Source organism: Streptomyces lavendofoliae, assembly GCF_014649735.1.
Lineage (GTDB): Bacteria > Actinomycetota > Actinomycetes > Streptomycetales > Streptomycetaceae > Streptomyces > Streptomyces lavendofoliae.
In genome coordinates, this window is sequence record NZ_BMTP01000025.1 from 1 (window position 1) to 55,288 (window position 55,288).

The window sequence follows — 55,288 nt, forward strand, 5'->3', positions numbered from 1 at the left end:
AGTCATGCCGGGCCCGGAGGCCAGCGGCCCTCTTGCAGGACCGCGAAGAAGATAACGGGGGGGTACGGGGCGCGGGGGAGTCGACCGCCCGTCAGAGGCCGGGCGGGGGCGGCGCGGCGGTCCATGATCAATGTGCCATGCTTGGGACAGAACCCTTGCCGTACGGCAATACTTGTCGTTTGACAACGGCGGCACCCAGGCAAGAACCTGACCCCAGCGCCGTGGCAGGTCGAGTCGGGTGCGATCCGGTGGTGGCACTGACAGAAGGAATGGTGAACGTTGCACAGGCAGTCCCCCCGCGGCCGACGCCGGTCAAGCGGTCTCCGTCACACCGCCGGAACCCTCGGTCCGGGAAGGGAAACCGTTCGCGGCGCGCCGGAAGCCGATCAGGCCCTGGACGAGAGCCGCTCTGGCCGTTGGCGTCATGGATGCCATGACCTCCGCCAACATGGTCTCGCGCCGGGCCCGCAGGTCGGAAAGGTAGCTCGCTCCCTGGGCGGTCAGCCGCAACTGCAACTCGCGGCGACTGGCCGAACTGAGTGAGCGCTCGATGAAGCCCAGCGCCTGAAGCCGGTCGCACATACGGCTGATGGATGAAGGGGCCGATCCGAGTACCTCGCCCAGCGTTCTGAGATTGATGCCCTCGTGCTGATCCAATACGTACAGAACCTTCAGCTGCGACGATGAAACCGGCGCTGTCGCCACTTCGTCCCGGCTGCGACTGCACAGCAGTTCAAACAGATCAGCCACTTCCCGGGCTTCCCGTGCGGCAATCTCCCGGTCGGCGCCGGCGGACCCCTGAGAACGTGTGCCCTGCGATACGGCACTCGACAGTCCGGTCAGATGCTGCGGCATCAGAGTCCGTCCCCCTCCTTTGCTTCTCTCTCCCCGAACAGGCGGTAACCGACGGTGGGCAGATCCAGGGTCGAACGCGCATTGCGCCGAGCAGAGCCCCACGCTCTTCTCGAAGTGGTGCGAAAGGCGATCACCGAAGACTTCGCGGCGATCTCCGTCGACCTCCTCATGGCGGACTACGCGATGACCATACTGCAACCGCTCCAGGCGCTCTCTTACACCACCGGGCCGATTCCGGTGAACGGCAGCCCGTCCGGCCGTGCGTTCAGTTCCCAGCAGCCGTACGTCGAAACCGACGCGCACGCCGGCCACGTGACGGTGCACCTGCCCGTCAGTGTGCGCGGAGACCGCCTGGGAGTCCTTGCCGTACGCCTGCGGCTCGAACACTTCTCCTCGGAATCACCCCAAGAACTACAGGACATCGCCGAAATCCTCGGGCACGCCATCGTCGTCGCCGAACGGGACACCGACCTGTACCTCCAGGCCCGCCGCGCCAGCCGGCTCACGCTCGCCGCCGAGATGCAGTGGCAACTGCTGCCCGGCCGGTCCTGCGCCCGGCCCGAGTACGAGATCGGCGCGCAGCTCGAACCCGCCTACGGGATCTTCGGGGACAACTTCGACTGGTCCAGCACCGCCGATCACCTCACCCTGACCGTGACCAACGGCATGGGAGCGGGCATCGAGGCCGCCCTGCTCACCAACCTCGCCGTCAACGCCCTGCGCAATGCCCGCCGCGGCGGCCTGTCCCTAGCGGACCAGGCATATCTGGCCGACCAGGCCATTTACGGTCATTACCGGGGACGGGCCCATCTCTCCACCTTGCTGCTGCGTTTCGACCTCGCCACCGGCGAGACACAGATCATCGACGCGGGGTCCCCGAAAATGTGGCTCCTGCGGCAGGGAAAACCCGAAGAGATCGAATGCGAAGCGCAATTGCCGCTCGGAATGTTCGAAGACACCCACTACACCACACAGCATTTCCGGACCCAGCCCGGCGACCGGCTCCTCTTCATCAGCGACGGGGTCTACGACGTCGCCTCCGCGGCCGGGGAACGTTACAGCGAGAAGGCCCTGGCCCGTGCCATCCTTGGCACCCGGCTGCTCCCCCCTTCCCAGGTCCCCCGCGCCATCCTCCAGGAACTGGTCGGCCATCGCGCCCCTGCCGACGCCTCCGACGACGCCATGGTCGTGTGCCTCGACTGGCACGGCCGGCCGTGACGGACCGACGCCCCGCCGGGCCGGCGCCGGCCACGGGCTGTTGCCAGTCGGGGCAGGTACTCGGCGCGGAGCGAGGGGAAGCGTAGCCGTAGCCACTGGCGCCCGACGAGTCCGACGGCGGGCCGGAAGGAGCAGGGATGGACGATTTCGAGGTGGACCAGGTGGTCCAGCGGGCGCTGGACCGGCTGACCCTCCTGGCGGAGACCACCACCGCCATGACGAGCACGCTCGACCCCTATGCCGCGGTACGGCGGGTGTGCCGCATCCTCGTCCCCCAGTTGGCCGACTGGTGTGCGGTCGACCTGATCGAGGACGACGGCCGTCCGCGCCGGGTCAGCGTCGTCCACCGCGATCCCGGAACTCTGCCGGTCGGCGGACTGACCGGCCTGCTGCCGGACATCCCCGAGAAGCCCGTCGGCCCACTGTCACGCGTGCTCGGCGGGGCCGGCCCCCTGCTCCTGACCGCCGCCGACATCCCCGGACCCCACGAGGCCGCCGACCCGTTGCACGCGCGTCAGCTCGAACTGTTCGAGCAGCTCGGCACCCATACCGCCGTCGTGGCCCCGGTACGCGCACGCCGGCAGGTCCTCGGGGCCCTGACCATCGGCCGCTCCGCCGACCGCGCCCCGCTCACCCCCGACGACCTCGCCATGGTCGAGGACCTGACACACCGCGTCGCCCTCGGCGTGGACAACGCCCGGTTGCACCGCGAGACCCAGCACATCGCCGAGCGCCTCCAGCGCTCCCTGCTGCCCACCCTGCCCCAGACCGGCCCGCTGCGGCTGGCCGCCCGCTACGCACCCGCCGCCACCACCGCCGAAGTGGGCGGCGACTGGTACGACAGCTTCCGCCTGCCCAACGGCAGCACGACCATGATCATGGGTGACGTCACCGGACACGACCTGCGCGCCGCGATCACCATGAGCCAGCTGCGCAACATGCTGCGCGGCATCGGGTGCGACCGCCAGGAGCCACCGGGCCACATCCTGCGCCGCCTCGACCTCGCTCACCAGTCGCTCTACCCCCATGCCACCGCCACCTGCCTGTACGCCCTCCTCGACCAGGACGACGGCGGAGCCTGGGCGGTCACCTACTCCAGCGCGGGCCACCCGCCGGCGCTGCTCATCACCCACGAGGGCGACACCCGCTACCTCGAAGGCGGCCGTGGCCTGCTCCTCGGGGTCGACCCCCACAGCCCGCGCGGCCACGCCACCGAGACCCTGCCCGCCCGTTCCACCCTGCTGATGTACACCGACGGGCTGATCGAGCGCCGGGGCGAGGACCTCACCCATGGCATGACCCGGCTGCGACAGCACGCGGCGGCACTCGCGCGCGAACAACTCGACACCTTCTGCGACGAGTTGCTCACCGGCATGACCACCGACCACGCCGACGACATCGCCCTCCTCGCCGCGCGCGTCCCCGCCTCGTAGCGGGCGCGCCGCCAGGGGGCGGGCGCCGGCCACCCACGCGCGGCCGGGAACGGGGCGACCGACGTACCGTCACCCGGTCGGGTGCTACTCCTCGGCGCGCTGTCCCGCCCTCACCGGGACGACGGCGATGCCTGAGTCGCCGGTGAAGCACAGACCGATCGCCCCACCCCCGGCCCTCCGCACGCGGCGTGGGCCCGGCGCACCAGGCCACGCAGCCAGAGCGTCACCGGACTGGTGCCGCCCCCGGCGAAGGCGCGGAACTCCGCGCTGACGCGGGCGCGGCGGACGACCTCCCGCCCGCCCTCCACCGTGGGGAAGGCCCCGTCCGTCCCTTCCCGCCGGCGGCCGGGTCCCACCCCGCGTCAGGCGTGGGGAGGCGAGCCGGCCGCCGGGCGAGCCGGCCGCTGGCGCGCGGCCGGCGGCCGGTCGCCCGGTCAGGCGGTGTGGAGCCGGAGGCCGTAGCGCCCGAGGATCTCGTTGACGGGCTGGAACCACGTCTCACCGCCGGAGGAGCAGTTGCCCCACCCGCCGGAGGTGACGCCCTGGGCCTGGTCACCGCTGATGAAGGACCCACCCGAGTCGCCGCCCTCGGCGCACACACTGGTCTTGGTCATCTGGTGCACCGCGCCCTGGCTGTAGTTGACGGTCTCGTTCTTCGCCAGCACGGTGCCGCAGTGCCACCGCGTCGTCGAGCCCGACCGGCAGACGGAGGCGCCGACGGGCGCCTCGGCCGAACCGCGCACCAGGCGGTCCGGCACCGTGCCCCAGCCGAGCACCACCGGGACCGTCCACCAACCGCTGTGGATGCTCACGTACGCGTAGTCGTCACCGGGGAAGGAGGAACCCTGGAACGTCCCCATCGCGGACCCGTCCCAGCCGCGCACGGCGGCCCCGGCGCGACCGCAGTGGCCGGCGGTGACGAAGCCCCCGTGCACGGAGAAGCCGATGGAACAGCGGACGTTGCCGGTGTAGTACGGGTCGCCGCCGACGGTGCCCGCCGCGTACGTGACCGGGGCGCGTTCCGTCTCGGTGACCGTGACCGGCCCGGTCAGGCGGGCCCGTTCGAGGAAGGCCCGAACGGCGGGGCCGTCCCGGTCGGCGCGCACCACGGTGACGACGACGCGGTCGGCCCGGGGGTCGACGTGCCAGCCGGCCACCCCGGCGGGCGCGCGCAGGGCGTCGAGCCGGCTCTTGACGCGGTCGAGGAGGGCCGCGCCGTACCGCACGAGCCGGGTCTCCGCGCCGAGCGCCTTCACCTCCGCGGCCTTCGCGCGGTCGGTGAGGGCGACGACGAGGCGCCCCTTCGCCGGGTCGAACCAGGAGCCGCCGTACGCCGGTCCGGCGGCGCTCCGCGCCCGCTCGTCGACCGCCATCGCGGTGCGCTCGGCCAGCAGCCGCCGCTCGGCCTGTTGCCGGGTCAGCCCCAGGTCGAGGCGCATGCCGTCGATGAGGCCGGCCGCGGCCGGCCGGATGGTGTCCGGGGTCCCGGCGGCGGCCTGGGGACCGGTGCCGCTCAGGGCGGCGGTGAGGAGTAACGCCGCGGCGGCGGCACGCAGGACGGTCAGGCGTCTCATGATTCCTCCGATGGACGACGGGGGGGCCGGCGGTCGTCGGCCCAACAGTCGTGAGAGCGCTCTCAACGCCGCCAGGCTAGTCGGGTCGACTTGTCAGGTCCATACCATCGCGGGGGTGCGACCGCGCCAGTCGCCCTCCCGCGCACGCGTACGGTCCCGCCTCCGCCCCCGCTTCTGCGGTGCCCGTCGCCAGGGGCGTGTCCGAAAGTGTGCGTGGCGTGTCGTTTCCGCCGCTCGTCCGAGGGGCTGATCGCGACCAGGATGGTCAGGACGGATACCAGCTCACGACGGAGCAACTCGGGGGAGCACCCATGGAATCGAACAAGACGGTGGCGGTGTACGGCGCTTACGGACACACGGGACGCTTCGTGGTGGCGGAGCTGACGAGACGTGGATTCGTGCCGGTCCTGGTCGGCCGCGATGCGGGCAGGCTTAAGGACCTGGCGTACGAGACGGGGCTGAACGCCCGTCCGGCGCCGGTCGACGACCCACTGGCGCTCGACCGCGCGCTGGCCGGCGCGGCCGCCGTGATCAACTGCGCCGGTCCCTTCGCCACGACGGCCGCCCCGGTGATCGAGGCGGCCCTGCGGGCCGGGGTGCCGTACCTGGACGTGGCGGCCGAGATCGAGGCCAACGCCGACACCTTCGCGCGCTTCGCGGAGCGTGCGGCGGACGCGCGTGCGGTGATCGTCCCGGCGATGGCCTTCTTCGGCGGGTTCGGCGACCTGCTCGTCACGGCGGCCATGGGCGACTGGACCGGCGCCGACGAGGCGCACGTCGCGTACGGGTTGAGCCACTGGCACCCCACCGCCGGTACGCGCTCGGCGGGCGCGGTGTCCCGGCGGCGGCGGGGCGGCCGGCGCGTCCGCTACGCCAACGGGCGGCTGGAGCACCGCGACGACGCCGCGCCGACCCAGGACTGGGACTTCCCCGCGCCCATGGGCCCGCGCCCCGTGATCGCGGAGTTCACCATGGCCGACGTCGTGACCGTACCCAGCCACCTGCCGATCCCCGAAGTGCGCACCTACATGACCGTCGAGGCGGCCCGCGACGTCGTGGCCGAGGACGCGCCGGCGCCGGCCGCGGTCGACGAGCAGGGGCGATCGGCCCAGACCTTCCTGGTCGACGTCGTCGTGCGCTCCGGCGACGAGGAACGGCGTGCCGTGGCGCGGGGTCAGGACATCTACGCGGTCACCGCGCCTTTGGTGGTCGAAGCGGTCGACCGCGTCCTGTCGGGGCGGACCCGCGCGGTGGGGGTCGCCTCGGCGGGCAAGATCTTCGACGCGCCCGACTTCCTGCGCGCGCTGTCCCCGCACATCGCCCTGGAGCTGCGCTCGTAGCCGAGAGCCGGTGCCTCGGGGCCGGCCCGCCGGCGCGCCGGGCGGGTACCCGGCCCGGAGCGAAAGCCGCGACCGGCCCGGCGGCCCCGCCCGCCGGCACGCCCCCGCGGACCGGTCATCGCCCGGTCGAGGGCCCTGCGTGTCACAAGGGCACGGACTCGGCCAGCGGTGAGCCGATCGCTATGTGCCAGGAGGGCGAAGGGTCGAGGCGTGGCCCCTCGGCGGACGCGTCCGCGGCCGGGGCCGTGACCGCGGCCGGGGCCGGCGCGAGGACGGCGAAGGAGTCGTCGGTCGGTCGCGCGGGGTCCGTCATGCCGTCGGTGTCGCTCCACCGCTGGAGCACGGTGTGGAAGGCGGTCAGCGTCATCCGGCGGCCAGGTTCGGGTACAGGTGCGTCTCGCGGTCGAGGGCGATCGGCCACCTCCGCGGCCGGCTCCTCCCGCCACTGCGCCTGACGCTCCAGGAAGCGGGCGAGCAGGGCGGGGGTCCGCAGGACCGACTGCGCCACGCGCGAAGCCCGGTCGGCGTGGCCGGCGCAGGCGCCGATCCGTGCGGGCCCCCGGCCGGACATGCGCCGCCCGGTCGCCTCGGCCCGACCGTGAATTGGTATGGACATGTCCAATCAGCGGGTCTAGCCTCACACTTGGTCTAGACCGCAGCGGCCGTCGTCCACCGGATCATCCCTGCCCTGCCGCCCCCACCCCCTGTCGCTCCACCGGCAGCGCGTCGCGGGACCACGTCCGCTCCTCACCGGAACACCAGGACCTCGGGAGCGCACCATGCAGCGGAAGCTCACCTCGTTACTCGTCGGCCTCGGGCTGCTCGGCGGCACCTTCCTCGCCACCGCCGGCACCGCCCAGGGCCACGGCTACACCGACTCGCCCGTCAGCCGGCAGCAGTTGTGCGGCAACGGCACCGTCCGTGGCTGCGGCCAGATCCAGTGGGAGCCGCCCAGCGTGGAGGGGCCCAAGGGCTTCCCCACCCGCGGCCCGGCGGACGGACGCATCTGCGCGGGCGGCAACGGCCGCTTCTCCGAACTGGACGACCCGCGCGGCGGCGCATGGCCCGCCACCGCCCTGGCGGCGGGCTAGAACCACACCTTCGTCTGGCGGATCAGCGCACGCCACGCCACCACCGACTTCCGTTACTACGTCACCAAGGACGGCTGGGACCCCACCAAGCCGCTGACAAGGGCCGACCTCGATCCGCAGCCCTTCCTGACGGTGCCCTTCGGCGGCCGGCTCCCCGGATCCACGGTCAGCCACACCGGGGTGCTGCCGCACAAGACCGGTCGTCACCTCATCCTCGGCGTCTGGAACATCGCCGACACCGGCAACGCCTTCTACGCCTGCTCCGACGTGCGGTTCTGAGCCGGACCCCGCAGCGAACCGCAGACCGGACCCTGGAAGGGAGACACCCATGTTCGGATTCGGGCGCATCAGGCGGACACCGTCACCGAGGGCACCTCGGGCCGGCGGCGGCACACGCACCCTGCGGCCGGCGGCGGCCGGCCTCGCGGTCACCGCCCTCGCCCTCGGGCTGCTCGGCGCCGCCCCGGAGGCCCGGGCGACCGCCGAGGCTCCGCCCACCCGCTCCTCCGCCTCCGCCGCCACATGCGCGACCAAGCCGCGCCCCCAGGGCAAGGTGCTCCAGGGCTACTGGGAGAACTGGGACGGCGCCGCCAACGGCGTCCATCCGCCGTTCGGATGGACGCCGCTCACCGACACCCGCATCCGTGCCCACGGCTACAACGTGGTCACCGCGGCCTTCCCGGTCATCCGGTCCGACGGCACCGTGCTGTGGGAGGACGGCATGGACGCCACCGTGCGCGTGCCCACCCCGGCCGAGGTGTGCCAGGCCAAGGAGGCCGGACTGACCGTGCTGCTCTCCATCGGCGGAGCCACCGCCGGCATCGACCTCGGCTCGGCCGCCGTCGCCGACCGGTTCGTGCAGACCGTCGTCCCCATCCTCAAGGCGAACAACTTCGACGGCATCGACATCGACATCGAGACCGGCCTGGTCGGCAGCGGCGACATCAAGAGGCTCTCGCCGTCCCAGAGCAACCTGATCCGGATCATCGACGGCGTACTCGCCGCCATGCCGCCCGGCTTCGGTCTCACCATGGCTCCGGAGACGGCGTACGTGACCGGCGGCAGCGTGGTCTACGGCTCGATCTGGGGCGCCTACCTGCCGGTCGTCAAGAAGTACGCCGACAACGGCCGGCTGTGGTGGCTCAACATGCAGTACTACAACGGCAGCATGTACGGATGTTCCGGCGACTCCTACGAGGCGGGCACCGTGCGCGGCTTCACCTCCCAGACCGACTGCCTGGACCGGGGCCTCACCGTGCAGGGCACCACGATCAGGGTCCCCCTCGACAAGCAGGTCCCCGGACTGCCCGCCCAACCGGGCGCCGGGGGCGGCCACATGGCGCCCTCCCAGGTCGCGCAGGCATGGAACGCCTATGGCGGCAGGCTGAAGGGCCTGATGACCTGGTCGATCAACTGGGACGGCTCACGCGGCTGGACCTTCGGCGACAACGTCAGGGCACTCCAACAGCGCTGAACCCCCGCCGCCCGCCCGTGCTGAGGAGGACGGATGAACGGGACGCGGGACAGCGTGCGGCGGGGGAGGGGGCGTGGGTGCGTTCCCGGCCGCGCAACGGTGCACACGGTGCAGCGCGTACGTGTCACCGGGTCGGGGCGACCGCCACGTCGTCGCCGCTCGGCCAGCCGGACGTCAGGTGTAGACGACGCGTACCGTCCGGAAGCCCAGCGAGCGCAGCAGGCCCTCCAGCATGGTCGTCGTGTTCTTCTCCGCCCTCGCGATCAGCCCGCTCGCCCCGGCCGCCTCCTTGATGCGCTGGGCGGCAAGACGGTGCACGGCGCGCTCGTCGGCGGGGTTGTCGGAGAACAGGTCGCCGAGGCGATCCAGAAGGCCCCGCTGCTTGGACACGGCGTACGACCGCTCCGGGTCCAGCGCCGACGGGCCGAGCCGGGCGTGGGGGAGACGCAGCGTGGCGGAGGTGCGGTCCTCGTCCACGACCACGCTCTGCGGTCCGGCCCTTCCCAGGTCGACGTACGCCCCGACCGTGCCGGCAGCCACGTACAGCGTGCGGGTGCCGCGCAGGGCGTCCGGGAGGTACTTCGCGTCCTTCTCCAGGTCGACGACGATCTGGAAGGTGCCCACCGCACCCTCGTACCGGCTCATGTCCTGGATGGACTTCAGCAGCGCGGGCCCCGAATGGTCCTTCGTCTCCTCGCCGAGCAGGCCGCCGAGGCCGCGCGTCAAGCCGAGGCTCCCCGCCAGCACGAACAGGAGCACGAGCGAGACCAGTAGGGCCAGAACCGTGACCGGGCGGCTCCAGCGCGTGCGGCGGGGCGCCGGCGAGCGCCGGGGAGTTTCGTCGAGAGTCTCCACAAGCCGCTGGTGCCCGGACCGTGCATGAACACTCCCGGGAAACCTCCCGCGAACCGGCAGGTGTGCCGGCGGCGATGCGGGGCATATGGACGCGACCAGCCGTTCGGGAAGGACGTCACCGTGCTCGTACCCGCTGCGCGTGAGCTGAGAGAGGCCCTCGCGCGATTCGCCGATGTGCGCATCGCGCTGTCGTACCGCGAGGTCCCGGCCATGCGCCGAGAACTCGACCGGATCAGTCGCGAGCTGTGCGCCATGACCGGCGCCCGGACGATCGACGACGCTCTCGCGATCGCCGACACGATGCTCACCCGCCCACCGCGGCGGCGACCGGCGGAGGCGTCCGGGGCTACGGTGGACGTGGCGACCGCCGCTTGACCCGTGCCGTACCGCGTGCCGCGCTGGTTCCGGCCGACACGAAATGAGGAGGAGCGCAGGGTGAGTGGCGAACAGGACGCCTCGACGGGCGTCCACAGGGGCGCCGGCCCGACCGTGACCGAGCAGGTCGCCGACGTCCAGCTCCAGATGCTGTGCACCTTGGTGACCCGGAATCCCCGTACGAGCGTGCCGGTCACGCTCCACCTGCCCAGCGGCATCATCCACGGCGACCTGATCGCCCACGAGGCGTGGAAGGCCGAGTGGTCGCAGAGCCTGCGCCACATCGAGGGGCAAGGCGCGCACCTGCTCGCGCAGATGCCGGAGCTGGTCGACCAGACGATGGACGAGCTCTCGGGCGACCACGCGGCGCCCCTGCCCCGGTGGATCCATCTGCGAGAGGTCACGAGTGTCGCCGGCGGAACACCGGTGAGCGCGCCGCTGTGGCGGGGACGACTGGCGGACGTCCTGGGCTGGTCGCTCGGCAAACCGCCGTCGTAGGGGTACCTGGCCGGGAACCCCCAAGGTGACTGGGAGCCACTGATGAGCTCGGAACTGACCATTGTCCTCGTCGTCGCGGGCGTCGCGGTCGCGGCGACTCTCGTGACGGTCGTCCTCCTCCTGGTCAAGTTGGCAAGGGCCCGTCGCAGCCTGCGCTCGGCGGGCATCCCGCTGAAGAACAAGACGCTCATCTGGGGCGCCGTCATCTACGCGCTCTGCCCGGTGGACCTGCTGCCCGATCCCGTCCTCCTCGACGACATCGGCATGCTGCTGATCGCCCTCCGGTCGGTCAGGTCGGAACTCGCGCAACACGAGAAGGCACCGGCCCCTTCGCCCTCGCCCCACAGCACGGTGTGAACCACCCGGCGCGATGCCCGGGACGGGATGCCTGCCGGACACCGGGAGCGACCACCCGGCGGTCAGCGACGCGGCACCCCGCGCTGGAGCGGTACGCGATATGTACGGCTCATCAACGCCCTTCGTACGCTTCGCGGGGTAGAGTGCGGGCGCGGAGGTGATCCATGTCCGAGTTGTTCGAGGCGGTCGACGCGCTGGTCGCGTCCCGTTCCCCGCTGCCGCCGGCGGAGGAGCGAAGGCGTCTGCGCAAGGCACACGGTCTGACGATCGACGAGGTGGCCGGCGCGCTGAAGGTGCGACGGGCCACGGTCAGCGGCTGGGAGTCCGGGAAGACGGAGCCGCGACCGCCCGAGCGCGACGCGTACGCGCGTCTCCTCGAAGGGCTCGCCAAGCTCTACCCCGCCCCCGCCCCCGCCCCCACCCCTGCCCCTTCCGGCGCCGCCGTCCAGGACGAGGGCGTGTCGGAGCCCGAGGCGCTCACCGGTCCGGTCGTCCCGGTGCCGGAGGCGCGGCCTGCGACCCCGGAGCGGGTCCCCGAGGCCCCCGCCGTGGTTGCCGTAGGGAAGGCGCAGCCCGGTTCCGCCGCTGCTCCCGCCCCGGCCGCCGCGCCGCGCCCGGCGAACACGACCGGGCCGGCCACGACCAGGCCGGCCGCGACCCGGCAGGTCTCGCCAAGGCCGGCCTCGACCCCGCGCCGCCCGGGCGGCGCGAAGAAGGCCGCAGCCTCCGCCCCCGTCGCCGCGGCCCCCGCCGCCGCTCCGGCGCGCGGCGCCGACCCGCGGTTCGCCAACGGGCCACTGGCGGTCGTCGACGTCGGCCCCGACGGCCGGGTGCTGGCGTACTGCACCGGCGGCCTGGTCCTGGACGTGCCCGCCGGATCGCTCCCCGCCCTGGTGGACTGGACGCTCAGGGAGGCCGGGCTCGGGCAGCCCAGGCTCTCCGGGCCGGGCAAGGACGCCGACCCGCTGCTCGTGCTCACCGAGGCCGCGCTGGAGCGCTACGGACTGCCGGTCACCCTGACGGACGAGGAACGGCTCGCCGGGCGGCTGCCGGAGGGGCACAAGGTCGTCAAGCAACTCGCGCGCGCGGAATGGCAGCTCACCAAGCGGGGGTTCGGGCCGTGGGCGCGGATCTACCGCCCCGCGACCGGCTCGGAGCGGGCCTGCGTACAACTGTGCATCCCGTCCTGGAACGCGCTGGACTCCCGCCACTGGGGCCACGCCGCGCAGCTTCCGCCCGCCGAACTCGCCCGCGTCCTGGGCGTGTACGCGTCCCGGGTGATGACCCCGCGCGGCTCCACGGCCGTCACCGGCCTGGAGCTGATGACCGCGCTGCACCCGCCGACCCGCGCCTCCGAGCCCGACCGGACCGGGAAGCGGCACTCCGAGCACAACCCCGGCTCCCTGGGCAAGGAACCGGTGGACTGCGCGCCGTGCGAGGCGCCCGACGGGCACCCGCTCCTCAAGGCGCTGCCGCGCTTCCATGTCCGGGGCCCGGCGGAGAAGGTGTTCGAAGAGGCATACGACTGGGCTCGGCCGATGACGGACGCCGAGTGCACCCTGCGGCACCTGGTCGGCATCGACGTCAACATGGCCTTCGCCGCCGGCGCCAACGGCCTTGTCGTCGGCCTCGGCGCGCCCACCCACGTCAGCAACCCGGCGTTCGACCCCAAGCTGCCCGGCTCCTGGCTGGTGGACCTGTCCCATGTCGACCTGTCCCGCGTGAAGGTCGGCAAGGAGTGGGCGGAGCTGGACGCCAGCCTGCTGCCCAGCCCGTTCACGCCGAAGGGGGAGCGCCCCGAGGGTCCGGCCTGGTACGCCACTCCGACCGTCGCGTACGCGGTGGAACTGGGCTACGACGTCGCGCCGGTCGAGGCGTACGTCCGCTACGACAACGGCCGCTACCTGGACGCCTGGTACAACCGGCTGCGCGACGCCTACCTCGCCACGATGGCGGACCTCGGTGTTCACGCGGACATGGCGCCGGCGGACTTCCTGGCGGCGATGGACGGGTGCAAGGAGCGTGACCCGGACCTGGCGATCGTCGTCGCGGCGATCAAGGCGACGGTCAAGGGCGGCCTGGGCAAGCTGCGCGAGCGGCCCCGGGGCGAGGGCTGGCGGCCGGGTGAGGCGTGGCGGGCGCTGTCCCGCCCCACGTGGCGGCCGGACATCCGGGCGGCGGTCATCTCCCGTACCCGGGTGAACCTGCACCGTAAGATCGTCAAGCACGCGGCGTTCACCGGGCAGTACCCGGTCGCGGTCCTCTCCGACTGCGTCGTCTACGCGGCCGGCGGGCCCTCCCCGCTGGACTTCCTGCCGTACCGGGAGGGCAAGCCGCTGCCCGGCGGCTTCAGGCTCGGCGTCAACCCTGGCCTGGTCAAGCACGAAGGGACCCAGAGCGTCCTGTGGGGCGAGGAGGTCCGTGAGCGGTTCGACGCCCCCGAGCTCAACCTCGCCCGGTACATCAAGGACGGCACCGTCACCGACGCCGACAACGGCGAGTAGGAGCAGGCGACGATGAGCATGTTCGCCGACGGCCTGGAGGCCGCCGTGGAGAAGGCGTTCACCCGCCCGACGCCGAAGTCGGCGGGCGCGCAGATGCGGTACCTGGTCAAGCAGCTCAAGAGCACCAGGGCCGTCGCCCAGATGCTGCGCATCTCCCAGCGGACCGTCGAGCGGTACGTGAGGAACCAGATCAAAAAGCCGCGCCCGGACCTCGCCGAGCGGCTGGAGCGCGAGGTGAGGAAGCGGTGGCAGCCGCAGATCCGGGCGAGGGCCAAGGAGAGGGCGGCGACCACCGGCGGCATCATCATCGACACCCGTGCCCGCCTCGGCTACAGCGCCCCGATCGGCTCGACGGACGAGTCCCGCATCCGGCACCTGACCGTCGCCCTCCCCCCGCAGTACGCCGCCCGCCTCTTCGACGCCCAGGACGCCGGCGCGGGCGAGCAGCAGCTGCGGCGGATCGCCGCCGACGCGCTCCACGACGTGTACTTCCAGGACAGCGGCCGCCGTGCCGGCTCCCTGGAAGAAGTCCGCTTCACGGACGTCGAACACCTGGAGTTCGACCTCTAGAGTCCGGAGCCCCCGGGGAGGGTGTCCGGCGGATCACCGCCCGCGGCACGTGAGGCCGGGCAGTGATCCACCGGGTGCGACTGGGAACGGGGTGTCGGACCATGGAGAACTTGGCGACGTACTCGTCGAAGGGCTCGATGCCGGCTTCCGCACGGAGTTCGTCCATGTGCTCGGGCTCTTCACAGGGCCACGGAACCGGCGCCCCGTCCTTCACCCCGGCGTGCTGGCCGGACTTGGGTGGATGCGGTGCAGCCCCGGGTCCACTCCTCGTTCGTGAGACCTTCCCGCCCCATGAACACGCCGACGCACCAGAACGCAAGACGTCACATGATCCGCCGGCAGGCTCTGAGCGGGTACTGCTCGCTTCGTGCCCCCGGACGATCGGATCCCCGCATACTGACGACCATGACGTCAACGAACCCGCCCGAGCCGAAGCGCGCGTCCTTGACGGTGGCCGGGCGTCGCCTGTCCTTCCTCGACTTCGGCGGTCCAGGCCGTCCTCTTCTCGCCCTGCACGGGCACTTCGGAGAAGGCCGTACCTTCGCGCGCCTGGCCCGGGAGCTGGGTGACTCCTGGCGGATCGTCGCGCTCGACCAGCGTGGACACGGCCTCTCCGACAGGTCCTCCGATGTCTCCCGCACCGGCTACGTCGAGGACGCCGCGGCAGTGCTGGACCATCTGGGGATCCACAGAGCAGCCGTACTCGGCCACTCCCTGGGCGGCGTCAACGCCTACCAGCTCGCCGCCTGGTTTCCCGGACTTGTGGACGCACTCGTCATCGAGGACATCGGCGCCGAGGTCGATGACGACCTGTCCTTCAGCCTGTCCTGGCCGCACCGGGCACCGACCCGGGCCGAGCTGTTGGAAGGACTCGGCGCCTCGGCGAGCTACCTCACGGACGCCGTTCGTGAGTACCCCGATGGATGGGGGCTCTCCTTCGACCCGAAGGATATGAACGCCTCGCAGCAGCAGCTCAACGGGAACCACTGGAACGACTGGCTCGCCGGCGACTGCCCGGCACTGCTTGTGCGCGGCAGCCGGAGCACGGTGCTCAGCGCGGAGCATGCGAGGGATATGGCCGCGCGGCGCCCCCGTACCCGGCTCATTGAACTCCGCGCCGGACATACCGTCCATGAAACCGTCCCGGGGGAGTTCGCCGAAGCTGTCAGCGGGTTCCTCGATTCGCTGTGAACTTACCCTGATGCGAACGCAGCCGCGGGTTCGCTGCCCGGGCGGACCGCCGAGGTCCACCCGCCGGCGGGTCGCTCCAGCGGCTTGCCATGGCAGGAGGCTGCCGGGTGAGCCGTTCGCTCAGTCGGTGCCGGTCCCGGGCCTGGTGCCGGGCCTGGTCAGGTCCGTGCGACTCGGCTGTTGCGGGGCGTCGATCTCCGGCCCGTCCCGGACGTCGAACAGCTGGTCGAGGCCGACGGTCCGGAGGACGCGGGTGACGTTGTGGGTCACGCTGCGGAGGATCATGCGGGCTTGGGCGATCTCGGCCTGCCTGTGCGCTGCGATGAGGACGGAGATGCCGCTGGAGTCGCAGAACGTCAGCCCGCGCAGGTCGAGTACAAGGGTTTCCCCCGGTCGGAGGTCGATGGCGCGGATGGCCTCGCGAAGCCGTACGGCGCTGTGGTAGTCGAGGTCTCCGGCGATTTCGGTGATGGGGCCGGTCGGGGTGGTCCGGGTGGTGGTGCTCAGATCTGTCACGTCAGTTCTTCAGGGGGATCCGGCGGGGGCAATGCCGAGGGCGAGGATGGCTGTGTCGTCGTCGAGGCCGTCGCCGAAGCTCTGGAGGAGGGTGGTCAGCGCCCCCACGGTCTTGTCGGCGGTCGCGGGGGCGAGATCGGTGGCGTAGTCCAGCAGTGCTTCGTCACCGTAGCGGGTGCCGTCGGGGCCGATGCGGGCTTCGGTCAGGCCGTCGGTGTACAGGACCACGGTGTCGCCCGGCGCGAGTTCACAAGTGGCGGCCGAGAAGCGGGCGTTGGGCAGGATGCCCACGAGTAGGCCCCCTGGTGTCGGCAGGTACTCGGCTGTGCCGTCGGCGTGCATCAGCACGGCCGGCGGGTGGCCGCCGCTGGCCAGGCGGACGGTGAAGCCCGCATCGCTCGGGGTCAGCGTGCCGAAGATGGCGGTGCAGTAGCGGGGGTCGCCCCCGATGTAGTGCTGGTGCAGCACGGTGTTCAGCGTGCTGAGGACGGTGACCGGGTCGGGGTCGTGGATGGCGGCGGCGCGCAGGGTGTAGCGCGTCAGGGAGGTCACCGCCGCCGCTTCGGGGCCCTTGCCGCAGACATCGCCGAGGAAGAAGCACCAGCGCCCGCCGCCGATGGGGAACAGGTCGTAGAAGTCGCCGCCCACCTGGTCCACGGAGGCGGTGTGGTAGTAGGCGGCTGCCTCCAGCCCTTCGGGCTGCGGCAGGGTGGGGGGCACCAGGCTGCGCTGCAGCACGGCGAGCACGCCCTGAAGGCGATTCCTGTCACGTTCGGCCTGCTGCCGTGCCTCTACCTCGGCCTTACGGGACAGCTCCGCCTCTCGGCGCGCCTCTTCGGCTTCCCGCCGGCGGCGCAGCAGTTCCGCCTCATAGGCCCTGCGGTCGCGGGCGTCGGTGACGGTCGTGCGGATGAGCTGGGGTGTTCCGTCGCTGCCGACCTTCACCTTGGACGAGATGAGCACCGGCAGACGGGTCCCGTCGGCGGCCTTGAGCTCGAGGGCGATGCCGTTGACTTCGCCCTGCATGCGCAGCAGGGGGGCGAAGTGCGTCTCGTGGTAGAGCTTGCCACCGATGGTGAGCAGGTCGGAGAAGCTCATCTTGCCGATGACGTGTTCGCGTGTGTACCCGAGCCATCCGAGCAGGGTGGCGTTCACCTTGGCGATCTTCCCGTCCAGCAAGGTCGACAGGTAGCCGCAAGGTGCCTCTTCGTACAGCTCTTCCACGTCGTCCTCCAGCAGCGCGCTGAACACTGCGTCGGACGCCGTGTCGCCCGGTGATCGGTCCCCGCGCCGCGGTGGGGGGCCCTGGTGGGCGTGGGGCGGCGGGTCCTGGCCCGTGCGGCACATCACCGCTGGGCCAGGAAGCCGATGACGGCTTCTGTGGTGGCCTCGGGTGCGCTCAGCTGCGGGCAGTGGCCCGTGGCGTCGAGGGTCACCAGTCGGCTCCCCGGGATGGCGGCGTGCACGTACGCCCCCACCTCGCGCGGTGCGATGACGTCCTCGGTGCAGTCCAGGACGAGCGTGGGGACGGTGACCGAGGCCAGGTCGCGCCGGCTGTCGGACAGGAACGTGGCGCGGGCGAAGACCTGGGCGATGTCCGGGTCCGTACGGCAGAAGCTGTTGGTCAGTTCCTCGCCCAGCTCCGGCCTGTCGGCATTACCCATGATCACCGGCGCCATCTGCGCCGACCAGCCCAGATAGTTGGAGTCGAGCGACTCCAGGAGTTCCTCGATGTCCGCTGCGCTGAAGCCGCCCCGGTAGTCGCCGTCGTCGATGTAGCGGGGTGAGGGCACCAGCAGGACCAGCTTGGCGAAACGCTCGGGCTCCTGGGCTGCCGCGAGGACGCCCGTCATGGCACTCACCGAGTGACCGACGAACGCGACATCCCGCAGATCCAGCTCCCGGCAGATGTCCAGGACGTCCTGGGCGTAGCCGTCCAGGGAGCCGTAGCGCTCGGGGCTCCACGCGGACACATCGGATGCACCGGATCCCACGTAGTCGAACAGGACGACGCGGAAGCGCGAGGCCAGAGCCGGTACCATCAGCCGCCACATGTTCTGATCGCATCCGAACCCATGCGCCAGCATCACCACGGGACCATCAGCCTTGCCGGTGATCGTCACATTGTTCCTACTCGCTACATCCATGCCGTTCATCGTGTCACCCGTTCGGCTCCATGAACGAACCCGCGCGAGTGGATGAGCGGAACTTCACAGGTCATTCACCGTGAACCGCTCGGCTTGCAGGGAGCCGCCCCGACGGCGCCAGGGCCGCAGGAACTGCACCGGATCGGCGAGCGAGTGCCGGCCCCAGAGGTGGCTGCCCAACGGCTACAAGTGCGTTCCGCGCCGGCGACCCGTACCGCCCCACCGCACGATCCGGGGATGGTGCGGTAGTCGCGCATGCTGTCTCTCTCCCCGCATACGGGGCGACCGCCGCCGTTGCGGTCGCCGAACTCGCTCTTCACGGCCTGATCGGCTTCGACCGGCCGACTCACGCGAACCTGGACGACACGTTTCGTCTCGTCAGTGTGCTGGTTGCCGTTGTCCTGCCGTCGGCCAGGACGGCTGCCAGTCCGCTGAGGCTCCGCGTGCAGAGATCCGCCCTGCGCTACCCACCGCCGACCCCGAGGCGATGTGCTCGGGCCGGGGGTCGCCCCCGCGCACGCGGGGATAGACCGATGGAGCGCGACCCGGAGCAGGACAACGACGCGAAAGCAGCGCACGGCGCTGGCAGCGGCGGGGCGCCCATCTGCCGTCGTGACCGACCGGCCCGGCGACGGAGCCGGGACACAGCAGGCGCACGACGACAGCGCGGAGGCCGGACGCCGGCGCGCCGGCTGATCTGCGGCGGCTCTGAAAGGGTCGTGGTGTCAGTCCTCGAATTCGAATTCCGGGACAAGGGTGACATCACTGCCCGTCCGCACCCGGTAGAGGATCCGGAGGCCTTCCGGCCCGAGTGCGCGAATCGTGCCCCAGGGAATGGTCTGGGCGGTCTTGAGGCCGGTGAAGTTGGGGTTGTCCTCGATGAGGTCGAGATTGACACCGTTCTTCCGGCGGCTGAGCGTCAGGGTGTCGCGAGGTTCACGGATCTCGACGCTGCACTGCTTTGCCACGGACAGGTGCAGTTGCACGATTCCGCTCCTGTCGATGGTGGCGCTCTTGTCCCGGACAGCCATGTTGGCACCTCACCTCGTGTATGGCTCGTCACCTGAAGGCGTGACAAGGTTCCCGCAGTACCGTAGAGGGCGCGTCGCGCAAGCCGATCATGGATCGCCGATGAAGGACCAAGGTCCCCCGTCCGCCCATGTTTCTGCCTGGCAGCACGGTCATGGGCCGGGAACCGGGAACGATACGGACCGTGGGGGGACGCCTGTCCCTCGTCGGCCCCCTTCTCAGGACTCGGGAAGGCCGCTGGCCGGCTGATGGCCGGCCCGGCCCGGCCATCCGGGGGCGGCCACCTCACCGGCGCCGCCGGGACGCCGAGCGCGACACCGCTCGCGATTCGCGGACCGGGGCGGGAACCGTTCCGCCCCGTCCTGCGTGCCCTCTTGATGGGTGGTCGGCCGGGTGGACGGTCTGCCGGCGGCTGGGCGAAAGGGACCGGATGAGGACACGGACGATGGCGAGCCTGGCGGTATCGGCCTGCGTGGCATTGGTGGCGTGCGCGTGCGGTCCGGAGAGGACGACGGACGACGCCGCTGCGAAGCCTTCGCCGCCGACCGCGTCCCCACCGGCTGAAGAGCCGTCGGCCACGCCGTCCGCGAGCGCTCCGACCGGGCGGCCGTCGGCCGGCCCGACCGGTGACCGGCCCGCGCCCAGGACGAAGGAGCGCGCGATCCAGCGGTACGAGCAGTACCTCCACGCCCTCGGCCGCGAGGACATCGACACGGTCTGCGAAGTGGCCGGCCCCGGTGCGAAGGAGGCGGAGGAGAAGGGATTCGGTCCCTGCACCTCGACCTACGTCATCGTGTTCCAGATGATCTCGCCCGAGCAGAAGAAGGCCCTGCGCACCGCGACGGTCGACCCGCAGCAGGTCACCGTTCGCACCCTCGACAGGATCGAGATGCCGCTCGAAGCCGTCAGGACCTCCGCCACCTTCTCCGAGGACGACCTCGGCAGCTACACGTTGGAGTACCTCGAAGACGACTACTTCATCACCGACGGAACGTGACGCCTCGCACCCGGAGCCCCGGGTGCGGCAGGCGTAGCTCCCTCATCCGCCCGTACGCCCACGCCTGAGGGCTCAGGCCGCCCGCCGGCCCCCCTCGTGCGGGGCTCAGGCGCGCGGCGGACCTGTTCGTCAGGCGCCGGCCGGCCGATGCCGCCGAGCAGCCGCTCCGGCGGACCGGCCCGGCGCCGAGGTGCCCCCGTGCGGACGCGACCGGGGCGTGCTCGGCTGCCCCCGGCCCAGCGGTCGTGACGCAGCCCCGCTGACGTCCCTGCCCCTCCCCGCCGTCCGGCGCCGGCCCGTCAGCGGCACCGGCCGGCGTTGAGCCGGGCCGTCCCAGAAGGCGCGGGCAACCTCCGGGCTGTCGAACCCGCGAATGAGGAGGGTGGCCGGCCGCCGGTCGCCCTCCAGCACCGGGCAGTCGTCGTCTCGACGACAAGGCTGCGGGAGCCGACCTCGTTGATCGCCGGAGGTAATGCGGCGAGGCGGGGGCGGTCGGCAGGGTGTCGGGCTGAGAAGTGGCCGGTCAGCCCTGCTGTGTCTCCGTCCGGTGGATCGTGCCGTGCTCGTGGGCGTTCTCGTGGGCATCGGTCGGCGACACGGTTCCCCGCGCGGCTGCCTGCGCCGTGGGGAACAGGCTGAACACCTTGTCGATGCCCAGGACTTCGAAGACCGACCGGTAGTAGGTGCCGAGTCCGGCGATCCGCAGACAACCCCGGTACTCACCGGTGATCCGCAGGAGCCGCACCAGCATGCCGATGGCTGACGAGTCCAGGAGCCTCGCGCGAGAGGCGTCCAGGATCAGGGTGCGGCAGCCGTGCCGCACCAGATACTCGCACTGGGCGCCGATGAGACGGGCATTGGCGTAGTCGATCTCCTCCGGTAACACGGCCACCGATAGATCGCCGTGCCGGAGCGTCACCGTCACCACCGATAACCTCCGATCGCCGCGCCGTAGGGCATGCTCGAGCGAGCCGTACGCAAGTACCTTCCGGACGTGGCTCCGGGTGATGGGGGCGGCCCGTCGGGCGTCAGGACGTCGCCCCTGCGGGTACGGGGCCCGCGGCGTCGAGAACCGTGACCAGAGGCAGCGCGAGGGCGAGGGCCAGCTCGTGCAGTTCCTGCTCGGTGGGGCGGATCGGCCCAGTGGCGCCGTCCTGGGCGAAGACCCGGATACGAGGAGTGCGGATACCGGTCTTGTCGGCCAGGGCCTGGGCCGTCAGGCGCCGTCGGCGCATGGTGTCGTGCAGCAGCTGGGCGAGGTCAGCCATGTTCCTGCCTCCAGGGCGCGCGTCCTTCACGGGGCTATGGACTCCGTCTGCCCCCGAAAAGCGGCCTCATCCGCCGCCATTCGAGCGAGGGACGACGCCAATACCCCGGCTTTTCCTCAAGGCGCCAAAGCGTTCCTTCGCGTCCGATCGCCCACCTGTGGGCCGCCGCGGTCCGCCTGGGTGCTGCCTGGCTCCGCCGCCCGGTGCCGATGACCGGATGTCCCAGCTGCGCCTTTCACGGCCGGCTTAATGCCCTGGCCCGAGTCCCGCCAGGGTTCCATTCTTGATTTGTCGGCGCGAAGTCGACACAAAAGGAAAGGGACCTCGGATGAACCGACTCGCTCTGTCCGGGTTGGCGCTGGTTGTCGCGGCGACCGCCGTGATGGCTGTGCCTGAAGGGAATGCGGTGGCCGCCGGCGGTGGTGCCCCGGACGCGCCGGCCGAACAGTATTGCGTGATCGTCGTCGGTAAGGCCGTCAAGGGAGAATTGTCGCCGGTCAGGTCGAAGACATGCGGCAGCAGTCCTGTGTCGAAGTCGCTGGTGAAGGCATCGGCCAACACCGTGCTTCTCATGGAATGGTTCGAGCACGCGAACAACAGCCCGAGTTCGCTGACGCGCGTGCACGGTGAGGCGGGGGACTGCGACGCGGACGGCTACCGCCTCAGGGCGACCGGATTCTGGGCCAACCGGATTTCCGGGTTCAACGCCTACAGCAAGTGCAACGTCGCCACCGGCTACGACCTGGTCAACCTGTCGGGCGACCGGCAGACCTGGCGGATGGACAAGCCGTGCAAGTGTCTGCTCCAGGGATGGGTGGGAGCGTACATGAACGACCGCATCGAGTCGTTCTGGATTCGCCAGGGCTGACCCGTCCGCCCGCAGGGTCGTTCGGCGGCGCTGTGCGGGCTCGGTTGTCCGGTCGACCGGTGGGTCGCCGGGCCGTCCGGGTCGCTCCGGCCGGAGGCCGAGGTGCCGGCACGTGCCGGTGCACGGAGGTGCCATCGCGGCCGGACGCCGCTCGCCGGCCCCCTCCCGAGCCTGCGGCACCTGTCCGGGGATAACCCCGCACCAGCCGGGCGCCGGCCGAGCGGCGTGCGTGGTGTCAGCGGCTAGCGGTTGAAGGCGGGGAGGGCGAAGCGCGCGACCAGGGGGAAGCCGTCTTCGCGGGCGCTCTTGGCGTTCACCGAGTACACGACGGTTCGCGACAGGTCGCGCGTGGCGGCCAGCACGGTGTGGTAGCCGGGGCGCGAGCCGGTCTTGCCCCAGATCTCCGTGTTGTTGTACCGGAACCGCTGCAGCCCCATGCCGTACTGGGCGCCGTCGAGGTCCGGGACCGTCAGCATCTGGTCGAGCAAATACTCGGGGACGACCCGGCCCTGGAAGAGACCTACGAGAAGGCGTTCGAGATCGGCGGTGGTGGACACCATGTCTCCCGCCGCCCAGCGGTCGGACATGTTCCATTCGGTGACGTCGCGCGTGCGGCCGCCGATGTCGGCGTAGGCGCGGTTGTGCGGGCCGTGGATCCGGGGATCGCCCCCGACGGGGAAACCGGTGTGGCGCATGCCCAGCGGGCGCAGGACGCGCTGCTGTGCCTGGTGTGCGTACCGGTCGCCGGTGACTCCCTCGATGAGCAGGCCGAGGACCGTGTAGTCGATGTTCTGGTATTTCTGCCGGGTGCCGGGCGCGGCAGCCGGCCCCTTGGCCACGGCGCCGGCCACCACCTCCTGGGGCGTGAGCGTCCGGAACCGGTTGGCGTACATCTCCTCAGTGGTCGAGCCAAGGCCGGGACCGGCCTGCAGGCCGCTGGTGAAGGTCAGCAGGTGCCGCACGGTGGGAAGTTCGGTGAACGACGCGGGGAGCAGTCCGGGCAGGTAGTGGCTGACCGGAGTGTCCAGGTCGACTTTGCCCTCGGCGACGAGTTGCAGCACGAGCGAGGCGGTGACGACCTTGGTGGTCGAGCCGGCGCGGAAGCGCGCGTTCTCCAGAGCCGGGGCATGGGTCCGGCGATCACGTACTCCGGCCGTGCCCTTCCAGGTGCCCACTCCGCCCACCCGGACCAGGGCGGCGGAGACGTCCCCGTCGGGGATGCCGACGAGGGCTGCTTCGAGTGCCGCGACATCCGGCCCGGGGGAAGGGGTCCGGGGGGCGCCGGCCGACACGGAGGCGGACGGCCCCACGGAAGCCGCAGCGGGGGACGCCGACGTGGCGTACGCCGCCTGGGCCGTCGGCCCCAGCATGAGGGCGGTCAGGACCGCGGTGGTCAGGGCGGTGTGCGTACGGGCGTTCGTCACCGTTCGTGCTCCTGCTCGTCGAGTAGGGCTCGGCTCCCGCTCGGACGGCGGGGCGTTGCCCGGGGCGGACACCATCCTGCTGATCAACGGGCGGGCGGCTCATCGTCTCGGACGACGAGCCGGCCCCCGAGAGTCGGTGGCTCTTTCCTCCGGGGCACCCCTAGGGTGGCGGCCCGCGTCGGGATGTGGGCGGGCCTGGTGACACCGGCTCAATCGATGCCGCCCGCCGTACCCGCGGTCCCGGCCAGGGCCTGCGCCCCTTCCGCGACCCGGACGCGCCCGAGGACGGTGACGAGGACGGGTGGCCCCGGAATGTGCGGCCGCGTCCTGTGCGCCTGCGGGGCGGTGCGGTACGGGGAGCCGGCCGTCACGCTCTTCCCGCCGGCTACGGGTCAGTCGGGTCAGCCGGTCGTGATGGCGAAGGGCCCGTTGTTCGCGAAGACGAGCTCGGCGAAGTTCTCGCCGATGCGGCGGTGTCCTTCGGGGCTGGGGTGGATCGCGTCCGGCAGGGGGAACTCGTCGTGGTCGCTCTCGCCGTAGAGGTCGCGTCCGTCGAGGTAGTGGAGGTTGGGGTCCTCGACGGACCGCTGCCTGACGATGTCGGCCAGGACGTCGCGGACGATCGTGAGCGTCAGCCGTCCGGCGGCGGTCTCGGCCGGATCACCGGTGGCCTTGAACCTCAGGGTTCCACTCGAGAGGTCCGGCGCGAGAGGTCCGGGGGTGTTCTCGTGGGTCGGACACAGGATGGGGGAGGCCAGGAGCAGGGGGGTTGTGGGGTGGCCCTCGCGGATGGTGTCGAGGAAGCCGTGGACGGCGGGGGCGAAGGCGCGCAGGCGCATGGCGTCGCTGTTGACGACGTTGATGCCGAGCTTGAGGCTGATCAGGTCTGCGGGGGTGTCACGCATCGCGCGGGCGGTGAACGGGTCGACCAGTGCGCTGCCGCCGAAGCCGAGGTTGATCAGCTCCACATCGCCTGCGGAGGCTGCCAGGGCGGGCCAGATGGTGCTGGGGAAGACGGCGTTGGATCCATGGCTGATGGAGCTGCCGTGGTGCAGCCACACCCGGCGCCCCCTGTCCGGCGCCGGTTCGACGGGGGCGTCGGTGCGCAGGGCGATGAGCTCGGTGATCTCCGCGTGCGGGAGCCAGATCTCCATGTCCTTCTCGCCGGTGGGGAGGTCGGTGAAGTGGGCGGTGCCGACGGGACCCGGGGTGAATTCCGAGGTCTGGGTCCGCATGTCGGTGATGGTGCGCAGGTTCCCGCCGTCCACGGTGGCCTGGGCGGTGAGGCGGCCGTCGACCAGGAGGTCGTAGATGCCGTCCGGCGGGGGCGGGAAGCCCCGGTAGACGCGTTTGGTGGGCAGGGTGTCCAGGCGGATGGTGGTGGCGCTGGTACGGAAGGCCAGCCGGACACCGGAGGGCTGGGCCTCGGCGACGGCCAGCAGGTCGTCGGGGATCCGGCGGCGCGCCCAGGCGGGCAGCCGGTGCGGCAGCAGACCGTGGGCGGTCTCTTCCACGTCGAGGTGCCCGCGCAGGAAGTCGGCGGTGATGGGCGTGGTGATCAGGTGCTGTTCGGTGTTCAGTGCCTCAAGCCTTTCGATTCCGGGGTGGGCGGCCGCTCAGGGGGCGGACCGGCTCCGCAACGCGGTGTCGAGGCAGTCCAGGGTCCAGGCCCAGGACTGCTGAGCGGCGACGTCCGTGTGGTCGAAGGCGCCGGCCGCCTCCAGGGAGGCATAGCCGTGGAAGACGCTGCCCAGCATGCGGACCGCGTGCGTCTGGTCCGGCTCGGCCAGGTCGTAGCCGCGCAGGATCGCCCGTGTCATCTGCGCATGCCGGACGCCGGCACTGGCCGCGGCGGTCTGCGGGTCGAGGCGGTACCGCGCGGCTTCGTACCGGCCGGGGTGCGCCCGGGCGTAGTCCCGGTAGGCGTTCGCGAAGGCGGTCAAGGCGTCCTTGCCCGCGCGCCCGGCCACGGCGTCGGCGACCCGGTCGGCGAGTTCCTCCAGTGCGAACAGCGCGAGCCGGGTCTTGAGTTCGTGGGAGCTCTTCACATGCGCGTACAGGCTCGCCGGCTTCACGTCGAAACGCCGGGCGAGCGCGGACAGGGTCACCTGGTCGAAACCGGCCTCATCGGCGAGGTCCGCACCGGCGAGCGTCAGCCGCTCCGGGCTCAGTCCTGCCCGAACCACAACCATCACCTACTCTCAGTATGCCTATGGCTAGTACGCATTTACCTACACCCTATAGGCAAACGCCGCGCTGGTTGAGGATGGCGCCGTCGGCAGGCGCAGCGGTGTGTAGCAAACCGTTGACAGCGAGCGGTCGCCGATGATCTTCTGGCGCAGGTCGCACGAGCGGGAAGCAGCCGGAGGGACCGGATCATGTCCGGACCGGTGGCTTCTTCCTGGTCGTGGGCGTGCGCGCCTATCGGCCCAGGGGAGGGCGGAACGGGATGTCTGCGGGGGACGCAGTTGTGACTCTGGTGATCATCGGGGCGAACCCGACCGTCGCGCGTGCGGCCGAGACGCTGCCGGGCGAGCTGGTGCATGTCCAGCTTCCCGGCGCCCCGGCCCTCGATCCGGGCATCGTCGAGGCCCGCATGGTCTTCACGACGGACTTCCGGAAGGGCGACGCCTTCCTGACCTTCGTCGACGAGGTGCTCGCCCCGCTGCGGCCCGCGGCCGTCGTGTCGCTCACCGAGCCGGGCCTGGAACCGGCGGCCGCCGCGGCGCGGCGCCTCGGCGTCAGGGGGGTCACTCCCGGTGTGGTCGGGGCGACCCGCGACAAGCTGACGATGCGCCGGGTACTGGAGCGGGAGGCTCCCCACCTGAACCCCGATTTCGCGCCGGGGGACGACCCGGACGCCGTGGCGCGGCTGTTCGCCCGCCACGAGCGGGTGGTGGCCAAGCCGGTGGACGGCTTCGGCAGCACCGCGGTGCGGCTCCTGGACACCGTCCACGGGTTCCCGGAGGAGCTCGCCACCGCCGCCACGCTCGTCGAACAGTACGCCGAGGGGCTGGAGTTCAGCGTCGAGACGCTGTCCTCGGGCGGCCGGCACTCCTTCGTGGGCATCGCCGAGAAGGGGACGGCGGGCGGCTTCGTCGAGGTCAGCCATGTGATGCCGCCTCCGTCCCTGGACGACCGCCGGCAGCGGCTGGTGGAAGGCGCGGTCGGGGAACTGCTCGACGCGCTCGGTCTCACGGACGGCCCCAGCCACACCGAGGTCAAGGTGGACGGCGACAAGGTCACCGTCATCGAGACGCACAATCGACTCGGAGGCGACGGCATCGCCGACCTCGTCCGCCTCACCACGGGGATCGACTGGCGCCGTGCCGCGCTCGGCTGGCCCGTGGGCGCCGGGTTGCGCCGGGAGCCGGCCGCCGCGGCAGCCGCCGCGACCGTCTTCTTCGTCGCCGAGCCCGGTACGGTCACGCACATCGCGCCGCGGCCCCGCCTGACACACGGCGTCATCGCGGAGTGGGACGTGTCGGCGCGGGTCGGCGACGAGGTCCGGCCGCTGCGCTCCTCGGAGGACCGGCTGGGCATGGCGGTCCTCACCGCGGCCGGCCCGGCCGAGTGCGTCGCCGCGGTGGCCGAACTCACCGCCCGGCGCGTCATCACCACCTCACCCACCACCTGAGGTCCGGAGCCGGCGCGCTCCACCCGGACCCACCCACCTACCCACCACACCTCCCGTGTGCGCGAGCCGAGCGCGAGCCCGTTACGGCGCACACGCCGAGTGGTGGTGTCCAGCAAGCCGTTCGAGCCCATTCATTCACACAGCGGGGGACCCATGTCTGTCGAAAACGCACCGATTTCGTATGACTTCCACGGAGATGAGCCCTTCAGTACGCCGTTCAGGGACATCAAGCCGGAGGACATCCACCTCTACCTCGACCTGGACACCAAGGTCGGGAAGAACACCTGTGGGCAAAAATGCACCCACTGTTGGTTCGTCAACTACGAGAAGGTGTACGACAAGTCGTTCGCGATGGAGGAGGGGCCACTGATCCTGGCGGGCCTCCAGTCGCACGGCTACCACGTGTACCCGCGCTACGTCGACAGCTTCGCCTACGAGGGTGCGTTCATGCGCATCTACGGCCCGGCCAACAACCGCGAGTTCCGCCAGGAGTCCGACCACAAGCCCACGGAGACGATGGAGAAGGGCGACGCCTGGACCAGTGGCCGCCCCCTGCTCGCGGACAATTACGAGGAGCTCCTCGACCTCGCCGTCCTCAACGGCTATGGCACCATCTCCATCACGTATCACGGCGTCATCGGTGAGGACCTCGCCGTCACGGACCACCGCGATTACCCGATCAAGGGTGTGTTCAGCGGTGCGGAGACGGAGGAGGTGGTCCGCCGGATCGCCGCCTACAACGAGAAGCACCGGGACGGCCGGGGTGCCGGCGAGGAGGTCGCGTTCCGGGTCAACATCGGAGTGACCATCGGCCGCCACAACAACGGCCGCGAAGCCCTGGAGCGCTACGCCCACTACTTCAACAAGCTCGGCGTCGACACCGTACGGTTCAACAACTTCACCGACCACGGCGGCCGCCACCCCGAACTCCGGCTCAGCCGCGAGGAGGTGGAACAGGCGTACCGCGACTTCAAGTGGCTGCACGAGAACGTCGCGCTCGACTTCCAGCTCGGCGTCAGCGAGGACTTCGGAACCTTCGGCATCAAGGCCATGGGCTTCCCGGGCCACGTCGGCTGGTGCCGGGCCGGCCGCCAGCTTTTCGCCGCCATCCCCGCGGAGGAGTCGGTCCTCTCGGAGACCGAGGACGGCCGGCGCGAGAAGATCGGCGACATCGTCGGCTGCGTCAACACCTTCGAGCCCCACCTGGGCATACTCGTGCGCACCGTCGCTGGCGACGGTGCGAAGACCACCTACGACGTGGAGTTCGACCACGACGCGATCGAGGCGTTCACCGCGAAGCGCCTCGCGGGCGTCTACAAGGACGGGTGTTTCGCCACCGAGCTCTCCGAGGAGATGGGGCTGGTCTCGCGAGTGCCCCAGCGCCGCCGACTGCCCCTGCTCGTCACCTCGGAAGCCTGAGAGAACCCCCACCATGCGCCACGTCCTCGTCTTCGCCAAGACCCCGTACTCCAAGACTCCGTACGACCAGTGGCTGGCCGGAACCGGCATCGAGCCGGTCATCCTGACGACCACCGAGTTCGCGCCCGGTTACGCGCACCTGCCGCTGGTCCACGCGTTCGACGACTACGACACCAACCAGCTCGTCGAGAAGACGGCACTGCGACTGGCTCGTGAACACGTCGTCGAAGCGGTCTTCGCGAGAGCCGAAGCCGACGTGGTCCGGGCGGCCCAGCTGCGCCAACTGCTGGGCCTGCCCGGTCAGCACACCGCGAGCGCCCTGGCGTTCCGCGACAAGGTGGTCATGAAGGACCACCTCGCCGGCGGCGCCGTGGAGGTTCCCGAGTACCGGCTCCTCGACTCGGCGTACACGGCGGTGGAGTTCGTCGCCGAACACGGCTACCCGGTCGTCATCAAGCCCGTCTCCGAGTCGGGCTCCCTCGGCGCGCGCGTCATCCGCGACGAGGGCGACCTGGACGCCTACCTCGCCCGGCCCTGGCGGGGGACCAGCCAGATCGAAACGTTCGTCGAAGGCCGGATGTACCACGTCGACGGGCTGGTGGTGGACGGTGAAGTGGTGTTCGTCCACCCCTTCCAGTACGTGAACGACTGCCTGTCGTTCCGGGACGACGACTGGGTCGGCTGCCTCCCCCTGTCGCCGCGGGACGCCTCCTACGACCGGCTGGTCAAAGCCGTGGGATCGGTACTTGACGAGCTGCCGACGCCCCCGCACACCGCCTTCCACGCCGAACTCTGGATCACCCCCGACGACCGGATCGTGTTCTGCGAGATCGCCAGCCGCACCGGGGGCGGCATGATCAGCGCCATGGTCAGGCACGCCTTCGGCATCGACCTGGACAAGGAGTGGCTGTACGCCGAGTGCGGACTGCCCTCCACCCTCGGCGAGCCCGGCTACCGCCCCGCCGGGTGCCTGAACATCCCCCCTTCGACCGGCGTACTGGAGCACCTGCCGACCGGCGGGGAACCGGACTGCGTCCGCGAGGTGTCGTACACCGGGCGGATCGGACAGGAGTTCCACGGCGGCGTGAAGTCCGGGCTCTACCTCGCCGGTTACGTCGTCGACGGCGACACGGAGGACGAGGTGGCCGCCAACATGCAGGCGGTGGCCGCCTGGTATGCCGCAGAGGTCCGGTGGCGTCCTGCCGATCGTGAGGAGAACGCACGGTGAACACCCCGTACCAGGGCCGTCCGGCCCTGCCCGCCGACCATGAGCTCCCCGGCCCCCTGGTGCGGGCCGACTGGCTCGCCCAGCGGCTCGGCAGCCCCGGCCTCGTCGTCCTCGACGCCTCCGTGGGCGCACACCGGGGTTCCCCGCGGAGCATCGCCGGAGCGCGGCCCTTCGACATCGACGGGGCGCTGTCCGACCACACCGGCCCCCTGCCGCACACCATGCCGGACGCGGACGCGTTCACCGAGGAGGTACGAGCCCTCGGCATCGACGACAGCAGCACGGTCGTCGTCTACGACGGCGCGGGCATCTACTCCAGCGCACGCGCCTGGTGGATGCTGCGCGCCATGGGCTTCGACCGGTCCGCGGTCCTCGACGGCGGGCTCCCGGCCTGGACGGCCGCCGGATACGAGGTACGACCGGAGGCGCCCGCCTACTCCGGACCCCGCGGTGACTTCACGGCCCGGCCCCGCCCGGGGCTGCTGGTCGACAGCACCCGCGTGTCGGCCGCCCTGTCCGAACCCGGTACGGCCGTCCTCGACGCCCGTACCCGGGAGCGGTTCACGGGCGAGGCCCCGGAGCCCAGGCCCGGCCTGCGCGGCGGCCACATGCCCGGCGCGCTGAACCTGCCGTTCGGCGACCTCCAGACGGACGGCTCCATGCGCCCGGTCGACGAACTGCGCGTGGTCTTCTCCGATGTCGCCGGTGACCGGCGCGCGCTGGTCTTCAGCTGCGGATCGGGCGTCACCGCCTGCGTCCTGGCCCTCGGGGCCGAACTGGCCGGGTACGACGAGATCGCCGTGTACGACGGGTCCTGGAGCGAGTGGGGCCTGCCGTCCCCGCTCCCCGTGGTCACCGGGCCGGCCGGCGGGGCCGCCGGACCGGCCGCCGGGAGCACCGGGGGCCGGACCACCGGGGACGGGACCACCGGGGACGGCACGAGCCGCGACGGCACCAGCCAGGACGGGAACACCCGCCCGTGAAGGCGTCGCTCCTCGCGAAGTGGCAGACCTTCCGCTCCCTGACGCCGAGCCTGAAGGCCCTGATCGTCCTGTCCTTCATCGTCGCCCTCGGCAGCTACATGGTCACCCCCTTCATCGGGGTGCTCATGGTCGAGGGCGTCGGCCTGGACATCCGTGTCGCCGGCGTGCTGGTCGCCGTCGCGACGTTCATCCAGTTCGGCGGCAGCATCCTCGGCGGCGTCGTGGTGGACCGGCTGGGGCTCAAGGAGACGATGGTCGCCTCCCTGGCCCTGCGTACCGCTGGCCTCGTACTCCTCGGCATCGCGCTCCGCGTGCCCTGGGTCGCCTACCCGGCAGTGGTCCTCGTCGCCGCCGGGCCCGCGCTGTACCTCCCGGCGAACAAGGCGTACATCATCACCAGCGTCTCCGACGAGCTGCGGCCCCTGTTCCTCGCGGTGAGCAGCGCCGCCCTCAACGCGGGGATGGGCCTCGGACCGTTGCTCGCCGCCCTGCTGATGGACGCCGATCCGGCCGTTCTGCTCGTCAGCGCCGCCGTGCTGTTCGCGTTGATCACCGCGGCCCACCAGTTCACCATGAAGCCCGTGCCCGGGCGGCCGGTGGTTCCCGCGAGTGCCGGCGCCGGAGCCGCCACGGGGCGGGCCGGCCGCGGCGGACGCCACGCACTGCGCAGCGCGCTGCGTCCGATGCTGTTCACCGCACTCGCCTTCTACCTCTACTTCTTCTTCCAGAGCTTCATCGGCCTGTACGCGGCGTCCACGTCGGGCATCCACGCGCTGGGGTGGATCATGCTCACCAACTGCGCCATGGTGGTGCTGCTCCAGCCCCCACTGGCGGACCGGATCGCACGGGCCCCGTTCCGTCCCCTGCTCGTCGTCTCCTTCGCGCTGATGGCCGCAGGCATGGGCGTGATGTATCTGCGGGGAACGCCCTCGCTGCTGCTGGGCACGGCCCTGTTCACGCTGGGCGAGGTGTTCCTCTTCCTGCGCTGCGACCTGGAGCTCGTCGACCGGGTGCCGGGCAACCCGGCCTTCGCCTTCGGGGTCCAGAGGCTGACCGCCGGCATCGGCGGACTCCTCGCCGGCGTCGTGGGCGGCTTCCTGTTCGCGCACTTCCAGGACGCGGGCGAGCCGGAGTCGTTCTGGCTCGCCGTGGCCGCCCAGTGCCTGCTGGCCGCGCTCATGGCCGCGGCGCTCGGCGGCGGTCGTCATGCCCGAACGCACCGGGAACGCGGTGCGGACCCAGAGTTGGAGGCGGTCCGGTGACCCGGCGGCAACGTACGACGGCGACCGGATTCGTCCACGCCGGTTCCGACCCGACGCGCCGGCACGGGTACGTCAACCCACCCGTCCACCGGGCGTCGACGGTGCTGTACGAGGACGTCGCCGAGATGGACGTCTCACAGGCCGACCCCCTCAAGCGGGCGATGCCCGTGTACGGCCGCTTCGGGACCCCGACCACCCGCGCCTTCGAGGACGCACTGGCGGAACTGGAAGGCGGGTACGCGTCCGTCACCACCTGTTCCGGTCTCGCCGCCGTCACAACGGCCGTCCTGGCCTACGCGCGGGCCGGCGACCACATCCTCGTCAGCGACTCCGTCTACGTGCCCACCCGCAAGTTCTGCGACTCCCTCGCCGGACTGGGCGTGGAGACCGAGTACTACGACCCCGGGGCCGGCGAGGCGATCGGCGACCTGATCCGTCCCCGTACCCGGCTGGTGTACCTGGAATCCCCGGGTTCCACCACCTTCGACGTGCAGGACGTCCCCGCCATCACCGCGGTGTGCCGGCCCCGGGGCATCGTCACCCTCATCGACAACACCTGGGCCACACCCGCCTTCTGCCGTCCGCTCGACCTGGGCGCCGACGTCGTCGTGCACTCGGCGACCAAGTACCTGACCGGCCATGCCGACAGCATCCTCGGTGCCGTCGTGTGCACCGAGGACAGCTTCACCCCGGTGCGGCAGGCCGCGATCCGCCTGGGGCAGTGCGCCGGCGCGGACGACGTCTACCTGGGGCTGCGCGGGCTGCGCACGCTGGGTGTCCGCATGCGTGAGCATCAGCGGCAAGCGACGGAGCTCGCCCGCTGGGCCGCCAAGCAGCCCGGCGTGGCCCGTGTCCTCCACCCCGCCCTCCCCGAGCACCCCGGCCACGACCTCTGGCTCCGCGACTTCTCCGGCGCCGCCGGGCCGTTCGGACTGGAGCTGGAACCCCGCTTCGGTCCGGAGGCCGTGGACGCCGTCCTGGGACGTCTCCGGCTGTTCGGCCTCGGCCACAGCTACGGCGGTTACGAGAGCCTCGTCGTCCCCACCGATCCGGTGGCGCACCGCCTGCCGGGAACGTGGGCCGGCCGTGGGCCCTTGCTCAGGGTCCACGCGGGCTTCGAGGACCTCGACGACCTCAAGGAGGATCTCGCCGCCGGACTCGCGGCGCTGTCACCGCACGCCGGCCCCAGCCGCTGAGTCCGGCGCCCTCCGCGTGTCCGGCCTCTTCCGGGCGGCGCGCCCGGGCGGTCCGGCCGCGCGGGGGCCCGTCCCGTATCGCCGCGGCCGACTCCGCGAGGAGCCCGGCACCAGGGCGCCGGGCTCACCGCCTCCACGTGCCGGCGCGGTACCCCGCCTCCTTCCCGACGCGCGACTCCCGGTCCCGCTCGCCGGACTCGCCTTCGGCCTGCTCGCGGGCGCCCGTCGATGCCTTCGGACCGCTCGACCGCGAGCCTGACCAGTTTCCGGTGCGCGGTGGACGCCGCGCCCGACGACGTGACCTGACCTGACCTGACCTGACCTGACCGGACCTGACCTGACCTGACCGGACCCGGTCCGCCCCGACCCGACCCGCCGGGGGAGGGCCGGGCGGGAGGGCCGGGCGGGAGGGCCGGGCGGGAGGGCCGCGCGACGGGACGGAGACGCGTGCCGAGGAGCGCTCCCCTCGTCTCCTCGCGCCCTCCCCGTCGGTCGGCCGTGCTCCGAGCCCGCCCGTCCGACCTGCACTGTCGCATTCCTTTCGACGGATCGCCGTTCACAGGGTTGTCAGACGTGTCGCCGTGCTCCTACAGTCGCGACGAAGCCGTGATGGGAGCGCTCCCAACTTGAGGGAAGGGGGCGCCCCCGACCCGCACATCACCTCGCCTGATCCGGTTCTCTCGGAGAGAGGCCCCGCATGCGATCGTCACCACGTCAGCTTCCGCACCGCCCACGAGCCGCCCGCGACCTGTCCGGCGCGCCGGTCGCCCCCGTGGCGCAGGCGCGGGCGTCCCCAGCACGGCCGCCCCCTGTGCCCACACCCCGCGGCTCCCCGCCTCCATGGGCGGTGAGCCGGCGTGGGGCGCCATGCCCGGCCGGCCCGGCGACCGCCGAGGAGAACGACGCACCCATCCACCTCAGGAGACACCATGGCTCGAAGCAAGAGACGAACACTGTCGTTACTGGCGGTCCTGGCCACCCTGCTCAGTGGGCTCGGTCTTGCCCTGATCGGCCAGAACACCGCGCAGGCGCACGGTGTGACGATGACGCCGGGATCGCGGACCTACCTCTGCTACCTGGACGCCAGGACCAGCACGGGCGGGCTCGACCCGACGAACCCGGCGTGCAGGGCGGCGCTCGCGGAGAGCGGCTCCACCGCGCTGTACAACTGGTTCGCCGTACTGGACTCCAACGCGGGCGGGCGCGGCCCGGGTTACGTCCCGGACGGGAAACTGTGCAGCGCCGGTGACCGCTCCCCGTACAACTTCACCGGCTACAACGCCGCTCGCGCGGACTGGCCCCGGACGCACCTGACATCCGGGGCGACGATCAGGATCAAGCACAGCAACTGGGCGGCGCACCCGGGTGACTTCCGGGTCTACGTCTCCAAGCCCGGCTACTCGCCCGCCAAGCCGCTGGGCTGGGGCGACCTGGAGCTGATCCAGACGGTGACCAACCCCCCGCAGTCGGGTTCGGTGGGATCCGAAGGCGGCCACTACTACTGGGACCTGAAGCTGCCCTCGGGCCGTTCGGGTGACGCGATGATGTACATCCAGTGGGTGCGGTCGGACAGTCAGGAGAACTTCTTCTCCTGCTCCGACATCGTCTTCGACGGCGGCAACGGCGAGGTGACCGGCATCCGTGGCTCGGGGAACACCCCGACCCCCACGCCGACCCCGACCCCGACCCCCACGCCGACCGACCCGCACTCCGGATGCATGGCCCTGTACAAGGTGACGAACTACTGGAACGGCGGATTCCAGGGGTCCGTCGAGGTGATGAACCACAACACCACGGCTCGTGACGGATGGGCCGTACGCTGGCAGCCGGGCGCCGGCACCAAGATCAACCAGGTCTGGAACGGCACCCTCGCCACCGGCTCCGACGGGGCGGTCACGGTCAGGAACGTCGACCACAACCGCACCATCCCGCCGGACGGCACCGTGACGTTCGGCTTCACCGCCACCTCGACCGGCAACAACCTGCCGGTCGGTTCCCTCACCTGCGTCAACCCGTAACACCGGCGACGACGCGCCGGCTCCGCCTTCGCGCGGGGCCGGCGCTGCCGCCCGGTCGTCCTGCGGCCCCGATACCCGCACCGCCACCGCAACCGCACGGCCCGTCGCCCGGTTCGTCCTCGCCGGCCGCGCCGACGTCGGCGTCGGGCGCCATCCACGGGAAGCCGGATCGATCAGGAATCGAGAAGCGCCGCTCACCGAGCACACCTAGTCTGCCGGTCATGGACATCACCATTCACATGACTTCCCTCCCGCACGACGATCCGGACGCGTCGCTCGCCTTCTACCGCGACGTCCTCGGTTTCGAGGTCCGCAGTGACGTCGGACAGGGCAGGATGCGCTGGATCACCGTCGGCCCGGTCGGCCGGCCCGACACGTCGATCCTTCTGGCGCCCCCGGCCGCCGACCCGGGAGTAACCGAGGAGGAGCGCCGCACCATCACCGAGATGATGGCCAAGGGCACCTACGGCTGGATCCTGCTGGCCACCCCGGACCTCGACGCCACGTTCGAGAAGGTGCAGGCCGGTGACACCGAGGTCGTACAGGAGCCGACCGAGCAGCCGTACGGCATCCGCGACTGCGCCTTCCGTGACCCCGCGGGCAACCTGGTCCGCATCCAGGAGCTGCGCTGAGCCGTACGGGCGGCGATGCCGGCCGCGGCGCGGGCCGGCATCGCGACCACCTGCGAGGAACGCGGCGGCGTACCGGCGCGGCGGCACCGCCGTACCGGCCGCTCACGAGGGCCGCGCCCAACGCTGTGTACGACAGGCGCTCGTGGACGTCGACGGTGAACGGAAACAGGGGAGTGGTGCTCATGTGCCAGGCCGAGTGGCGGCGTGCCCGCGTCCAGGCGCAGCGCCTGGCTGATCTGGCGCGGCTGCGCCGCGTGCGCGACCGGATCGACCGGGAGTACGCGCAGCCGCTGAACGTGGAGGCCCTCGCCCGCGACGTGAACATGTCGGCGGGGCACCTGAGCCGGCAGTTCCGGGCCGCATACGGCGAGTCGCCGTACGCGTACCTGATGACGCGACGCATCGAGCGCGCGGCGGCGCTGTTGCGGCGGGGCGATCTCAGTGTCACGGAGGTCTGCTTCATGGTCGGCTGCGCGTCGCTGGGCACCTTCACCACCCGCTTCACCGAGCTGGTCGGCATGTCGCCCGGAGCCTTCCGGCGCCGGGCGGCGGCCATGGCGGCCGACCCCGCCGATGGCGCGCACGCGGCCCACGACGCGGCATCCGCGCCCCTGACCGTGGAGGGGATGCCGGCTTGTGTGGCGAAGCAGGTGACAAGACCGGTCAGGAATCGAGAAGCCACCACCGGTGAGCGGCCCCTAGCGTGATGGTCATGGCACACACCACGTCCACCGCGTCCATCGCGTCAGTCACCCTCGAGGTGGCCGACGTGGAGGCCGCCCACCGCTTCTCCACCGCCTTCGGGGTGGACACGCGCATACGCCTGCGGGCGTCCGAGGCGCAGTCCACCGGCTTCCGTGGCTTCACCCTGGCTCTCACCGTGTCCGGGCCGGCTACCGTCGACAGCTTCGTCGAGGCCGCCATGGACGTCGGCGCCACGGTCCTGAAGCCCGCCGCGAAGTCGCTGTGGGGATACGGCGGCGTCGTCCAGGCCCCGGACGGGACGATCTGGAAGGTCGCGACCTCGGAGAAGAAGGACGTGGGCCCGGCCACCCGCGAGATCGACGAGCTCGTCCTCCTGCTCGGCGTCGAGGACGTCAAGGTCAGCAAGCGGTTCTACGCCGGCCGGGGCCTGACCGTCGCCAGGAGCTTCGGCGGGAGGTACGCCGAGTTCACCTCCGGCGGGTCCAGCCCCGTCAAGCTGGCGCTGTACAAGCGGCGCGGCCTGGCCAAGGACCTCGGCGTCCCCGCCGACGGAACCGGATCCCACCGCATCGTCCTCGGCAGCGCCGCCGAACCCTTCACCGACCCGGACGGCTTCGCCTGGGAGACCACCGCGTCGCCCACCCCCGCACCGTCCATGTCGCCCGCACCGTCCATGTCGCCCGCACCGTCCTGACGCGCTGCCCCGCGCTCCCGTCCCGCCACACGCCCGACCCCCTGTACGAGAGGAAACCCGCCATGCCGTCCGCGAAGCCGTCCGCCGAGAGCACCGGCACGTCCACCGAGCAGTACAACGGATTCACCGCCGAGGAGCGGGCCGCGATGAAGGAACACGCGCGGGAGCGGAAGAGGGCGGCGGCCCGGCGCGGTTCGTCCCGGGCGGAGAAGGAAGCCGCGGCCGAGCGGGACGTGCTCGCGAAGATCGCCGAGATGCCGGAAGCGGACCGGGTCCTCGCCGAGCGGATCCACGACATCATCCGGACCGCCGCTCCGGACCTCACCCCCAGGCTCTGGTACGGGATGCCCGCCTACGCCAGGGACGGGAAGGTCCTCTGTCACTTCCAGGGCGCCCAGAAGTTCACGACGAGGTACGCCACGCTCGGCTTCAGCGACCAGGCGGCACTCGACGACGGCGCCATGTGGCCGACCGCCTACGCCGTGAAGGAGCTGACCGCGGCCAATGAGCAGCGCATCAGCGCGCTGGTCAAGCAGGCGGTGGGCCGGGACCAGCAGTGACCATGCCCGGGCCGCACATGGCGCCCGCGCGCCACACGGTCGTGCGGGGGCCGCGGCCGGCGGCCGGGCACCCTCCGGCCGCCCCGCCGCACATGGCCGTGACCCGGAGGAAGGCCTAGACCTCGGGAAGGGAAGGGTCGGGCGTCCAGGGAGACGGTGCGGTGAGGGACCAGCGCTCGTGGTCGCGCCAGGCCCCGGCGATGTACAGGTAGGCGGGCGACAGCCCCTCGTAACGGAAGCCCAGACGCCGGACCAGGGAGAGGGACGCCTCGTTCGCCGGCTGGATGTTCGCCTCCAGCCGGTGGAGCCTCAGGTCGTCGAAGGCGTGACGCAGGACGAGCGTGAGCCCTTCCGTCATGTACCCCCGCCCCGCGGACGGGGCGAAGGCCGCGCAGCCGAGGGACGCGCCTTGGTAGCGGCCACGGATGACCGAGTTGATGTTGACCATGCCGGCAGCCGCACCGGTCTCCCGCACGCGGATCAGGAAACCCAGACTTGAGCCGTCGTCGAAGCGGTGCATCCAGTCCTGGAACTCCTCCGCGCCGGCGGGCAGTTGCATCCAGGGTGCGTGGAGTTCGGTGCTGGCCCTCACGAGCGAGCAGAACTCGTCCTGGTCGGCCAGGGTGAGCGGGCACAGTACGACTCGTGACGGGGGAGAGGACATGACGCCATGGTAGGGCCCCGCACGAAGAGACGATCATGTGAGTGAGTGCCCCGCGTCAGGAGCCCATCCTCGCCACGCCGCCTCGTCACGCCGCCTCGTCACGCCGGCCGGCGGAGACCGCCGACCGGGCGGGTGGTGGGACCGGTACGTGGACCGAGTGGGCGATGGAGCCGCTGGTAGGGTGCGCCGATGCCATCGATCAAACAGTTCCAAGTCACCTTCGACTGCGCGGAACCGGAGCGTCTGGCTCGCTTCTGGTGCGAGGTGTTGGGGTACGTCGTACCGTCGCCACCGGCGGGGTTCGCCACCTGGGACGATTACCGGCTCTCCCAGGCCCCCGAGGACCGCGGTTCGTGGTTCGCCTGCAGTGATCCCTCGGGTGTGGGCCCGAGGTTGTACTTTCAGCGCGTCCCCGAGGGCAAGGTGGCCAAGAACCGGGTGCACCTCGACGTGAGAGTGGGTACCGGCCTCGTGGGGGAGGAGCGGCTGGCCGTGCTCGAGGCCGAATGCGCTCGCCTCGTCCCGCTCGGCGCGGTACGCGTGGAGCTCCTCTACGACGGCCACGACTCCTGCATCGTGATGCGCGACATCGAGGGCAACGAGTTCTGCATCGACTGATCGTCCCGCGAACGGCGAGGTGGGAGCCGCCTCGCCGACCCGCCCCCCCCATGGGCACCAGCACTCTGCGGTCACGCGGTCGACCTGGTCCGGGAGGCACAGCGGACGCCGCTGCGTCGCTCGGCGGCCCCTCGTGCACGTGACCGGTGGGCGGACGGGCGCGGGGCCGCGGGACGTGCGAGGCCGTCGCCCAAGAGACGCCGGGCATGAACCGGGTACGGCGGAACCGCTACAGGCCCGCGCGGTGCATCAGCAGCCCCAGGTCGGCGTCCTTCACCCGGGTGACCCCCTGGGGGTGCTGGTTGGACAGGGCGCGCAGCGGGACGGGGGCGCCGTGCAGGCGGCGGGTCGCCGCCGCGTCCAGCGTCGCAGTGAACCGCCACGGCTGACGGGGGCTTCCGGTCACCTCACGCGGCTCGTCCTCGATCACGGCCACGGCGGCGACCTCCCGCACCGGCGAGGCGAAGTAGATCCACAAGCGGTCGCCCGGGGCCATGCGCCGCCACCTGGACAGGCACCACGCCTGGCGCGGTGCGCTCTCGGCGAGGTGCAGCATGTGGTCCTTGTCCGAGGAGCCCCCGTCGGGGGCGGTGTCCGCGGGCTTCACGATGAACAGCCAGTCCAACGGATGCTTCTCCGTCCTCACGTGTCCGTGCCCGCGCCGAATCCGGCGTGGGACTATACGTGTGCTGCCCGGTACGAGAGCCGCCATGCCCGTGCGGCCGTGTGCGCGTTGCCGCCGCGCCCCCTGCCCCGTTGCCAGGGGCGGGCCGGGGGGCGGGCCTCGTGACGTTGCCTGCCCGCCGCGCCGGTGCGCCACCGTGCCGTCCCCGTCCCGCTCCCCGTAACGATCCCGGCGGTGCTGCCGGCGCGCGATCCGCCGTCCGGCCGTCCGCCGGCCGGAACCGGGACCACCAAGGACACGCGCACCGCCACCCGCACCTCCGGACCCCGGCAGCCCGGCCATGCGGAAGTGGCGTCGTACGACGCCCATGCGATCACCGTCCTGGCACGGACACCGGGCTTCGAGGACTGCCGCATCGCCGCTCGGCCGCTGACGACCGACACCCCACGCGGTCGTCCACGGCCACACGTCCCCCCGGCGGTCAGGCCGGCACGGGTTCCTCGGCGGCGAACCTCTCCACGAACTCCCCGGCCCGCCGGTCGAGATCGGCGTACTGAGCCTCTCGCTCGGCGCCCGTGACCGCTTCGCCGACCAGGAGGTTCCCTTCGGCGTCGACGCGCTGCGGGCGCTCCTCCGCGCCGGTGAGCAGCCCGACGGTGGAGTGGGAGAAGCCGCAGTAGTAGGCGATGCCTTCGCTCAGATTGGTTTCGAGGACGGCTCGCATCCCCTCCACGACGGGATCGTCGGCGGTGGCGCCGGCCAGGCCCAGCCACAGCATGCGCTTGCCGGCGAGGCGGGGCTTGCTGCGGCCGTAGGCGAAGCCGTAGTTCCACACGCGGTCGATCCAGCCCTTGAGGATGGCGGGCACGCTCTGCCAGTACACCGGGAAGACGGCGACGACGACATCGGCGGCGAGGACACGCCGCATATGGGCGTGGACTTCGTCCGAGTACGCCTTCTCCCTGTTGCCCCAGTCCGGCTGGTCCGACGTGTTCATCCGTGGGTCGAACCCCTCGGCGTGCAGGTCGAGCAAGTCGATGCGGTATCCGGCGGCTTCGAGCCGGGCGGCCGCACGGCGGGCCGTGTGGGCGGTGAGGGAATCGGTGCGGTGGTGGGCCACGACCACGAGGGCTGTCCTGGCATGGGTGTCGTGCTGCGTCACGGTGTCTCCCGGCTGGCTTCGGTCGGTTCGATGCCTCCAGTACAGCCGGGAACGGCGTAGATGATCCATGGGAGAAACGCTCCGGAACATAGGAGATCGTCTACGATCCGTTCCGTGGATCCTTTGAGTTCGCTTCTGAGCGGCATACGGGCCGAAGGTTCGGTCGTCAGTCACGCCGTACTCACGGCCCCCTGGACCATCCGCTTCGCGGACGACGCACCGCTCACCATGATCAGCGTGTTGCGCGGCGGGGGCACCCTGCTGCTGCCCGACGGCACCGAGCGAGCGGTCGGCGCGGGCGACACGGCCATCGTGAGCGGCCCCGCACCGTTCCATCTGGCGGACGGTCCCGGCACCGCCGACAGCTTCCATGAGGCGTACGAGATCGCCTGCTTCGCCACGGACACCGAGTGCACCGCCCGGCAACTCGGCGGTATCCACTGGGGTGCCGACTCCGAGGAGGCGACCGCCCTGATCGTGGGCGCCTACCGCGCCTCGGGCCACCGCCACGAGCGGCTCCTGCGGTCCCTGCCGCCCGTCCTGGTGATCACCGAGGACGCCGAGGTCTGCGCCTGGCTGGAGACGGCCGCCATCGACGCCGCCCAACGCTCGGCCGGTTCGCAGGCGTTGATGGACCGACTCCTCGACTGGGCCCTGGTGTGCACGCTGCGCGGCTGGTTCGACCAGGCCGGCGCCGACGCGCCCAGCTGGTACCGGGGCCTCGCCGACCCGGTCCTCGCCCCCGCCCTGGAGGCCTTCCACGACCGGCCCGCGGACGCCTGGACGGTGGCGTCGCTGGCCATGCGAGCCGGCGTCTCCCGGGCGCTGTTCGCCAAGCGCTTCACCAAGCTGATGGGCCGCCCGCCCCTCGCCTACCTCACCGAATGCCGCATGGACGAGGCCGCGACGCTGCTGACCGACACCGATCTCAGTATCGCCCGGATCGGGAGGTCTGTCGGGTACGCCGACGCCTTCGGCTTCAGCGCCGCGTTCAAACGCCACAAGGGCCGAAGCCCCAGCGCGTTTCGCGCAGCGGCGGCCTGAGTCCCGCAGCGGTCCGGCGAAGGCGAAGGAACCCGCGGACCGGATGCACGGCCTTCCGGTGGGGTCAGCGCTGTCCGGACGTCGTGTCCGCGCCGGTCTCCGCGCAGTGTGGGCAGCGCTCACGGCCGTCCCACGCGGACCAGCCGAAATCGGCCGGGGTGAGGGCATGGCCCTCCAGCTCGTCGCGGACGGCCTCGCGGTACGCCCACACGGCGTCCAGGTAGGGGTGGTAGACCTCGTGGAACGCGGGCGTCGAGATGCCCGCGCCGCCGGCGACCGCCCTCCGGAGGGCGCGGAGGCGTTCGAACAGCGTCTGGCCCGCGCCCGCGACCCGGGCGCTGGCGTCGATGAAGAGACGCTCGCGCACCTCGTAGACGCGGGCGTCCGTCAGTGCCAGGCGGCTCGCCTCCTCCAGATCGGTCGTCGCGGCCCCCCGTTGCGCGAGGCGGCGCAGCTCGGTGTGGGCGGTGCCCGCCGCCGTGATGAACTCCGTGTAGACGTCCCGGCGGCGCGCCTGAAGGCCGCGGCGGTGTTCCTGGCGGGTACGCAGCCGGTCGGCCAGGACCGTGCCCGCTATCGCGATCAGGCCACCGCCCAGTGTGGCGGCCAGTGTTCCCCACTCCATACCGTGTCCCCCCAGTCGGTGGAAGGGCGCGCCCCCCGCGCCGTCCTTCCGCGCATCATGCCCGACCGCGAGCACCGGCCACGCACTTAGGGGCGCCCACCCGCGCCCCCTGACGCGCACGCCGCTCGCGGCGACGTCGGCGGGGGCGAGCACGCCGTGCGGCCGGCCCGTGGCCGGGTCCGGCCGGACGCGGCGCGGCGTGCGACCTGCGGCGTCAGCCGTCGACCGTCGCCGGGGCGACGCGCACGACGTCGTCGCCTGCTGGTGCCACGAGTCCGGGCGCCGCCAGCCGGGAGGTGAGTTCCTGCACGAACGTCTCCACATGGGGCGGGCGCGCTCCGGTCCGGGTGGCGCAGAACCAGGTGCGGGTCAGCGGCCGTGCGCCGATGCGGACGAGAGCGAGGTCGTGCGAGGCCGCGTACGGGGTGGCCGCCCAGTTGGGCAACACCGCCACGCCCTGTCCGCCCGCGACCATCTCGACCACCAGGTCGGTCACCACGGGCATGGTGGTGATGCGGGCCGGCCGGGCACCGGCGGGGATCGGCAGCGGTATCGAGGGGATGCGCTTCTGGTCGTAGAAGTCGTAGAGGACCAGGTCGGCGCCGTCGAAATCACGGGCGGTCAGGTGCGCGCGCGAGGCCCACGGGTGTCCGGCCGGGACCACGGCCACCATCTCGTCCTCGAACAGCCTGGTCAGTGACACCCGGTCCATCTGCAGGTCCGGCTTGGTGACCAGGGCGACGTCGACCAGGTCGGCGAGGAGCGCCGGGATCGGCGCGTCGTCGGGGACGGTCTCGATGCGTACGTCGATGTCCGGCTCGCGCTCGCGGAAGCCGCGGAGCACGGGCGGCAGCCAGGGGTAGGTCGTACTGCACTGCGCGGTGAAGCGGACCCGCCGGTCGCGCCCGTCACGGAGCTCTCGCAGGTCCCGGGAGGCCGACTCCAGTTCACCGAGGACCTGGCGGGCCGCGACCAGCAGGCGGCGGCCGGCGGCGTTGGGGACCAGGCGGCGGCCCTTGCGGTCGAAGAGGGGCATGCCCAGGCGGGCCTCCAGCCGGGTGAGCCGTTGGCTCAGCGCCGGCTGGCTCACATAGAGCCGTTCGGCGGCAGCGGTCAGCGAGCCGGCTTCGGCGGTGGCGTCCAGCAGCTCAAGGTCACGCAGGTCCACATCCATAACGCGGGATTATGGCAGGCTTCAATTTCCGTCGTGGTGTTATGGATCGGCCGTCCGTAGGTTCTCCGGTGTCAGCAGACAGGCCAAGCCGCCACGAAAGGCGCACGCATCATGACCGTCACCCGCACGGACACCAACACCGCCGGCACCACCAACACCGCCCTCGCCACCACCGCCATCGTCACCGGCTCCTCCAGCGGCATCGGCCTGGGCATCGCTCGCGCCTTCCTGGCGAGCGGCGCCAACGTCGTCCTCAACGGCCGGGACGCCGACCGCCTCGCCAAGGCCGTGGCCGGCCTCGGCCGGCCGGAGCGGACCGCGTGGGTCGCGGGCGCCATCGCCGAGCCGGCGACCGGCGAAGCCCTCGTCCGCACCGCACTCGACCGGTTCGGCGGCATCGACGTCCTCGTCAACAACGCCGGCACCTTCGCGCCGAAGCCCTTCACCGAGGTCACCGAGGAGGAACTCGACGGCTTCCTGACCGGCAACCTCAAGGGCACCTACCTCACCACCCAGAGCGTGGTGCGCGCACTGCGGGCACAGGGCCGGGGCGGCAGCATCGTCAACATCGGCACCGTCCTGGTGGACCACGCACTGGCGGGCTTCCCGTCCTCCGCGCCCGTGGTCAGCAAGGCCGGCGTGCACGCGCTGACGACGAGCCTGGCCGCGGAGCTCGCCGCCGACGGCATCCGCGTGAACCTCGTCTCTCCCGGCATCATCCGCACCCCGCTGCACGCGGGCTCCGACGTGGACTCCCTCGGCGGGCTGGCCCTGCTGAACCGGGTCGGCGAGGTCTGCGAGATCTCCGGGGCGGTGCTCTACCTCGCGGGCGCCACGTTCGTCACCGGGCACGCCCTGCGCGTGGACGGCGGGCATGTCACCGGTCGCGCCTGAACCCCACCACTCACCACTCGCTCCGCGGAAAGGGCGTCTCCGAATGCCGTACGTCAACGTCAAGATCACCCGTGAGGGTGCCACCGCCGCCCAGAAGGCCGAGATCATCGCCGGCGTGACCGACCTCCTGGTCCGGGTCCTGGACAAGGATCCCGCAACCACCTTCGTCCTCATCGACGAGGTCGACCTGGAGGACTGGGGTGTCGGCGGCGTCCCGACGCGGGAGTACCGCCGCCGCAACCGCGCTCGCGGCTAGGGCGTGTCTTTCGGATCAGGCCGGATCAGAGGGGCGGGGTGCGCGTGCCAGGGCACGCGTGCCCGGCAGGATCCGGAAGACGGGCGCCCGTCGCGTCGCCGAGGTGGGGCCGGAAGGGGCGCGGCGCCCGGTGCCGCGCCCCGTCTGCCGGAGGGGCGCCGCGTACCGGACGTATGCAGGCCGCCCCGACCACCCGGCAAGGCGCGGTGCCGCCGGGGTCGTACGCCGGGCCCCACTTCGACGACATCGACCGGGGGGGCGCTCCGGCGTCCGTCCGGCCGAATCCGGAGCCCTCCGGCGTCCCGTGGCCGTCCGGGCGTCCCGGCCGCCCGAGGCCGCCCGTCCCGGGCGTGATTGGGGCGAGATCATGAGGGAAGCCGAGGTGGCGTGCGAGGCGCTTTGGGCGTGTCCGGCTGAGTGAAAGAACGCCGACCGGCCGACGCTGTGCCTGACACCGCCCACCTGAGCGCCGGGACGTCGAGGAAGACGATGGAGGTCTCATGACTGCGTACCCCCAGCTGTTGCAGACGGTCCTGGACACCACGCGGCCGAGGGAACTGGCCGAGTTCTACCGGCAGTTGCTCGGACTTTCCTACCGTCCGGGAGATGAGCCGCCCCAGGAGGGTGGCGTCGACGACGAGAAGGACTGGCTCGTCCTGCGCGATGCCGCCGGCGCCGCCAGGCTCGCCTTCCAGCGGGTCGCCGAGCTTCCTCCCACGACGTGGCCCCGGTCCGACATCCCCATGCAGATGCATCTGGACTGCACCGTGCCCGACGTGCAGGAGCTTCACCGGCAACGCGCGCGGGCGGAGTCGCTGGGTGCCCGTATGCTGCTCGACCGGCACGACGACGCGAAAGAGCCGCTGTACGTGCTGGCCGATCCTTCGGGCCACCCGTTCTGCATCTTCGTGGCCTGACCGCCCGGAGATGCCACCGCCCACCGGCCGACACCTGTCCGCCCTGCCGGTACCCGCCGCCGTATCTTGCCGCTGTCGGCCGCTGTCGGCCGCTGTCCCGTCGTGTCGTCCGTCCCGCAGCGTCGGCCCCCGGTAGACGGTGATCCGGCCGGTCGGTCGGCGGACCGGCCTGCGTGTCGCGTCGATCCACCTCGGCCGCCGTCGGCCCGCCACTCGCGCCACCGCACCGCCGCGCAGGCGTCGTTGTCCGGCGCGCCGTCAGGTCCGGCCGCCGGGTCCTGTCGCCCGACACCGCTGACGGGTCGCCGTCCGCCCGCCGTACCGCTGTCCCAGAGCCGTCCGGCGCCCGGCCGGTTCGCGGTCCGGTCGGGCGCCGTTGCCAGGGAGTGTGGTGCGAGTGCCGGTCATCCCGCGGCCGCGACGCCCCGCGGGAACGAGACATCTGCGCGGTGACCGGAGCCGGTCGGCGCGGTGGCACGTTCGGACTGGCTGATCTCGGCCCACACCGCGTCGAGGGAGAGGCCGAGGACATCGGCGATCGCCGCGATGGTCGGGAAGGCGGGCGTGGCCACGCGACCCGTCTCGATCTTCCGGAGCGTCTCCGGTGAGACGCGGGCGGCGAGCGCGATGTCGAGCATCGAGCGCTCGCCCCGGGCCCGTCGCAGGAGGGCGCCGAGGCGTTGTCCGCGTTCGACCTCTGCGGGAGTGAGCGGCAGTCTGACCATGACCACCATACTAATACCGGTACAGTATGGCCGGTATAGTTATTGGACGCGGTGAAGGGCGCCACACATGATCGAGATCCTGAATCCCACCCTGCTGACCCGAGCAAGAGACACGGGCGCCCTGGTCGCCGACATCCTGCAGACGCTGAAGAGCCGCAGCACGATCGGTACGAACCTCCTGGACATCGACCGGTGGGCCAAGGCCATGATCGTCGAAGCGGGTGCCACGTCCTGCTACGTCGACTACGAGCCCTCATTCGGGCGCGGCCCGTTCGGCCATTACATCTGCACGGCCGTCAACGACGCCGTGCTCCACGGGCGGCCCTACGACTACACGCTTGCCGACGGTGATCTGCTGACCCTCGACCTCGCCGTCTCCAAGGCCGGCGTCGCCGCGGACGCCGCCATCAGCTTCATCGTGGGCGACGCCAGGCCCCCGGAGAGCGTCGCGATCATCAGTGCGACCGAACGCGCGCTGGCCGCAGGGATCGCCGCTGCCGGGCCCGGGGCCCGCATCGGCGACATCTCCCATGCCATCGGTACGGTCCTCGGCGAGGCGGGATACCCCATCAACACCGAGTTCGGAGGCCACGGCATCGGATCGACGATGCACCAGGACCCGCACGTGCCGAACACCGGACGGCCCGGCCGTGGATACAAGCTCCGCCCCGGGCTGCTGCTCGCGCTGGAACCGTGGGTCATGGCGGACACCGCCCGACTCGTGACCGACGCCGACGGGTGGACGCTCCGAAGTGCGACAGGCTGCCGGACAGCACACAGTGAGCACACGATCGCCATCACCGAGGACGGAGCCGAGATCCTCACCTCGCCGAAGCAGGCACAGCCCTGAGGTCCGACCGCCCGCGCCTTCTGTTCCGGCATCCAGCGGACCCGTGAAGGGGCCTGTCGGGGACCTGCGGTGGGTATCGCGTCCGGCCGTCAGCGGGTCCGGACGCGGCGACAGCAGGTGAGCGGCACTCGGTGGCGGACCGGACCTGTACAACTCGCCGGTCGCCGCTGTCGGGTGGTCGTCGGTCCGCCGTCCGCCGTCCGCCGTGGTCCGCGGGGAGCCGCTGCCGGCGGCGCCCTGCCGCCGTCTTCCAGCCGTCGGGCCCCGCCTTGCCCCGTCCGACTCGCCTCGTCGGCATCCGGCCCTGGAGCCCACCCAAAACCATGTGGCGGACCGCCGCACCCACTGTTACGTTTTCGGAGGCCGTGCGACAGGACGAGGAGGTGGTACCCGTGAACGCAGTATCGACATGGGTGCTCCCCTCAGGGGTCACGGCCGGGCGATAGGTCGCCCGGGAGCGCCGTTCAAGAGCCCTCCCGAAAGGCACGACCATGCGCTTCACCTCCGAGCAGCGCCTCGACGACGGCGTCGTCGAGCGCGAGTTCACCCTCGGCAGGATTCCCGGCATCCTGTGGACGCCCGCGCCCGCGTTCACACGCGCGCCCGCGCCTCGATCCGCACCGGAGCCGCTGATTCTGCTGGGCCACCCCGGCGGACTGCGCACCATGTACCCCCGTCTGGTGGCCCGGGCCCGGCAGTCCGCGGCGGACGGCTTCGCCACAACCACCATCGAGCTCCCCGGAAGCGGCGAACGGCGCCGATCAGCCGCCGCGGAGGAGGCCCGCGCCGCCTTGCGCCGGGCCCTGGAGGCCGGCGAACCGGTCTCCGAGGAGATCGTCGACCGGCTCGTCCTCCCGCTGGTCGGGAAGGCGGTCCCGGAATGGCAGGCAGCGCTGGACGCCCTCTTGTCGCTGCCCGGGATCGGTGGCCCGGTCGGCTATTCGGGGGGAGTGATCTCCCTCGGGGTCCGGCTGGCAGTGGTCGAGCCGCGCATCTCCGCCGCCGTTCTGTTCGCCGGAAGCTTCGTGCCCCGCGTTATGTTCGCGGAAGCCCGGCAGGTGACCATTCCGCTGCATGTCCTGCTGCAGTGGGACGACGAAGGGACGAGTGCGGCACCACGTGCTCGGATACGTGCACCGTCAAGCGGCTGTCACCGTTCAGGATGTGCCGGTGGTGGGGCGGTGAACCTCCAGAACGACCGCGGTGCCGGCCACGGTGCTGTCCTCGTGCATGGTGATCCGTTGGCCGGGCTGGACGTGCGTCCAGTGAGAGGGCGCGAGGGGCACGAGACGGACTGTGGCCCGCCCGCCGGGCTCCAGCGTGGGCATGTTCTCGACCCAGAGCGAGGCGATGCCGACCGCGCGTTCACCGGTGGATGAAAGGTGGCCGAGGTCCCACATGGGTCTCAGGACACCGGCGCCGGGGATTGACGTCGTGCGTCGTGCCTCGGCGGCAGGACGGAGAGTCAGGTCCGCCCGAACCGAGCCGTTGCGGATCTCGGAGCATCGCCAATGGCACCATGCCGCGCTCCGTTCCAGCCGGAGCTGCTCAGCCGCTCGGGCGAGGTCCTCCCAGAACGGCAGAGGAAGCGGGCGACCGTCCCCGAGCTCCGTCAGCAAACCCAGGGCGATCTCCCACTCGTCCTGGACGAGGTAGTCCCAGATGTCTCGCACCGTGAAGTCGTTCCCGGTGGCGGTCTCTTCCGGGACGAGCAGCGAAGCCGATTCGAGCAGCTCAGGGACGTCCATGCCGCAGCGGTTGCGCGCCACCCAGGGCTCGATTCCGTCAGGTCCGCCGGAGGCGGGCCAGCAGCGTGTGCAGAATGGCCTCGGCGTGTGTCCAGAGCAAGGCCCCGGCTGCGGCGGGAAGCAGGTGCCGGTCCGCTGCCGGGATCAATCGGGTGAGCGATTCACCGAGATCGGGTGAGTGGACCGGGCTGGTGTCCCGTTGTCCGTACCAGAGGTCGACCGGAACGGCGATGTCGTCGGCGGCGAACGGCCAATGGCCCATCGCCAGTACGGTGTCGCGGGCATAGCCCGCGGGGCCCTGGCTGAACGCCTCGTCCATGGCGCGCCGGAAGGCGTGGTGGAAGACCGGATCGGTGTAGACCGTGCGATCGGCCTCGGGGCTGGTCGTGACGATCAGCTCCCACAGCGCGTCGGCGCTGCCGAAGTCCGCGAAGGAGTTTTCGGCGGCGGCGGGGTCGGCGGTGACGGCGTTCACCATCTCCCTCACCTGAGGGGTCAGCGAGCGGGCGAAGCGAGGATGGGCGAGTTCGTCGCTCCCGGACACGACGGCAACCGCGTCCACCAGGCCGTGGGCCGCCAGGGCGAGAGCGAACGGCGCCCCCTGTGAGAACCCCACCGCCGACGGGCCGCGCAAGGCGCGCCGCTGGATGAGTTGCCGGATGTCGGTGGCCCAGCTGGTCAGTGTCCGGCCGGGGGCCGGGTCGGAGGCGCCGAGGCCGGGCCGGTCCACGCTGATGAGCCGGATCCCGGCCAAGTCGACGACCCCGCCGCCGAAACCGAGCCACCTGCTGGTGGCCGCCCCCGGGCACAGCAGCACCGGGGCGCCGTCGACCGGTCCCCATTCCGCCCAGCCCAGCAGCCGGCCGTCCATCAGCCGGGTCTGTCCGAGTCGCGCTGGTGCCCGCACGCCATAGTCCATGATGTGTATTGTCCCCCACCCGTCACCGCGGCTGACGTCCCCTCTGACCGCGGCAGCCAGGGGTCGAAGCGGCTGTCGGTTCCGAGGAGTTGCGGCGTCCGGGGGTGACGCGGGCGTCCCGGCTCGGAGACGCTCCAGCATGTGGTTTCGCGTCGTCGGTCCTACGCGACGAAGTGCGAGTCGCGCAGTCCTGGGGTGCGCTGTCCCAGGGGGACCGGGCCGTACGTCACTCCGCCGGTCCGATGCGCAGAACGGCGGCCGCGTCCGTGGCCTTGACGACCTTGAGGCTCATCGCGTCGTTGATCGTCGCGGTGGGCCCCTCGGCGCAGATCAGCCTGACACCGCCGCCGCCCTGCGACGACACGCCGCCGCCACCGGAACAGCCGGAAACGCTGTAGCCCGACCCGGTCAGCGGCGCGACCATCTCGACCTCGCCGCCGGTGATCGCCGTAACCCTGATCGGCCCAAGGCCGTACGGTGCCGGAACCGTCACGACGTCCCCCACGGCGACCTCGATCTCACACCTCCCGTCGGCGCACGGCCCGGTCGGCGAGGGAGACGGCGGTGCCGTCTCCGCGGGGGCGGAAGCCGGTGTCCCGGAGGCGCCACGCCGGCCGCCGGTGGGGGAGTCGTCGGCGGGATTCGAGGAACACGAGGGGAGAGCGGCCAGCAGACAGGCGGCGACGGCGCCTGCGACGGTGGGGGACAGCGCTCGTGTACGCATCATGGTTGCCATTGAACCCCGTCACCCACCGCCCGGACAGGCACGCCGGCTGGATCTCCGGGGGACGTTCACCACCCGTGGCACCCGCCGACAGGTGCGGCACCAGGTACCCCGACCGGCTTCCGAGCGATCTGCCTGTGCCGGCGACGGTATCGCTGTGGCCGGACGCCACCGCGGTCGCGGACGGCTCGCACTCTCCGTCGCGCGTGCGGCCGTTGTCGTTACGGCGCGGCTCAGCGGGAGGACGAGGCGCTGAGGAGTGTCCGTCGCTGCCGCCGTCGGGTTCAGCCCAGTCCGCGATGGGCGGCCCACAACGCCCCGGCGCGGCCGGCAGCGTCGGCCACCAGAACCGCCAGTTCGGGATTGTCGGGTACGGGGAATGAGACGTACGCGCCCCGGCCACCGGCGACCGGTCGGCCGTAGGCCTTCACGGCGAGGTGACCGTCCGGCAGAAGCCGGACGTTGAGCGTGGTCAGTCGGAACGTTTCGCCGCGCCGAGTGTCCGTCCAGCGGAGCGACTGCGGGATCGTGACGTTGATCGCCAGAGCACTCACTTCCAGGTCACTACTCATGAAGGGAGGATCTCACGCGGGTCGCCTCGGGCGGCCGCCCACCGCGAGAAGCCATGGCCGATTCGGGGTGTTGTCGGCGAGGTAGTGGACCGCCTTCACGCCCGCCTGGTCGGCCGCGTACTTGTTGATCTCAAGGGCCCTTTAGAAGCGGGACGGATCGGCGGCCTTGGCGCCACCGCCGACGTACACGTACTCGCCGTTGGGTCCGAGGACGTCGAGACCGCTCGAACCGGCATTCGGCATGACGAGGAGCTCGGTGTGCCGGGCCGACCCGAGGAACGACGCCGCCATGGCCCGGACGCACGGAAGGCGGGTGCTCCGAAGAGCACCCGCCTACCCGCGCGTCCGCCCCGTGGGGGCGGCCCGGCTCAGTCCTTCGCGGACCACCAGGCCGGGGAGATGCCGATCGACCAGACGTCGCCCACCTGGCGTTCGTCCGGGTCGTCCGGGTCCGGGGCACCGTAGCCGTACGGGTCGGGATCCTCGACGACGACGATCCGGGCGCCGGAACCGGAGACCCGGTACCGCCGCGTGTCCGCGACCGGCGGGGCGCTGTCCGGTTCGAGCGTGTGGCCCAGGGCGGTGATCACGTCCCGCAGCTCGTGGAAACGCACCCGGCGGGCGAAGTCACCGTAGGCGTCCCGCAGGGGGCGCGGGACATCGCCCGCCCCCGGGAGCAGGCGGTGCACCTGGACGCTGATGCCGAAGCACGGCCAGGTGTCGTCACTCCTCTGGAAGGACAGCTCGACCAGTCCGTAGTCCCGCCGCAGCAGCTCCCCCGAGCGGTCGTCGAGGTGGTCGGATCCCAGCACCGCCTCCCACTCGGCGGGCTCGGACCCGATTCCGGCCCCCAGCACGTCGCCGCGGGTGGCGACATGGGCGTAGAAATCCAGATCGGGCATCTACATCTTCTCCATGGCGTCGATCAACTGCTGAAGCTCCTCGGTCCGGTCGTTGCTGAAGCGCCACTGTGGATTGCGGCCTTCCTTCATGGCCTTGGCGCTCGACTCGAAGACCTCCTTGGCGCCCTTCGTCACCCTGATCATGTCCGCTCGCAGCTTCGGGTTCGACTTGATCATGTCGATGACGGCGTCCACCTGCTTCTGGGTGGCGGTGCCCTTGCTCATACGAAGGGCCACGCCGGTGATGCCGCCCTTGCCGTCCGGGCGCAGGCGCAGCCCGGCCATCCAGTCCAGGAAGTAAAGAAGGGAGCACCCCCATGCCAAGCACGCCAACCGGCCTGGCGCAGCTGTGCAGCCCGGTACGTGGTACGAGAGCGTTCTTGACGGGGACTTGCCCCGTGGGTTCGTCCGGGCCGGCCGACCGCTGCGCTTGGTCCCGGACTTGAGCGAGTACGACCCGGCTGAGGACCGTATCCGCGAGCGGTTGGTCGAGATGGGGGTCCACCCGCTGGGGGGGGATCCGCCCGCCGACGGCTGCATGCCACGGGCTCGGTGCAGCAGTGACCGAGACCGATCACACCAACCCCGCCGGGGCTCACGACGATGGCAGCACCGCACCGACCGCTGCTGCCGCTGCGACAACTGCTGACGGGGTGGGTACCGGCCCCCAGCGCGCAGATGTGGAATCAACTACGGACTGTGGCGGGTGAAGCGCTCCAGTCCTATTGGTACCCCTCGCTCTCGCGACCCCGCCAAGACCCCGTCATCATTTACCCTGCCGGCCGAGTCATGGCATGAACGGCGAAGTGCTATGAGTTCTTCGACGGACGCGCGAGCCAATTCTCGGCGATGGTCCGTTCGGACGGCGCAGTTCTGGGATTGGTGGCGAGACGTTCAACATAGGTTCGAATCATTTGAACACGGTCGGGGTTGGGTACGGTCAGCACTCCGATGCGCCGGTCCCATGTCGTTCCTCGCAGGACGACCGTCTCGTCCAGCGACAACATCACGAACTCCGGACAGAAGGCTCTTGAGCCGAGGAGTCCTGATTTCACTCCCGCCCCCATCACATCCCAGTCCTCCATCAATTGGACCCTGATCCACCGCAGGTCCGGGGTTGACCCCGCATCGGCGTCCGCAAAATCGACCCCCAGCAGGAACATTCGGTCCCCGCCTCCCAGGAGCCCGGATTCGCTCGCCAACCGGAACCAGGCGGCATTGGCCTTGGCGAGCAGCTGCACATCTTCCCTGTCGACGACAAGATCGCGTCGACCGTCCTCCCGGCGGCAGCTCACAGCGAGCCAGGCGGCCTTCACCGGCAAGGCCCCGACGGTCGGATCCGGCCCGCAGTACCGCAGCCCCGCTTGCGCGAGCGCTGCCGTCAGCTGTGTTTCGTTCACTGAACGACCCCTTTTGATTCACTTGAGTGGTTCGGAAGGACGTGGAAGAGCTCCGATCGGGCCGGCTGTCATCGAAGACGCCGACCCGATCGGAGCTCACTGTGTTATGGCTTCGTCAGACGAGGGTTACTGACGGGGGAAGTACGGCATGATGTTGTTGTAGTTGTGGTTGACGACCCAGCCGACATCGTCGTACTTGTTGATCAGGATTCGGTAGCTGTTCCCCCCGCCAGGAATATCGTAGATCTTCGCTCCGCCCCACTTCCTGGCAATAGCGTTGGGCGTGTTGGGGCGCACCGTGAAGAAGTCGGGGTTTCCGTTGTCGTCCAGTCGCTGCGGGCGTCCATTGTTGACGATGTCGTCCACGCCGTCATGGACGATGTTCGGCACGTCGGCAGGCCCGCATATGCGCTTCTTCGCATTATGCACGAGGACCGACACGGCGCCGACACCCACGTAGTACGTGTGGAGGTCATCGACCGTCAGATTGTGCACCCGCATCGGCTCGGTCCAGGCGCGGACGCCGAGGAGCTCCATGTGGTCACCGTCGGATGACCGCAGCAGATCACCGGTCCTGAGGTCCTCCGCGTCCACCCAGGCACGCAGGTTCGTGACCCAGAAGGGGTGTTCGTCAGTGGCCGTGAGGGTGCCGGTTGCGTCACCGGCCACGCCGTCGGTGTCGACGGTGAGCTCCCTCAGATGCTTCTGGCCCTCGCCGACGATCAGGTGCGACACGGCATGACCCTCGCTCCTGCCGGTCTCGGGGTCGGTCGCCAGAACCCGCTCCCCGACCCGGACGTCCTCGATCGGCTTGCGCGACCCATCGGCCATGAGGACCGGGGTGCCCGGGGCGAAGCTGTTCTTGGGCTTCGCCCCGACCTTGCAGGCTTCGGCGATCTCCTGCAAGATCTCCTCGCTCCTGGCGAGCAGCTTCTTGGCCTTGGCGGAGTTGTCGAGGAAGTCGTCGAGACCGCCGACGATCTTGACGAGCGCCTTGGTGATCGCCGGCGTCGCCTTGATGACCTGAAGCGCCTTGCCCCAGGGCAGGGCACCGACCACGGCCCAGAAGCAGCTCTCGAAGTTGCCCTCCGTGAAGCACTTCTTGATGTCCTCGAAGAGCAGATCGACGATGATCTGCCCGCCGTTCTCGATGAGGAAGTCGGCGAGGTCCTTGCCATCCAGCTCGAGGGCCTTCTCGTACTCCTCGGGCGAAATGCCCTCGAGCTCCAGCGCGTCGATCTGGTCCTGGGTCAGCTTCGGGGTCTCACCCTTCTGCTCCGCGGCCTTGGCCGCCGCCTCGCGGGCCTTGCGCTCCTGCTCGCGCTGGTACTCCTCGGCCTTCTTCGCGGCCTCGTCCGCCTCGCGGGCGTAGGCGTTGGCGTTCTTCGCCGCCGTCTCCGCCGACTTGGCGTGGCCCTCGGCGGACTCGGCGAACTTGTTCGCGTCGGCGGCGTCCTTCTCCGCCTGGGCGGCCGCGCCCTGGGCGACGCTCGCCTCCTTCTCGGCCAGGCTGGCCGCGCTGTTGGCGGCGACCGCGTGGCTGTCGGCCTC

At 71.2% G+C, this 55,288-nt stretch carries 57 protein-coding genes and 2 pseudogenes (1 of these 59 cut by a window edge); 31 read left to right on the forward strand and 28 right to left on the reverse strand.

The features are described from left to right. Window positions 1–312 precede the first annotated feature (312 nt). Window positions 313–855, reverse strand: a complete 543-nt coding sequence (locus tag IE109_RS30600; RefSeq protein ID WP_189554625.1) for a MarR family transcriptional regulator — start codon at window positions 853–855, stop codon at window positions 313–315. A 117-nt stretch (window positions 856–972) separates the two neighbouring features. Here IE109_RS30600 and IE109_RS30605 point away from each other — a divergent pair, with 117 nt between their 5' ends. Next, window positions 973–2,073: a PP2C family protein-serine/threonine phosphatase gene (locus tag IE109_RS30605; RefSeq protein WP_229891753.1), complete on the forward strand. Its 1,101-nt coding sequence runs from the start codon at window positions 973–975 to the stop codon at window positions 2,071–2,073. A gap of 137 nt (window positions 2,074–2,210) precedes the next feature. Beyond that, window positions 2,211–3,506, forward strand: coding sequence for a PP2C family protein-serine/threonine phosphatase (locus IE109_RS30610; protein ID WP_189554627.1), 1,296 nt, complete (start codon window positions 2,211–2,213; stop codon window positions 3,504–3,506). Window positions 3,507–3,940: 434 nt separating this feature from the next. Here IE109_RS30610 and IE109_RS30615 read toward each other — a convergent pair whose 3' ends face one another. Next, on the reverse strand, window positions 3,941–5,080 hold the full coding sequence (locus IE109_RS30615; RefSeq protein ID WP_189554628.1) for a S1 family peptidase: 1,140 nt from the start codon (window positions 5,078–5,080) through the stop codon (window positions 3,941–3,943). A 311-nt stretch (window positions 5,081–5,391) separates the two neighbouring features. On the opposite strand from IE109_RS30615, the gene IE109_RS30620 reads away from it, so the two are divergent. Continuing rightward, entirely contained in the window at window positions 5,392–6,420 is a 1,029-nt protein-coding gene (locus IE109_RS30620) for a saccharopine dehydrogenase family protein (protein WP_189554629.1), read from the forward strand. Window positions 6,421–6,562: 142 nt separating this feature from the next. Here the strand turns inward: IE109_RS30620 and IE109_RS30625 are convergent, their stop codons facing one another. Next, window positions 6,563–6,787, reverse strand: coding sequence for a hypothetical protein (locus IE109_RS30625; protein WP_189554630.1), 225 nt, complete (start codon window positions 6,785–6,787; stop codon window positions 6,563–6,565). 412 nt (window positions 6,788–7,199) lie between these two features. Between IE109_RS30625 and IE109_RS30630 the strand changes: the two are divergent. Both IE109_RS30630 and IE109_RS30635 read left to right on the forward strand, forming a co-directional pair. Continuing rightward, window positions 7,200–7,790 (forward strand): annotated as a pseudogene (locus IE109_RS30630) (lytic polysaccharide monooxygenase auxiliary activity family 9 protein). A gap of 49 nt (window positions 7,791–7,839) precedes the next feature. Next, entirely contained in the window at window positions 7,840–8,985 is a 1,146-nt protein-coding gene (locus IE109_RS30635) for a chitinase (protein WP_189554631.1), read from the forward strand. Window positions 8,986–9,159: 174 nt separating this feature from the next. Here the strand turns inward: IE109_RS30635 and IE109_RS30640 are convergent, their stop codons facing one another. Then, window positions 9,160–9,840, reverse strand: coding sequence for a DUF4230 domain-containing protein (locus IE109_RS30640; protein ID WP_189554632.1), 681 nt, complete (start codon window positions 9,838–9,840; stop codon window positions 9,160–9,162). Between the two features lie 120 nt (window positions 9,841–9,960). Between IE109_RS30640 and IE109_RS30645 the strand changes: the two genes are divergently transcribed. The 5 genes from IE109_RS30645 to tpg all read left to right on the forward strand — a co-directional run bounded on the left by IE109_RS30645 (window position 9,961) and on the right by tpg (window position 14,144). Then, the gene (locus tag IE109_RS30645; RefSeq protein WP_189554633.1) at window positions 9,961–10,215 is read left to right on the forward strand and encodes a DUF5133 domain-containing protein; all 255 of its coding nucleotides are present in this window, start codon (window positions 9,961–9,963) and stop codon (window positions 10,213–10,215) included. Between the two features lie 60 nt (window positions 10,216–10,275). Next, window positions 10,276–10,713 carry a GvpU-like protein gene (locus tag IE109_RS30650; protein WP_229891755.1) on the forward strand — a complete coding sequence of 146 codons (438 nt, stop codon included), beginning with the start codon at window positions 10,276–10,278 and terminating at the stop codon, window positions 10,711–10,713. A gap of 42 nt (window positions 10,714–10,755) precedes the next feature. Beyond that, window positions 10,756–11,070 carry a YkvA family protein gene (locus IE109_RS30655; protein WP_189554634.1) on the forward strand — a complete coding sequence of 105 codons (315 nt, stop codon included), beginning with the start codon at window positions 10,756–10,758 and terminating at the stop codon, window positions 11,068–11,070. 164 nt (window positions 11,071–11,234) lie between these two features. Beyond that, entirely contained in the window at window positions 11,235–13,574 is a 2,340-nt protein-coding gene (tap, locus tag IE109_RS30660) for a telomere-associated protein Tap (protein WP_189554635.1), read from the forward strand. 12 nt (window positions 13,575–13,586) lie between these two features. After that, window positions 13,587–14,144 (forward strand): telomere-protecting terminal protein Tpg, encoded by a 558-nt coding sequence (gene tpg / locus IE109_RS30665; protein ID WP_189554636.1) that lies wholly within the window; start codon window positions 13,587–13,589, stop codon window positions 14,142–14,144. A gap of 100 nt (window positions 14,145–14,244) precedes the next feature. On the opposite strand, the pseudogene IE109_RS34215 reads toward tpg, so the two are convergent. Next, window positions 14,245–14,370 (reverse strand): annotated as a pseudogene (locus IE109_RS34215) (DUF6624 domain-containing protein); the annotation flags it as partial. 179 nt (window positions 14,371–14,549) lie between these two features. Here IE109_RS34215 and IE109_RS30670 point away from each other — a divergent pair. Continuing rightward, the gene (locus tag IE109_RS30670; protein ID WP_189554637.1) at window positions 14,550–15,335 is read left to right on the forward strand and encodes an alpha/beta fold hydrolase; all 786 of its coding nucleotides are present in this window, start codon (window positions 14,550–14,552) and stop codon (window positions 15,333–15,335) included. Window positions 15,336–15,455: 120 nt separating this feature from the next. Here IE109_RS30670 and IE109_RS30675 read toward each other — a convergent pair whose 3' ends face one another. From IE109_RS30675 to IE109_RS30690, 4 genes are all read right to left on the reverse strand, one after another. After that, a complete protein-coding gene (locus IE109_RS30675; protein WP_189554638.1) occupies window positions 15,456–15,851 on the reverse strand; it encodes an STAS domain-containing protein in 396 nt (131 codons plus the stop codon). Between the two features lie 9 nt (window positions 15,852–15,860). Continuing rightward, entirely contained in the window at window positions 15,861–17,198 is a 1,338-nt protein-coding gene (locus IE109_RS30680; RefSeq protein WP_189554639.1) for a SpoIIE family protein phosphatase, read from the reverse strand. Beyond that, window positions 17,198–17,998, reverse strand: coding sequence for an alpha/beta fold hydrolase (locus IE109_RS30685; RefSeq protein WP_189554640.1), 801 nt, complete (start codon window positions 17,996–17,998; stop codon window positions 17,198–17,200). The genes IE109_RS30680 and IE109_RS30685 overlap by 1 nt, the downstream gene beginning before the upstream one ends. A gap of 725 nt (window positions 17,999–18,723) precedes the next feature. Continuing rightward, window positions 18,724–19,029, reverse strand: a complete 306-nt coding sequence (locus tag IE109_RS30690; RefSeq protein WP_189554641.1) for a hypothetical protein — start codon at window positions 19,027–19,029, stop codon at window positions 18,724–18,726. A 428-nt stretch (window positions 19,030–19,457) separates the two neighbouring features. On the opposite strand from IE109_RS30690, the gene IE109_RS30695 reads away from it, so the two are divergent. After that, window positions 19,458–20,024: a hypothetical protein gene (locus tag IE109_RS30695; RefSeq protein WP_189554642.1), complete on the forward strand. Its 567-nt coding sequence runs from the start codon at window positions 19,458–19,460 to the stop codon at window positions 20,022–20,024. 523 nt (window positions 20,025–20,547) lie between these two features. On the opposite strand, the gene IE109_RS30700 is transcribed toward IE109_RS30695, so the two are convergent. Beyond that, window positions 20,548–20,916: an STAS domain-containing protein gene (locus IE109_RS30700; RefSeq protein WP_189554643.1), complete on the reverse strand. Its 369-nt coding sequence runs from the start codon at window positions 20,914–20,916 to the stop codon at window positions 20,548–20,550. A 136-nt stretch (window positions 20,917–21,052) separates the two neighbouring features. After that, entirely contained in the window at window positions 21,053–21,292 is a 240-nt protein-coding gene (locus tag IE109_RS30705; RefSeq protein ID WP_189554644.1) for an XRE family transcriptional regulator, read from the reverse strand. 328 nt (window positions 21,293–21,620) lie between these two features. On the opposite strand from IE109_RS30705, the gene IE109_RS30710 reads away from it, so the two are divergent. Further along, the gene (locus IE109_RS30710; protein WP_189554645.1) at window positions 21,621–22,160 is read left to right on the forward strand and encodes a hypothetical protein; all 540 of its coding nucleotides are present in this window, start codon (window positions 21,621–21,623) and stop codon (window positions 22,158–22,160) included. A 242-nt stretch (window positions 22,161–22,402) separates the two neighbouring features. Here the strand turns inward: IE109_RS30710 and IE109_RS30715 are convergent, their stop codons facing one another. The 3 genes from IE109_RS30715 to IE109_RS30725 all read right to left on the reverse strand — a co-directional run bounded on the left by IE109_RS30715 (window position 22,403) and on the right by IE109_RS30725 (window position 25,770). Further along, on the reverse strand, window positions 22,403–23,530 hold the full coding sequence (locus IE109_RS30715) for a serine hydrolase domain-containing protein (protein WP_189554676.1): 1,128 nt from the start codon (window positions 23,528–23,530) through the stop codon (window positions 22,403–22,405). Window positions 23,531–23,985: 455 nt separating this feature from the next. Further along, on the reverse strand, window positions 23,986–25,164 hold the full coding sequence (locus tag IE109_RS30720; RefSeq protein WP_189554677.1) for a GDSL-type esterase/lipase family protein: 1,179 nt from the start codon (window positions 25,162–25,164) through the stop codon (window positions 23,986–23,988). 36 nt (window positions 25,165–25,200) lie between these two features. Next, window positions 25,201–25,770, reverse strand: a complete 570-nt coding sequence (locus IE109_RS30725; protein ID WP_189554646.1) for a TetR/AcrR family transcriptional regulator — start codon at window positions 25,768–25,770, stop codon at window positions 25,201–25,203. Window positions 25,771–26,054: 284 nt separating this feature from the next. Between IE109_RS30725 and IE109_RS30730 the strand changes: the two genes are divergently transcribed. From IE109_RS30730 to IE109_RS30780, 11 genes are all read left to right on the forward strand, one after another. Continuing rightward, window positions 26,055–27,221 carry an ATP-grasp domain-containing protein gene (locus tag IE109_RS30730; RefSeq protein ID WP_229891757.1) on the forward strand — a complete coding sequence of 389 codons (1,167 nt, stop codon included), beginning with the start codon at window positions 26,055–26,057 and terminating at the stop codon, window positions 27,219–27,221. Between the two features lie 153 nt (window positions 27,222–27,374). After that, window positions 27,375–28,640, forward strand: a complete 1,266-nt coding sequence (locus IE109_RS30735; RefSeq protein WP_189554648.1) for a radical SAM protein — start codon at window positions 27,375–27,377, stop codon at window positions 28,638–28,640. A gap of 13 nt (window positions 28,641–28,653) precedes the next feature. Beyond that, window positions 28,654–29,868, forward strand: coding sequence for an ATP-grasp domain-containing protein (locus IE109_RS30740; protein ID WP_189554649.1), 1,215 nt, complete (start codon window positions 28,654–28,656; stop codon window positions 29,866–29,868). Then, complete coding sequence (locus IE109_RS30745; RefSeq protein WP_189554650.1) at window positions 29,865–30,851, forward strand: sulfurtransferase; 987 nt, start codon at window positions 29,865–29,867, stop codon at window positions 30,849–30,851. The genes IE109_RS30740 and IE109_RS30745 overlap by 4 nt, the downstream gene beginning before the upstream one ends. Beyond that, entirely contained in the window at window positions 30,848–32,113 is a 1,266-nt protein-coding gene (locus tag IE109_RS30750) for an MFS transporter (RefSeq protein WP_189554651.1), read from the forward strand. The genes IE109_RS30745 and IE109_RS30750 overlap by 4 nt, the downstream gene beginning before the upstream one ends. Then, the gene (metC, locus tag IE109_RS30755; protein ID WP_189554652.1) at window positions 32,110–33,309 is read left to right on the forward strand and encodes a cystathionine beta-lyase; all 1,200 of its coding nucleotides are present in this window, start codon (window positions 32,110–32,112) and stop codon (window positions 33,307–33,309) included. Before IE109_RS30750 ends, metC begins: the two co-directional genes overlap by 4 nt. A 929-nt stretch (window positions 33,310–34,238) precedes the next feature. Further along, window positions 34,239–35,327 carry a lytic polysaccharide monooxygenase auxiliary activity family 9 protein gene (locus IE109_RS30760; RefSeq protein WP_189554653.1) on the forward strand — a complete coding sequence of 363 codons (1,089 nt, stop codon included), beginning with the start codon at window positions 34,239–34,241 and terminating at the stop codon, window positions 35,325–35,327. A 221-nt stretch (window positions 35,328–35,548) separates the two neighbouring features. Further along, window positions 35,549–35,959, forward strand: a complete 411-nt coding sequence (locus IE109_RS30765) for a VOC family protein (RefSeq protein WP_189554654.1) — start codon at window positions 35,549–35,551, stop codon at window positions 35,957–35,959. 182 nt (window positions 35,960–36,141) lie between these two features. Next, entirely contained in the window at window positions 36,142–36,666 is a 525-nt protein-coding gene (locus IE109_RS30770) for a helix-turn-helix transcriptional regulator (RefSeq protein WP_189554678.1), read from the forward strand. After that, window positions 36,666–37,358, forward strand: a complete 693-nt coding sequence (locus tag IE109_RS30775; RefSeq protein ID WP_189554655.1) for a VOC family protein — start codon at window positions 36,666–36,668, stop codon at window positions 37,356–37,358. The genes IE109_RS30770 and IE109_RS30775 overlap by 1 nt, the downstream gene beginning before the upstream one ends. A gap of 62 nt (window positions 37,359–37,420) precedes the next feature. Then, complete coding sequence (locus IE109_RS30780) at window positions 37,421–37,918, forward strand: iron chaperone (protein ID WP_189554656.1); 498 nt, start codon at window positions 37,421–37,423, stop codon at window positions 37,916–37,918. A 115-nt stretch (window positions 37,919–38,033) separates the two neighbouring features. Here the strand turns inward: IE109_RS30780 and IE109_RS30785 are convergent, their stop codons facing one another. Further along, window positions 38,034–38,582: a GNAT family N-acetyltransferase gene (locus IE109_RS30785; RefSeq protein ID WP_189554657.1), complete on the reverse strand. Its 549-nt coding sequence runs from the start codon at window positions 38,580–38,582 to the stop codon at window positions 38,034–38,036. A 189-nt stretch (window positions 38,583–38,771) separates the two neighbouring features. On the opposite strand from IE109_RS30785, the gene IE109_RS30790 reads away from it, so the two are divergent. Then, window positions 38,772–39,200: a VOC family protein gene (locus IE109_RS30790; protein WP_189554658.1), complete on the forward strand. Its 429-nt coding sequence runs from the start codon at window positions 38,772–38,774 to the stop codon at window positions 39,198–39,200. A 229-nt stretch (window positions 39,201–39,429) separates the two neighbouring features. Here the strand turns inward: IE109_RS30790 and IE109_RS30795 are convergent, their stop codons facing one another. Then, the gene (locus IE109_RS30795) at window positions 39,430–39,825 is read right to left on the reverse strand and encodes a hypothetical protein (protein WP_189554659.1); all 396 of its coding nucleotides are present in this window, start codon (window positions 39,823–39,825) and stop codon (window positions 39,430–39,432) included. A 481-nt stretch (window positions 39,826–40,306) separates the two neighbouring features. After that, window positions 40,307–40,987, reverse strand: a complete 681-nt coding sequence (locus tag IE109_RS30800) for an NAD(P)H oxidoreductase (RefSeq protein WP_189554660.1) — start codon at window positions 40,985–40,987, stop codon at window positions 40,307–40,309. 114 nt (window positions 40,988–41,101) lie between these two features. Here IE109_RS30800 and IE109_RS30805 point away from each other — a divergent pair, with 114 nt between their 5' ends. Then, window positions 41,102–42,031: an AraC family transcriptional regulator gene (locus IE109_RS30805; RefSeq protein ID WP_229891759.1), complete on the forward strand. Its 930-nt coding sequence runs from the start codon at window positions 41,102–41,104 to the stop codon at window positions 42,029–42,031. 64 nt (window positions 42,032–42,095) lie between these two features. On the opposite strand, the gene IE109_RS30810 is transcribed toward IE109_RS30805, so the two are convergent. Both IE109_RS30810 and IE109_RS30815 read right to left on the reverse strand, forming a co-directional pair. Then, complete coding sequence (locus IE109_RS30810) at window positions 42,096–42,656, reverse strand: CchlQ (protein WP_189554661.1); 561 nt, start codon at window positions 42,654–42,656, stop codon at window positions 42,096–42,098. Window positions 42,657–42,870: 214 nt separating this feature from the next. Further along, window positions 42,871–43,830: a LysR family transcriptional regulator gene (locus IE109_RS30815; protein WP_189554662.1), complete on the reverse strand. Its 960-nt coding sequence runs from the start codon at window positions 43,828–43,830 to the stop codon at window positions 42,871–42,873. A 111-nt stretch (window positions 43,831–43,941) separates the two neighbouring features. Between IE109_RS30815 and IE109_RS30820 the strand changes: the two genes are divergently transcribed. The 3 genes from IE109_RS30820 to IE109_RS30830 all read left to right on the forward strand — a co-directional run bounded on the left by IE109_RS30820 (window position 43,942) and on the right by IE109_RS30830 (window position 45,897). Further along, window positions 43,942–44,724: an SDR family NAD(P)-dependent oxidoreductase gene (locus tag IE109_RS30820; protein ID WP_189554663.1), complete on the forward strand. Its 783-nt coding sequence runs from the start codon at window positions 43,942–43,944 to the stop codon at window positions 44,722–44,724. 43 nt (window positions 44,725–44,767) lie between these two features. Then, the gene (locus tag IE109_RS30825; RefSeq protein WP_189554664.1) at window positions 44,768–44,980 is read left to right on the forward strand and encodes a tautomerase family protein; all 213 of its coding nucleotides are present in this window, start codon (window positions 44,768–44,770) and stop codon (window positions 44,978–44,980) included. A gap of 500 nt (window positions 44,981–45,480) precedes the next feature. Then, window positions 45,481–45,897, forward strand: coding sequence for a VOC family protein (locus IE109_RS30830; RefSeq protein WP_189554665.1), 417 nt, complete (start codon window positions 45,481–45,483; stop codon window positions 45,895–45,897). A gap of 404 nt (window positions 45,898–46,301) precedes the next feature. Here IE109_RS30830 and IE109_RS30835 read toward each other — a convergent pair whose 3' ends face one another. After that, window positions 46,302–46,622 carry a helix-turn-helix domain-containing protein gene (locus IE109_RS30835; RefSeq protein WP_189554666.1) on the reverse strand — a complete coding sequence of 107 codons (321 nt, stop codon included), beginning with the start codon at window positions 46,620–46,622 and terminating at the stop codon, window positions 46,302–46,304. Between the two features lie 67 nt (window positions 46,623–46,689). Between IE109_RS30835 and map the strand changes: the two genes are divergently transcribed. Beyond that, window positions 46,690–47,472: a type I methionyl aminopeptidase gene (map, locus tag IE109_RS30840; RefSeq protein ID WP_189554667.1), complete on the forward strand. Its 783-nt coding sequence runs from the start codon at window positions 46,690–46,692 to the stop codon at window positions 47,470–47,472. Window positions 47,473–47,963: 491 nt separating this feature from the next. Further along, window positions 47,964–48,851 (forward strand): dienelactone hydrolase family protein, encoded by an 888-nt coding sequence (locus IE109_RS30845; RefSeq protein ID WP_229891761.1) that lies wholly within the window; start codon window positions 47,964–47,966, stop codon window positions 48,849–48,851. 406 nt (window positions 48,852–49,257) lie between these two features. Here IE109_RS30845 and IE109_RS30850 read toward each other — a convergent pair whose 3' ends face one another. The 8 genes from IE109_RS30850 to IE109_RS30885 form a co-directional block, all read right to left on the reverse strand. After that, window positions 49,258–50,139 (reverse strand): alpha/beta hydrolase, encoded by an 882-nt coding sequence (locus tag IE109_RS30850; protein WP_189554668.1) that lies wholly within the window; start codon window positions 50,137–50,139, stop codon window positions 49,258–49,260. A 226-nt stretch (window positions 50,140–50,365) separates the two neighbouring features. Then, the gene (locus IE109_RS30855) at window positions 50,366–50,632 is read right to left on the reverse strand and encodes a hypothetical protein (protein WP_229891762.1); all 267 of its coding nucleotides are present in this window, start codon (window positions 50,630–50,632) and stop codon (window positions 50,366–50,368) included. A gap of 515 nt (window positions 50,633–51,147) precedes the next feature. Next, a complete protein-coding gene (locus IE109_RS30860) occupies window positions 51,148–51,435 on the reverse strand; it encodes a hypothetical protein (protein ID WP_189554669.1) in 288 nt (95 codons plus the stop codon). Window positions 51,436–51,576: 141 nt separating this feature from the next. Further along, window positions 51,577–51,726, reverse strand: coding sequence for a hypothetical protein (locus tag IE109_RS30865; protein WP_189554670.1), 150 nt, complete (start codon window positions 51,724–51,726; stop codon window positions 51,577–51,579). A 77-nt stretch (window positions 51,727–51,803) separates the two neighbouring features. Next, the gene (locus IE109_RS30870) at window positions 51,804–52,337 is read right to left on the reverse strand and encodes a hypothetical protein (protein WP_189554671.1); all 534 of its coding nucleotides are present in this window, start codon (window positions 52,335–52,337) and stop codon (window positions 51,804–51,806) included. Next, window positions 52,338–52,622, reverse strand: a complete 285-nt coding sequence (locus IE109_RS30875) for a hypothetical protein (RefSeq protein ID WP_189554672.1) — start codon at window positions 52,620–52,622, stop codon at window positions 52,338–52,340. Window positions 52,623–53,146: 524 nt separating this feature from the next. Continuing rightward, window positions 53,147–53,737, reverse strand: a complete 591-nt coding sequence (locus IE109_RS30880; protein WP_189554673.1) for a hypothetical protein — start codon at window positions 53,735–53,737, stop codon at window positions 53,147–53,149. A gap of 126 nt (window positions 53,738–53,863) precedes the next feature. Further along, window positions 53,864–55,288 carry part of the coding region annotated (locus tag IE109_RS30885; RefSeq protein ID WP_189554674.1) for a polymorphic toxin-type HINT domain-containing protein on the reverse strand (this coding region is incomplete at its 5' end). 2,423 nt of the annotated region lie beyond the right edge of the window, so 1,425 of the 3,848 annotated nt are shown.

What these genes read in the sequence shown, in the direction of transcription:
- IE109_RS30600 (WP_189554625.1), bottom strand. Translation starts at nt 855, where the DNA reads ATGCCGCAGCATCTGACCGGACTGTCGAGTGCCGTATCGCAGGGCACA.
- IE109_RS30610 (WP_189554627.1), top strand. Translation starts at nt 2,211, where the DNA reads ATGGACGATTTCGAGGTGGACCAGGTGGTCCAGCGGGCGCTGGACCGG.
- IE109_RS30615 (WP_189554628.1), bottom strand. Translation starts at nt 5,080, where the DNA reads ATGAGACGCCTGACCGTCCTGCGTGCCGCCGCCGCGGCGTTACTCCTC.
- IE109_RS30620 (WP_189554629.1), top strand. Translation starts at nt 5,392, where the DNA reads ATGGAATCGAACAAGACGGTGGCGGTGTACGGCGCTTACGGACACACG.
- IE109_RS30625 (WP_189554630.1), bottom strand. Translation starts at nt 6,787, where the DNA reads ATGACGCTGACCGCCTTCCACACCGTGCTCCAGCGGTGGAGCGACACC.
- IE109_RS30635 (WP_189554631.1), top strand. Translation starts at nt 7,840, where the DNA reads ATGTTCGGATTCGGGCGCATCAGGCGGACACCGTCACCGAGGGCACCT.
- IE109_RS30655 (WP_189554634.1), top strand. Translation starts at nt 10,756, where the DNA reads ATGAGCTCGGAACTGACCATTGTCCTCGTCGTCGCGGGCGTCGCGGTC.
- tap (WP_189554635.1), top strand. Translation starts at nt 11,235, where the DNA reads ATGTCCGAGTTGTTCGAGGCGGTCGACGCGCTGGTCGCGTCCCGTTCC.
- tpg (WP_189554636.1), top strand. Translation starts at nt 13,587, where the DNA reads ATGAGCATGTTCGCCGACGGCCTGGAGGCCGCCGTGGAGAAGGCGTTC.
- IE109_RS30670 (WP_189554637.1), top strand. Translation starts at nt 14,550, where the DNA reads ATGACGTCAACGAACCCGCCCGAGCCGAAGCGCGCGTCCTTGACGGTG.
- IE109_RS30680 (WP_189554639.1), bottom strand. Translation starts at nt 17,198, where the DNA reads ATGTGCCGCACGGGCCAGGACCCGCCGCCCCACGCCCACCAGGGCCCC.
- IE109_RS30685 (WP_189554640.1), bottom strand. Translation starts at nt 17,998, where the DNA reads ATGGATGTAGCGAGTAGGAACAATGTGACGATCACCGGCAAGGCTGAT.
- IE109_RS30690 (WP_189554641.1), bottom strand. Translation starts at nt 19,029, where the DNA reads ATGGCTGTCCGGGACAAGAGCGCCACCATCGACAGGAGCGGAATCGTG.
- IE109_RS30695 (WP_189554642.1), top strand. Translation starts at nt 19,458, where the DNA reads ATGAGGACACGGACGATGGCGAGCCTGGCGGTATCGGCCTGCGTGGCA.
- IE109_RS30705 (WP_189554644.1), bottom strand. Translation starts at nt 21,292, where the DNA reads ATGGCTGACCTCGCCCAGCTGCTGCACGACACCATGCGCCGACGGCGC.
- IE109_RS30710 (WP_189554645.1), top strand. Translation starts at nt 21,621, where the DNA reads ATGAACCGACTCGCTCTGTCCGGGTTGGCGCTGGTTGTCGCGGCGACC.
- IE109_RS30715 (WP_189554676.1), bottom strand. Translation starts at nt 23,530, where the DNA reads ATGCTGGGGCCGACGGCCCAGGCGGCGTACGCCACGTCGGCGTCCCCC.
- IE109_RS30735 (WP_189554648.1), top strand. Translation starts at nt 27,375, where the DNA reads ATGTCTGTCGAAAACGCACCGATTTCGTATGACTTCCACGGAGATGAG.
- IE109_RS30740 (WP_189554649.1), top strand. Translation starts at nt 28,654, where the DNA reads ATGCGCCACGTCCTCGTCTTCGCCAAGACCCCGTACTCCAAGACTCCG.
- IE109_RS30760 (WP_189554653.1), top strand. Translation starts at nt 34,239, where the DNA reads ATGGCTCGAAGCAAGAGACGAACACTGTCGTTACTGGCGGTCCTGGCC.
- IE109_RS30765 (WP_189554654.1), top strand. Translation starts at nt 35,549, where the DNA reads ATGGACATCACCATTCACATGACTTCCCTCCCGCACGACGATCCGGAC.
- IE109_RS30770 (WP_189554678.1), top strand. Translation starts at nt 36,142, where the DNA reads ATGTGCCAGGCCGAGTGGCGGCGTGCCCGCGTCCAGGCGCAGCGCCTG.
- IE109_RS30775 (WP_189554655.1), top strand. Translation starts at nt 36,666, where the DNA reads ATGGTCATGGCACACACCACGTCCACCGCGTCCATCGCGTCAGTCACC.
- IE109_RS30780 (WP_189554656.1), top strand. Translation starts at nt 37,421, where the DNA reads ATGCCGTCCGCGAAGCCGTCCGCCGAGAGCACCGGCACGTCCACCGAG.
- IE109_RS30785 (WP_189554657.1), bottom strand. Translation starts at nt 38,582, where the DNA reads ATGTCCTCTCCCCCGTCACGAGTCGTACTGTGCCCGCTCACCCTGGCC.
- IE109_RS30790 (WP_189554658.1), top strand. Translation starts at nt 38,772, where the DNA reads ATGCCATCGATCAAACAGTTCCAAGTCACCTTCGACTGCGCGGAACCG.
- IE109_RS30810 (WP_189554661.1), bottom strand. Translation starts at nt 42,656, where the DNA reads ATGGAGTGGGGAACACTGGCCGCCACACTGGGCGGTGGCCTGATCGCG.
- IE109_RS30815 (WP_189554662.1), bottom strand. Translation starts at nt 43,830, where the DNA reads ATGGATGTGGACCTGCGTGACCTTGAGCTGCTGGACGCCACCGCCGAA.
- IE109_RS30820 (WP_189554663.1), top strand. Translation starts at nt 43,942, where the DNA reads ATGACCGTCACCCGCACGGACACCAACACCGCCGGCACCACCAACACC.
- IE109_RS30825 (WP_189554664.1), top strand. Translation starts at nt 44,768, where the DNA reads ATGCCGTACGTCAACGTCAAGATCACCCGTGAGGGTGCCACCGCCGCC.
- IE109_RS30830 (WP_189554665.1), top strand. Translation starts at nt 45,481, where the DNA reads ATGACTGCGTACCCCCAGCTGTTGCAGACGGTCCTGGACACCACGCGG.
- IE109_RS30835 (WP_189554666.1), bottom strand. Translation starts at nt 46,622, where the DNA reads ATGGTCAGACTGCCGCTCACTCCCGCAGAGGTCGAACGCGGACAACGC.
- map (WP_189554667.1), top strand. Translation starts at nt 46,690, where the DNA reads ATGATCGAGATCCTGAATCCCACCCTGCTGACCCGAGCAAGAGACACG.
- IE109_RS30845 (WP_229891761.1), top strand. Translation starts at nt 47,964, where the DNA reads ATGCGCTTCACCTCCGAGCAGCGCCTCGACGACGGCGTCGTCGAGCGC.
- IE109_RS30850 (WP_189554668.1), bottom strand. Translation starts at nt 50,139, where the DNA reads ATGGACTATGGCGTGCGGGCACCAGCGCGACTCGGACAGACCCGGCTG.
- IE109_RS30860 (WP_189554669.1), bottom strand. Translation starts at nt 51,435, where the DNA reads ATGAGTAGTGACCTGGAAGTGAGTGCTCTGGCGATCAACGTCACGATC.
- IE109_RS30865 (WP_189554670.1), bottom strand. Translation starts at nt 51,726, where the DNA reads ATGGCGGCGTCGTTCCTCGGGTCGGCCCGGCACACCGAGCTCCTCGTC.
- IE109_RS30870 (WP_189554671.1), bottom strand. Translation starts at nt 52,337, where the DNA reads ATGCCCGATCTGGATTTCTACGCCCATGTCGCCACCCGCGGCGACGTG.
- IE109_RS30875 (WP_189554672.1), bottom strand. Translation starts at nt 52,622, where the DNA reads ATGGCCGGGCTGCGCCTGCGCCCGGACGGCAAGGGCGGCATCACCGGC.